The 57671-nt window shown below is 65.7% G+C and carries 46 protein-coding genes and 1 pseudogene (1 of these 47 running past the window's edge); 17 read left to right on the plus strand and 30 right to left on the minus strand.

From position 1 onward, the window contains the following. Positions 1–212 precede the first annotated feature (212 nt). The 3 genes from KF759_RS03250 to KF759_RS03260 all read right to left on the minus strand — a co-directional run bounded on the left by KF759_RS03250 (position 213) and on the right by KF759_RS03260 (position 4326). A complete protein-coding gene (locus KF759_RS03250) occupies positions 213–2360 on the minus strand; it encodes an FG-GAP-like repeat-containing protein (protein WP_291222969.1) in 2148 nt (715 codons plus the stop codon). A gap of 51 nt (positions 2361–2411) precedes the next feature. Further along, on the minus strand, positions 2412–3242 hold the full coding sequence (gene rsmA / locus KF759_RS03255) for a 16S rRNA (adenine(1518)-N(6)/adenine(1519)-N(6))-dimethyltransferase RsmA (RefSeq protein ID WP_291222970.1): 831 nt from the start codon (positions 3240–3242) through the stop codon (positions 2412–2414). Between the two features lie 79 nt (positions 3243–3321). Further along, positions 3322–4326: a putative sulfate exporter family transporter gene (locus KF759_RS03260; RefSeq protein WP_291222971.1), complete on the minus strand. Its 1005-nt coding sequence runs from the start codon at positions 4324–4326 to the stop codon at positions 3322–3324. A 94-nt stretch (positions 4327–4420) separates the two neighbouring features. Between KF759_RS03260 and KF759_RS03265 the strand changes: the two genes are divergently transcribed. After that, positions 4421–5296 (plus strand): LysR family transcriptional regulator, encoded by an 876-nt coding sequence (locus tag KF759_RS03265; protein WP_291222972.1) that lies wholly within the window; start codon positions 4421–4423, stop codon positions 5294–5296. Here the strand turns inward: KF759_RS03265 and pdxA are convergent. The 6 genes from pdxA to KF759_RS03295 form a co-directional block, all read right to left on the minus strand. Next, positions 5286–6326, minus strand: a complete 1041-nt coding sequence (gene pdxA / locus KF759_RS03270) for a 4-hydroxythreonine-4-phosphate dehydrogenase PdxA (RefSeq protein WP_291222973.1) — start codon at positions 6324–6326, stop codon at positions 5286–5288. The two genes, KF759_RS03265 and pdxA, sit on opposite strands and share 11 nt — an antisense overlap. Before the next feature lie 17 nt (positions 6327–6343). After that, the gene (locus KF759_RS03275) at positions 6344–7684 is read right to left on the minus strand and encodes a peptidylprolyl isomerase (RefSeq protein ID WP_345777416.1); all 1341 of its coding nucleotides are present in this window, start codon (positions 7682–7684) and stop codon (positions 6344–6346) included. A gap of 50 nt (positions 7685–7734) precedes the next feature. Continuing rightward, positions 7735–10080, minus strand: a complete 2346-nt coding sequence (gene lptD, locus KF759_RS03280; RefSeq protein ID WP_291222974.1) for an LPS assembly protein LptD — start codon at positions 10078–10080, stop codon at positions 7735–7737. A 67-nt stretch (positions 10081–10147) separates the two neighbouring features. Continuing rightward, positions 10148–11065, minus strand: a complete 918-nt coding sequence (locus KF759_RS03285; RefSeq protein WP_291223109.1) for a histone deacetylase family protein — start codon at positions 11063–11065, stop codon at positions 10148–10150. A 41-nt stretch (positions 11066–11106) separates the two neighbouring features. After that, on the minus strand, positions 11107–11664 hold the full coding sequence (locus tag KF759_RS03290; RefSeq protein ID WP_291222975.1) for a cob(I)yrinic acid a,c-diamide adenosyltransferase: 558 nt from the start codon (positions 11662–11664) through the stop codon (positions 11107–11109). Positions 11665–11739: 75 nt separating this feature from the next. Continuing rightward, a complete protein-coding gene (locus KF759_RS03295; protein ID WP_291222976.1) occupies positions 11740–12411 on the minus strand; it encodes a hypothetical protein in 672 nt (223 codons plus the stop codon). Between the two features lie 227 nt (positions 12412–12638). Here KF759_RS03295 and ubiH point away from each other — a divergent pair, with 227 nt between their 5' ends. Next, positions 12639–13847 carry a 2-octaprenyl-6-methoxyphenyl hydroxylase gene (gene ubiH / locus KF759_RS03300; protein WP_291222977.1) on the plus strand — a complete coding sequence of 403 codons (1209 nt, stop codon included), beginning with the start codon at positions 12639–12641 and terminating at the stop codon, positions 13845–13847. A gap of 25 nt (positions 13848–13872) precedes the next feature. After that, entirely contained in the window at positions 13873–15093 is a 1221-nt protein-coding gene (locus tag KF759_RS03305) for a UbiH/UbiF/VisC/COQ6 family ubiquinone biosynthesis hydroxylase (protein WP_291222978.1), read from the plus strand. 19 nt (positions 15094–15112) lie between these two features. On the opposite strand, the gene KF759_RS03310 is transcribed toward KF759_RS03305, so the two are convergent. The 3 genes from KF759_RS03310 to KF759_RS03320 form a co-directional block, all read right to left on the minus strand. Further along, positions 15113–16468, minus strand: coding sequence for a chloride channel protein (locus KF759_RS03310; protein ID WP_291222979.1), 1356 nt, complete (start codon positions 16466–16468; stop codon positions 15113–15115). A 67-nt stretch (positions 16469–16535) separates the two neighbouring features. After that, positions 16536–18929: a diguanylate cyclase gene (locus KF759_RS03315; protein WP_291222980.1), complete on the minus strand. Its 2394-nt coding sequence runs from the start codon at positions 18927–18929 to the stop codon at positions 16536–16538. 87 nt (positions 18930–19016) lie between these two features. Further along, entirely contained in the window at positions 19017–19604 is a 588-nt protein-coding gene (locus KF759_RS03320) for a hypothetical protein (protein WP_291222981.1), read from the minus strand. A 243-nt stretch (positions 19605–19847) separates the two neighbouring features. Here KF759_RS03320 and KF759_RS03325 point away from each other — a divergent pair, with 243 nt between their 5' ends. Then, complete coding sequence (locus tag KF759_RS03325; RefSeq protein WP_291222982.1) at positions 19848–20528, plus strand: choice-of-anchor C family protein; 681 nt, start codon at positions 19848–19850, stop codon at positions 20526–20528. A gap of 78 nt (positions 20529–20606) precedes the next feature. Here the strand turns inward: KF759_RS03325 and KF759_RS03330 are convergent, their stop codons facing one another. The 11 genes from KF759_RS03330 to KF759_RS03380 all read right to left on the minus strand — a co-directional run bounded on the left by KF759_RS03330 (position 20607) and on the right by KF759_RS03380 (position 35731). Next, complete coding sequence (locus tag KF759_RS03330; RefSeq protein WP_291222983.1) at positions 20607–24425, minus strand: translocation/assembly module TamB domain-containing protein; 3819 nt, start codon at positions 24423–24425, stop codon at positions 20607–20609. Continuing rightward, a complete protein-coding gene (locus KF759_RS03335; RefSeq protein ID WP_291222984.1) occupies positions 24422–26239 on the minus strand; it encodes an autotransporter assembly complex family protein in 1818 nt (605 codons plus the stop codon). Before KF759_RS03335 ends, KF759_RS03330 begins: the two co-directional genes overlap by 4 nt. 55 nt (positions 26240–26294) lie before the next feature. Next, the gene (locus KF759_RS03340) at positions 26295–26441 is read right to left on the minus strand and encodes a DUF3096 domain-containing protein (RefSeq protein ID WP_291222985.1); all 147 of its coding nucleotides are present in this window, start codon (positions 26439–26441) and stop codon (positions 26295–26297) included. A gap of 121 nt (positions 26442–26562) precedes the next feature. Next, positions 26563–27609: a hypothetical protein gene (locus KF759_RS03345; RefSeq protein ID WP_291222986.1), complete on the minus strand. Its 1047-nt coding sequence runs from the start codon at positions 27607–27609 to the stop codon at positions 26563–26565. Between the two features lie 232 nt (positions 27610–27841). Further along, positions 27842–30184, minus strand: a complete 2343-nt coding sequence (locus tag KF759_RS03350; protein WP_291222987.1) for a serine/threonine-protein kinase — start codon at positions 30182–30184, stop codon at positions 27842–27844. Beyond that, complete coding sequence (locus KF759_RS03355; protein WP_291222988.1) at positions 30181–30750, minus strand: ECF-type sigma factor; 570 nt, start codon at positions 30748–30750, stop codon at positions 30181–30183. Before KF759_RS03355 ends, KF759_RS03350 begins: the two co-directional genes overlap by 4 nt. A 100-nt stretch (positions 30751–30850) precedes the next feature. Next, complete coding sequence (gene corA / locus KF759_RS03360) at positions 30851–31870, minus strand: magnesium/cobalt transporter CorA (RefSeq protein ID WP_291222989.1); 1020 nt, start codon at positions 31868–31870, stop codon at positions 30851–30853. Positions 31871–32079: 209 nt separating this feature from the next. Then, positions 32080–33348: a DUF4105 domain-containing protein gene (locus tag KF759_RS03365; RefSeq protein ID WP_291222990.1), complete on the minus strand. Its 1269-nt coding sequence runs from the start codon at positions 33346–33348 to the stop codon at positions 32080–32082. Further along, on the minus strand, positions 33338–34180 hold the full coding sequence (locus KF759_RS03370; protein WP_291222991.1) for a transporter associated domain-containing protein: 843 nt from the start codon (positions 34178–34180) through the stop codon (positions 33338–33340). Before KF759_RS03370 ends, KF759_RS03365 begins: the two co-directional genes overlap by 11 nt. Positions 34181–34268: 88 nt before the next feature. After that, on the minus strand, positions 34269–34712 hold the full coding sequence (gene ybeY / locus KF759_RS03375) for an rRNA maturation RNase YbeY (protein ID WP_291223110.1): 444 nt from the start codon (positions 34710–34712) through the stop codon (positions 34269–34271). Positions 34713–34750: 38 nt separating this feature from the next. Continuing rightward, entirely contained in the window at positions 34751–35731 is a 981-nt protein-coding gene (locus KF759_RS03380; RefSeq protein ID WP_291222992.1) for a PhoH family protein, read from the minus strand. A gap of 202 nt (positions 35732–35933) precedes the next feature. Between KF759_RS03380 and KF759_RS03385 the strand changes: the two genes are divergently transcribed. The 5 genes from KF759_RS03385 (at position 35934) to KF759_RS03405 (ending at position 41747) form a co-directional block, all read left to right on the plus strand. After that, entirely contained in the window at positions 35934–36602 is a 669-nt protein-coding gene (locus KF759_RS03385; protein WP_291222993.1) for a TetR/AcrR family transcriptional regulator, read from the plus strand. 4 nt (positions 36603–36606) lie between these two features. Then, positions 36607–37590, plus strand: a complete 984-nt coding sequence (locus KF759_RS03390; RefSeq protein ID WP_291222994.1) for an HlyD family efflux transporter periplasmic adaptor subunit — start codon at positions 36607–36609, stop codon at positions 37588–37590. A gap of 14 nt (positions 37591–37604) precedes the next feature. Next, positions 37605–38537 (plus strand): ABC transporter ATP-binding protein, encoded by a 933-nt coding sequence (locus KF759_RS03395; RefSeq protein ID WP_291223111.1) that lies wholly within the window; start codon positions 37605–37607, stop codon positions 38535–38537. Continuing rightward, positions 38534–39643, plus strand: a complete 1110-nt coding sequence (locus tag KF759_RS03400; RefSeq protein WP_291222995.1) for an ABC transporter permease — start codon at positions 38534–38536, stop codon at positions 39641–39643. The genes KF759_RS03395 and KF759_RS03400 overlap by 4 nt, the downstream gene beginning before the upstream one ends. 274 nt (positions 39644–39917) lie before the next feature. Then, on the plus strand, positions 39918–41747 hold the full coding sequence (locus tag KF759_RS03405; RefSeq protein WP_291222996.1) for a M36 family metallopeptidase: 1830 nt from the start codon (positions 39918–39920) through the stop codon (positions 41745–41747). Positions 41748–41770: 23 nt separating this feature from the next. Here the strand turns inward: KF759_RS03405 and miaB are convergent, their stop codons facing one another. Continuing rightward, positions 41771–43150, minus strand: coding sequence for a tRNA (N6-isopentenyl adenosine(37)-C2)-methylthiotransferase MiaB (gene miaB, locus KF759_RS03410; protein WP_291222997.1), 1380 nt, complete (start codon positions 43148–43150; stop codon positions 41771–41773). Between the two features lie 267 nt (positions 43151–43417). Between miaB and KF759_RS03415 the strand changes: the two genes are divergently transcribed. Then, positions 43418–44572 carry a lytic transglycosylase domain-containing protein gene (locus tag KF759_RS03415; RefSeq protein WP_291222998.1) on the plus strand — a complete coding sequence of 385 codons (1155 nt, stop codon included), beginning with the start codon at positions 43418–43420 and terminating at the stop codon, positions 44570–44572. On the opposite strand, the gene KF759_RS03420 is transcribed toward KF759_RS03415, so the two are convergent. Together KF759_RS03420 and KF759_RS03425 are read right to left on the minus strand one after the other, a co-directional pair. Continuing rightward, positions 44539–46482: a tetratricopeptide repeat-containing diguanylate cyclase gene (locus KF759_RS03420; protein WP_291222999.1), complete on the minus strand. Its 1944-nt coding sequence runs from the start codon at positions 46480–46482 to the stop codon at positions 44539–44541. The two genes, KF759_RS03415 and KF759_RS03420, sit on opposite strands and share 34 nt — an antisense overlap. Positions 46483–46615: 133 nt before the next feature. Continuing rightward, positions 46616–47785 carry a trypsin-like peptidase domain-containing protein gene (locus tag KF759_RS03425; RefSeq protein ID WP_291223000.1) on the minus strand — a complete coding sequence of 390 codons (1170 nt, stop codon included), beginning with the start codon at positions 47783–47785 and terminating at the stop codon, positions 46616–46618. Between the two features lie 240 nt (positions 47786–48025). On the opposite strand from KF759_RS03425, the gene petA reads away from it, so the two are divergent. From petA to KF759_RS03450, 5 genes and pseudogenes are all read left to right on the plus strand, one after another. Continuing rightward, the gene (petA, locus tag KF759_RS03430; protein WP_291223001.1) at positions 48026–48631 is read left to right on the plus strand and encodes a ubiquinol-cytochrome c reductase iron-sulfur subunit; all 606 of its coding nucleotides are present in this window, start codon (positions 48026–48028) and stop codon (positions 48629–48631) included. 101 nt (positions 48632–48732) lie between these two features. Further along, positions 48733–49956 (plus strand): annotated as a pseudogene (locus tag KF759_RS03435) (cytochrome b N-terminal domain-containing protein); the annotation flags it as partial. Between the two features lie 34 nt (positions 49957–49990). Continuing rightward, the gene (locus KF759_RS03440; protein ID WP_291223113.1) at positions 49991–50719 is read left to right on the plus strand and encodes a cytochrome c1; all 729 of its coding nucleotides are present in this window, start codon (positions 49991–49993) and stop codon (positions 50717–50719) included. 288 nt (positions 50720–51007) lie between these two features. Further along, positions 51008–51631: a glutathione S-transferase N-terminal domain-containing protein gene (locus tag KF759_RS03445; RefSeq protein WP_291223002.1), complete on the plus strand. Its 624-nt coding sequence runs from the start codon at positions 51008–51010 to the stop codon at positions 51629–51631. A gap of 52 nt (positions 51632–51683) precedes the next feature. Next, a complete protein-coding gene (locus tag KF759_RS03450) occupies positions 51684–52070 on the plus strand; it encodes a ClpXP protease specificity-enhancing factor (RefSeq protein ID WP_291223003.1) in 387 nt (128 codons plus the stop codon). Here the strand turns inward: KF759_RS03450 and KF759_RS03455 are convergent. Then, entirely contained in the window at positions 52063–52434 is a 372-nt protein-coding gene (locus KF759_RS03455; RefSeq protein ID WP_291223004.1) for a DUF3301 domain-containing protein, read from the minus strand. The genes KF759_RS03450 and KF759_RS03455 overlap by 8 nt on opposite strands. Before the next feature lie 150 nt (positions 52435–52584). On the opposite strand from KF759_RS03455, the gene KF759_RS03460 reads away from it, so the two are divergent. Continuing rightward, positions 52585–53376 (plus strand): FHA domain-containing protein, encoded by a 792-nt coding sequence (locus KF759_RS03460; protein ID WP_291223005.1) that lies wholly within the window; start codon positions 52585–52587, stop codon positions 53374–53376. Positions 53377–53457: 81 nt separating this feature from the next. Here KF759_RS03460 and nadC read toward each other — a convergent pair whose 3' ends face one another. The 3 genes from nadC to KF759_RS03475 all read right to left on the minus strand — a co-directional run bounded on the left by nadC (position 53458) and on the right by KF759_RS03475 (position 57113). Further along, positions 53458–54324 (minus strand): carboxylating nicotinate-nucleotide diphosphorylase, encoded by an 867-nt coding sequence (nadC, locus tag KF759_RS03465; protein ID WP_291223006.1) that lies wholly within the window; start codon positions 54322–54324, stop codon positions 53458–53460. Positions 54325–54373: 49 nt separating this feature from the next. Then, positions 54374–56752, minus strand: a complete 2379-nt coding sequence (locus tag KF759_RS03470; protein WP_291223007.1) for a DUF1631 domain-containing protein — start codon at positions 56750–56752, stop codon at positions 54374–54376. 112 nt (positions 56753–56864) lie between these two features. After that, a complete protein-coding gene (locus tag KF759_RS03475) occupies positions 56865–57113 on the minus strand; it encodes a Trm112 family protein (protein WP_291223008.1) in 249 nt (82 codons plus the stop codon). A gap of 62 nt (positions 57114–57175) precedes the next feature. Between KF759_RS03475 and purE the strand changes: the two genes are divergently transcribed. After that, positions 57176–57671: the 5' portion of a 5-(carboxyamino)imidazole ribonucleotide mutase gene (gene purE, locus KF759_RS03480; RefSeq protein WP_291223009.1), read on the plus strand. The gene runs 14 nt beyond the window's last position; 496 of the gene's 510 nt are visible here — the first part of the coding sequence; it begins with the start codon at positions 57176–57178; its stop codon lies off the right edge, out of view.

The raw sequence follows: 57671 nt of genomic DNA on the forward strand, positions 1-57671 counted from the left end.
TGCCGTGATTGGCGATGGTGATGCGGTAGGCGAAGGCGTAGCGGTTCTCGTGCGGAGCCGACTGGTCGTCGAGAAAGCGCGTGTCGACCGAAATCGAAATGTCGTAGGGTTTCTTGCTGCTCATGGTCACGGATTTTCAGCGACTGGCGCGTCGCCGGCAAGCCATGGCCTGTGGTTCGCGCGCCGGCGGCAGGCCGACGCGCCCGGTGCGGTTACGGGGATTCGAACGTATCGAAGAAGATGCGGTCGAGCAGGCGCAGCTTGAACCGGTACAGCGCAAGATCGCTTGTCGCCGCCACGCTCCAGTCCGAATGGACGCTGCCTGCCAACGCGATCTGGTTGCCCAAGGCCACCTGGCCGCCCATGTAGTCGGTCGATGCGGCCATCTGGCCGTCGTTGCCATCCACGAGGACCAGCCGATCGGCCGATGAAACCAGCAGTTGGTGGATGTCGCCATCCAGGGCCGTGATCGCCCGAACCGGTGCAGGCAATGTCCAGGAACGCAGATACGCCCGTGTGCGTGCGTCGTAGAACGTGATGGCACCGCCTTCCAGGAACACGGCGATCTCCGGGCCGGCGATGCCATGCTCAATGAAGCTGGCACCGTCGTTGGTGGCTGCAAGCACCCAGTCGAGCAGCAGGGTCTGGCTGTTGTACGCGCGCAGGCTTCCGGGCAGCACCGCGATCATTTCGACACCGGCACCGCCACCTGGGGTGGGCCCGAGCAGGACGGTATTGATTTGGGTAAAGCCGGTGCCCATCGGCGGCGAATTCCACAGCAGGTGTCCATCGACGCCCGAAAATACCGATAGCAATGCACCCGAGGCACCGGTTGAATATGGGGCAGTGGCGGCAACGAAATCGAGCGTGCCATCTGCGTCGAAGTCGAGCAATTGGAAATCCACGAGATTGCGGGAGTCCATGGGGCGGATTGTGGAATAGTCTCCGATCTGCAGTTTGACCGACATGTCAGAGCCATCAAGCACGAGCAAGCGGCCACCTCCACTCGATGTTCCGCCGATCACGATGTCGGCGCCGGGCGCGCCGTCGTGGGCGATCGGCCGAATTCGGCTTGTGGTCATGTTGAACGCTTCATTTGCATTGTAGGATGGCGGGCTCTGCCAACGAACCGCGCCGCTCTGCAGGTCGAGCACTTGCTTGTCGTGCGTGAACCCGCTGTCCATTCGGGTGCCCGCCATCACTTCCAGCCGGCCATCGCCGTCGAGGTCGCCGATGCTGGTCGTGTACAGTGGACTGGAACCGGGTGCGTAGTTCCATTTGGATTCGCCGCTGCGCCCGTCGGCGACGTCGAGCAGGCGACCGTTGTAGGTCGAACCTGAGGCAAATGCGATTTCTGGTATGCCGTCGCCGTCGAGATCGCCTCCGGCAATCGCGCGGACGCTGTAGCCCTGGTTCGGGATCTCGAAGCGTTGCTGATGCGTGGTGGCATCGATGGCGTGCACGGCACCCCATTGGCCGTCGCCGATCAGGATCACATCGCGCGCATTCGGGTCTGCGTCCAGATGGGCGGTTGCAAGCGCGCCAATGTCGATATTCGTGCTGCCGCCCCACAATGGCGACCACGGGCTGGCGCGGAAGATCGTGTATTGGTACCAGCCCTGTGCCGCCACCCAATGTGTCGTGCCGTCGTCGCCGAGTGCGCCGGTTGCGAGCCTCGTGCCAAAACCGTCGATGTATTGCCAGTCCACCGCGCGCGTCGCGCCGTCGAGCACGACGCCGGGCACGGCGCCGGCGATGATGATCTCCAGCGCCGGGTCAGCGTCGAGCTGCGCGAGCGCCAGATCCGTGCCGCCGGATCCTGCCGCAACCCACAGGGCCTGGCCATCAGCCAGCGAATAGGCGCGCAGGTCCGAATCGGAGAGGATCAGCAAGTCGTCGCTGCCATTGCCGTCCACGTCGCCAATGGCCGCGGCCCTTGCGTTGGTGATGACATTGAACTGACGGGCTTGTGCCAGCGGCCAGCCGCTGAAATCGCGTACGGTTCCGTTGGCTCCCACCGTCAGCACATGCGTGGAGCCATTGCTCATCCAGCCCAGCGCACGCACGTTTCCACCATCGTCGGGCAGCGGCGTCGCCTGCTTGAAGCCGAACGAACCATCGGCCTTGCGGCCGAGCGTCATGAGGATCGACGATTGGGTCTCGCCCGCGAAGACCAGGTCGGCGATGCCATCGCCATCGGGGTCGACGACTGCGAAGCGTCCGCCGGCGACACCCGTCAAGGTCGTCACGTCATGGCCGAGCTCGAGCCAATGCGGGAATGTCGGCGGGCTGCCGCCGGATGCGATCGGGCATGCGCATGTGCTTGCCGTGGCCGCGAGGATCCATGCATGAAACTTCATTTCCTTCTCCTTCGGGGTTCAATTCCGTTCCGGCGAGTTTACGGCATCGGGTTACGGTCGGAACGTGATCGGCGTGGCAGGGGGGCGCTCCTGCGCGTGGCGACGGGCCAGCGCGACGAACGCGGCCGGCGCAAGTTGCTCGGCGCGCTGCTGCGGATCGACACCCGCCTTGCGGATCGCGTCGACATCGAGCAGGTTGCGCAGCGCGTTGGCGAGCGTCTTGCGGCGTTGGCCGAAGGCGGCGCGCACGACGTTCGCAAGCACCGGCGCATCGACGTCGGGGCGCTCCGAAGGCGGTCGCGGCACCAACCGCACCACCGCCGAATCGACCTTGGGTGGTGGCCGGAACGCCTGCGGCGGCACGTGCAGCAGTGGCTCGACGCGGCAGGTCAGTTGCAGCATCACCGACAGCCGCCCATAGACCTTGCTACCCGGAGCGGCGGCCATGCGCTCGACCACTTCCTGTTGCAGCATGAAGTGCATGTCGGTGATCGCGTCGATGTGATCCAGGCAATGGAACAGGATCGGCGAGGAAATGTTGTATGGCAGGTTGCCGACCACGCGCAGGCGCTTGCCTTGCGCCAGCGCCGTGAAGGCGACACCGAGCACGTCGGCATTGATGATGCTGAGTTCGCCGACACCTTGCGCCGCGTGTTGGAGTCGCGGAACCAGGTCGCGATCGAGCTCGATCACGGTCAGGCGGCCCAGTGCGCGCAGCAGCGGCAGGGTGAGCGCGCCATCGCCGGGTCCGATCTCGACGACGCTGTCATCGGCGCGCGGCGCAATCGCGCGCACGATCGCCTCGATGATGCGGGCGTCGTGGAGAAAGTGCTGGCCGAACTGTTTCTTGTGCAGGTGGCGCGGGGTGGCGGCGTGCGGCATCGGCACATGGTAGTGGAACGACCACGCTCTGCGTCGCCGCCATCGGCGCTGCGGACCGCTGTCGGGGCGCTGGCCGCAGTCAGCCGGTGCCGATCACGAAGTGCAGCATCCAGTAGCCGCCGATCGTGAGCCAGCCAAACAGCGCGGTGGCCAGCAGCAGCGGCCTGGGGCCGAGCGCGCGCAGGCGCGCAAGGCGCGTCTCCAGTCCCAGCGCGCCCATTGCCATGGCCAGCAGCAGGGTATCCAGATCGAGCAGGCGCGCACGCACCTGCGCCGGCAGCTCCACCAGCGAGTTGAACAGACAGACTGCCAGAAAACCCAGGGCAAACCACGGCACCGTGACCGCGCCGCCACCCCCTTCGGCGTGCCGCGCCTGCCAGGCGCCCAGCACGAACAGGAAGGGCACCAGCAGCAGCACGCGCGTGAGCTTGACGATGATGGCCGTGTCGGCCGCCGTCGGATCGATGGCGCTGCCGGCCGCGACCACCTGTGCCACTTCATGCACGGTCGCGCCGGTGTAGATGCCGTAGTGAATGGGCGACAGTGCCAGCCAGTGCGCGAGCTGCGGGTAGAGGAAGATGTCGAGCGTTCCGAACAGCACGACGCCGGCGACCGCGATGGCGACCTTGTCGGGCGCCGACTTGAGCAGTCGTTCGGCGGCCAGCACCGCGGCGGCGCCGCAGATCGCGCTGCCACACGCGGTCAGCAGGCTGGTGTCACGATCCAGCGCGAACCAGCGCTGCCCGATCCACAGGCCCAGCGCGAGCGTGCTGGTGACGATGAGCACGTCCAGCAGCAGGGCGCCGGGTCCCACGGCGGTGATCTGCTGGAAACTGATGCGCAGCCCGTACAGGATGATGCCGGCACGCAGGAGGCTGCGTTGGGCGTAGCCGACGCCCGGCGCCAGCGCCGGCGGCAGGCGTGCGCCGGCGAGGTTGCCGACCAGCATGCCGAGCACGATTGCGACCGTGAGCGCAGACAGTTGCAGGCGGGCGAGCGCGGGCAGGGCGGCCAGCAGCAACCCGCCCAGGCCCAGTGCAAGGGCGAGCGCCAGACCCGGGAGACGGGCACCAAACACAGTCATGGCGATTCACGCAGTCGAAGTCGGGCCGGCATTCTGGCCTGATGGGGCATATCAATATAATCAATTGTCATTATGCTGGTTATAAGGACTCGTGATGATCGCGATCAGCCCGCGCCAACTCGAGGTGTTTGCCGCAATCGCGGCCGCTGGCAGCGTGCGTGCCGCCGCCGGGCAACTGGGCCTGACGCAACCGGCGGCGAGCATGGCGCTGGCCGAACTCGAGCGCCTGCTGGGTGCGCCGCTGTTCGATCGCCGCCAGCGTCGCCTCCATCTCAATGAACAGGGGCGGGCATTGCTGCCGCGGGCCCGCGAGATCGTCGAGCGACTGCGTGAGCTGGGCGGGCCCGGTGATGATGAGGCCGCTGGCGCGCTCGCGCTGGGCGCGAGCAACACCATCGGCAACTACCTCGTCGGCGATCTGCTGGGCAGCTTCATCGGTGCCCATCCGGCCGTGCGGTTGCGGCTGCGCGTGGCCAATACCGCCGAGATCATCGCCGGCCTGCTCGACTTCAGCCTCGATGTCGGTTGCATCGAAGGTCCGGCCGGGAGCGAGGACATCGAGTCGATCGCCTGGCGCGAGGACGAGCTGCGCGTGTGCGTGCGAGCCGATCATGTGCTGGCCAGACGCAAGCGCCTGCGCGCCGACGACCTGCGCGGCCAGCGCTGGATCCTGCGTGAACCCGGCTCGGCCACGCGAACCCTGTTCGAGCAGAGCAGCCGAGCGGTGCTCGGCCCGGTCGAGGTCACGCTGGAACTGGGACAGAGTGAAGCGATCAAGCAGGCCGTGATCGCCGGCCTGGGCGTGGGCTGCCTGCCCGCGGTGGCGATAGGCGATGCGCTGGTCACTGGTCGGCTCGTCGCCCTCCACACGCCCTTCCTCGACCTGCGCCGCACGCTGACGCTGGTGGTCCATCGCAAGCGCTATCGCGGCGCACTGCTGCGCGCCTTCATCGAAGGGATCACGCGTTGATGGTCGGCTGTCTGCGTGCCGCCAGCTCGAGTGCCAGCCGCGTTGCCGCCAGCAGGCTGCCCGGATCGGCGCGCCCGCTGCCGGCGAGGTCCAGCGCGGTGCCGTGGTCGACCGAAGTGCGCACATAAGGCAGGCCGAGCGTGACATTGACGGCATGACCGAAGCCCGCGTACTTGAGCACGGGCAGGCCCTGATCGTGATACATCGCCAGCACCGCATCGAGATGTGCGAGTCGATGCGGCACGAAGGCGGTATCCGCCGGCAAGGGACCATCGAGATGCATGCCTTCGCCGCGCAGGACATCGATCACGGGTGCGATCACCTCGATTTCCTCACGTCCCATGTGGCCGCTCTCTCCGGCATGTGGATTGAGGCCGAGCACGCCGATGTGTGGTGCGGGGAGCGCGAAGCGCGTACGCAGATCGCGGTCGAGGATGCGCAGCGTGCGCGTGAGCGAGGCCCTCGTGATTGCGGTCGGCACCGCCGACAGCGGCAGATGGGTGGTGGCGAGCGCTACGCGCAGCGGCGCCGCGTCGGCGCGCTCGGCTGCCAGCATCATCACCACCTCGCAGCTGGCGCGTGCGGCGAAGAATTCGGTGTGGCCAGTGAAGGCGATGCCGGCATCGTTGATGATGCCCTTGTGCACGGGCGCGGTGACGAGCGCATCGAACTCGCCGTTGGCGGCGCCATCGGCGGCGCGCGCCAGTGCGGTGAGCACGTGACTCGCGTTGCACACGTCGAGTTGGCCGGGCACGACCGGTGCGGCAAGCGGGATTGGCACTACGCGCAGCGTGTGCGCTGCGCGCGCTGCAGACCGGACTTGCGGTTTCCATGCTTCGAGCACGAGCGGCACGCCGAGTGTGCGCGCAGCATGTTCGAGCAAGGTCGGATCGGTGATTGCGACGAGATCGGCGGAAATGTCGCTCGCGGCCAGTCGTACGATGAGTTCGGCGCCGACGCCCGCGGGCTCGCCCGCCGTGAGCGCGAGCCGCGGCAGGGTCGGGGCCGCGCGCTCGGCAAAGGTCGGCATGGTGCTCCGGCGGTGACTCAGGGCGCGGCGGGCGCTGGCGTTTCGCTGCCGGGCAGGCGGATTTCGACGTAGGCCTCGCTGCGCAACTGGCGCAGGAAGCTCATGTATTCCTCTTCGGCCTTGCGCTGGAAGATCATGTTCTTGGCTTCGTTGCGCTGCATTTCACCGGCCTTGTCGGCCTGGCGCGTGTCGATCAACTTGAGCAGGTGCCAGCCCGGAGGCACTTCGAAGGCTTCCGACAGCTCGCCCTTCTTGAGCTTGTCGATCACCGCCTGTGCCTGCGGACCATAGGCATTTGCCGGCGACCAGCCCATGTCGCCGCCCAGGCGCGCGGTTTCGGTTTCCTGCGAGCTTTCGGTGGCGGCCTTGGCGAAGTCCTCGCCGTCGACGATGCGCTTGCGGATCGCATCGATCTGCTGCTTGGCCTGCTCGCTGGATACCAGTTCGCTGGTCTTGATGAGGATGTGCTGCAAGTGATACTCGGTGACGAGCTGGGCGCCCGAGTCGCGCTTGCCGACCAGTTTGACGATGTGGAAGCCGTTGGGTCCGCGCAGCGGATCGGTGATCTGGCCGTCCTGCAGTTTGTCGGCGGCCTCGACCAGTGCGGGCGGCAGTTCGTTGACGCCGCGCCAGCCGAGGTCGCCGCCCTGCAGCGCGTCTTCGGCATTGGAGTAGCGGATCGCGGCAGCGGCGAAATCCATGCCGTCGCGCACTTCGCGCACCACGTTCTCGGCCTTGGCGCGGGTGGCATCGACCTGTTCGGGCGAAGCGCCTTCCGGAAGGTTGATGACGATGTGGGCGACATGCAACTGCTCGGTGCGCACGCGGCCATTCTTGATCAGGCTGTCGATCTCGGCGTCGCTGACCTGGGCGCGTGACTGGCCGATCTGCTGGCGCAATTGCTGCACCAGCAGCTGGTCGCGGATGGTGTTGCGGAACTGACCATAGTCGAGGCCCTGGCTCTGCACCGCGCCGCGCAGTTGGCTGATGTCCATGTGGTTCTGCTGCGCGATCTGCGTGAGTGAATGGTCGATCTGCGCATCGGACACCTTGATGCCCGAGTCATTGGCACGCGCGACCTGCAGCTTCTGCAGCACGAGGCGGTCGAGCATCTGCTTCTCGAGCACGTCCCGTGGTGGCAGCTGGCCCGGATTGTTGGCGAACTGCGCCTGCACCTGGGTGAGCTGACGGTCGAGCTCGCTGCGCAGGATGACGTCGTCGTTGACGACCGCGACGATGCCATCGAGCGGCTGCACGCTCTGCGCATGCGCGAGCGGGGCCAGAAACGCCGCGGTGCCAGCGGCCAGGAATGCCAACAGGAAATGCTTCATCTGGGAGATCCGGGAAAGTCGATGCAGGGTTCAAGGCCCCGGGCGGGGCCGGCGACGCGGCGCGATCTGGCCGCAAGTCATTGATAACCTAGGATAGCACGGCGCAGGAACGAGTCCGTCTTCTGTCCGACCGCGCCCAATCCCTTGAGTTCGATCTCGAAGTACAGGGCGTTGTCGCTCTCGCCCTGCGCGTTGCGCACCCAGTGTCGTGCGAGCAGGCGCCAGGTCACGCAGCAGGTATCGCGCTCGATGCCGATGAAGCTCTCGAGGGTGCGGCCGTCCTTGCCGTGCCGGTCGCCGGGCAGGGCGAGCGGATTGTTGAGCGCATAGTTGTGCCGACCCACGAGGCGCCAGCCCTCGGCGAGCGGAATCGCCGCGCTGAGGTCGACCTGCTCGAGAAAGTCGCGGCGGAAACGGTAGGAAAAGTTGACCAGACCGCCATTGCCGAAGCGGGTCTGCACACCCAGGGTCGACAGGTCGGTGTGGTGCGAATTCGGGTTCCACTGCTGGGCAAGCACGACACGCCAGCGGTCGGACAGATGCAGGTCGATCTCGCCGGCCCAGGCCGAGCCGCCGAAGTCGGTCTGCGGCCGGCCGGGCATCTGCACGCGTTGGTCATCGAAATAGCGGATGTTGCCGAGGCTTGCCGAAACGCGCTCGGTGCCGGTCGCATCCTCGAGCATGCGCGTGGTCAGTGCGAGCGTCAGGTTGTTGGCGTCCATCTGGCGGTCGGCGCCGACAAAGCGGTTGCTGCGGAACATCTGGCCAAAGGTGAACGGCACTTCCTGGGTGTCGAAGATCGGCAAATCGTCCTGATTGCGGTAGGGCACGCGCAGGTAGTAGGCGCGCGGTTCCAGCGTCTGCGTCCAGGCCGCGTCGCCCCAGTGAAGGTCACGCTCGAACACCAGGCCGCTGTCGATGCTGAGCACCGGCACGCCGCGGTCGGGATCGCGCCGCGTGAGCAGCGGGTTGCCGCTCTGCGCGAGGTCGTCGAGCCGGTAGCTGGTATAGCGGTAGCCGATCTGCGGCCGGATGAACCAGCCCGCGTGCTCGATCGGCAAGCCCAAGTGCGGAAACACGTCGAATCGTTGGCCGGTGAGGCCGCGGTCGCGGTCGAAGGCGACGAATTCGGCATCGAGGCCGCCTTCGAACAGGCTTGCCGACTTGTCGAGATTGAGCGTTGCGCGCGGCAGGCGGCGATAGGGCTCGTAAACGCCAGAAAGCGTCGGGTCGGTGACCTGGTATTGGTCGCCGCCGACACGCAGCTTCCACCATTCACCCTCGCCGGCGAGGTAGGCACTCGAAGGCAGCAGACTGATTGCGCTCGAATACAGGCCGCGACCGAAATCCTCGAAGTAGTGGTCGTCGGAGACGCGGTTGAGATTGATGCTCGCGCTCCAACCCGGGGCGATCGAGGTCTGGTTGTCCCACTTGTACCACCAGCGCCGGTCGGGAACCTTGGCGCCGTCCAGACGTTCGTCGTCGGCGCGGTTGTCGTGGCCGATGAACTGCGCATCAAACTGACCGCGACTGCTGTCGGTCAAGTAGCGAAACTGGCCGCCGAGCATCAGGCCGCGCTCACTCATTACGCGCGGCGTGAGCGTGGCGTCGAAATTGGGCGCGAGGTTGAGGTAGATCGGTTGCGCGTAGTCGAAGCCGCGGCGGGAGCCGAAGCCGATCTCGGGATAGAGCAGGCCCGACACGCGGCGATCATCGAGCGGAAAGCGCAAGTACGGGAACCAGAACACCGGCACGTTGTGGATGCGCAAGGTCACGTCACGGGCACGGCCCACGCCTTCGGCACGGTCGAGATCGAGCTCACGTGCGGCGAAGGCCCATTGCTGCTGCCCAGGATTGCAGGTCGAGTAGCTTGCGCCCTTGAGCGTGGCGTGATCGGCATCGTGCGCCACAGCGACCTGGGCGATGCCGTTGCCGCGCGCCTGGATCAACTGGTAGCGCACGCCCTCGAGCGTGCAGGTTTCCAGTTCGGTATTGCCGCGCGCATGGTCGGCTGACAGCAGCAAGCTGCGATCCTGATAGGTGAGCGGGCCCTGCGCCTCGAAATCGGTGGTTTCGCTGTCGTAAGTGATCTTCTGCGCGTGCAGGAACAAGTCGAGCTGGCGCAACTGTGCCTTGCCTTCGAGCGTGTAATGGGCCTTGTCGCTCGACTCGACCTTGAGCGCACTGATCACGCGCTCGGCGGCCTTGCGATCGCCCTCGATCGGCAGGTTCGGCACGTAAAAGTCGAGCAGGTCATTCTTGCCGCACATGCCCCAGTCGAGCGGCTTCTTGGCGCACTTGAGCACGCCCAATTCGCAGGATTTGGCCGCGTCATCGGCCGCATGCGCGGCGCCGGGCAGGGCGAGGAGGATCGCCAGCGCGAGGCAGTGCCGCGGCAGGCAGGAAGCGGATTGGCGGGGCACGGCTGGGTCGCATTGGAAACCAAGGGTGCTAGCTTGCCCAAACCGCGCGCGCGCGGCAAACACCCGCTCAGGTCGCGAGCGCGGCGAGGTGGGCGGCGACGCTGGCGCGCAGTGCGCCGAGGTGGTAGCCGCCTTCGAGCGAGGAGACGATGCGTCCTCTGGCATGGCGCTGCGCGAGCGTGACCAGTTCGCGGGTGATCCAGCCGTAGTCCTCCTCGACCAGATCGAGATTGGCGAGTGGATCGAGCCGGTGCGCGTCGAAGCCGGCCGAGATCATCACGAGCTGCGGCGCAAACGCGTCCAGCGCGGGCAGGATGACCTGCGTGCAGGCGGCGCGGAATTGCACCGACCCTGCATCCGGCGGCAGCGGCAGGTTGACGATGTTGCCGACGCCGGTGTCGCTGCGCGCACCCGTACCCGGATAGAGCGGCTCCTGATGCGTGGAGGCATACAGCACACGCGGTTCGTTCCAGAAGATGTCCTGGGTGCCATTGCCGTGATGAACATCGAAGTCGACGATGGCGACGCGTTCGATTGCGTGGGCGGACAGCGCATGGGCGGCACCGACCGCGATGTTGTTGAACAGGCAGAAGCCCATCGCGGTGTCGCTGTTGGCGTGGTGGCCGGGTGGCCGCACCGCGCAGAATGCGCGCGGCGCGCCGTCGCCGCATGCGCCATCGACCGCCGCACAGACGGCACCAGCGGCACGCAGTGCCGCCTCGGTCGAACCCGGCGACATCAAGGTGTCGGCATCGAGCATGCGCCAGTAGTGCCGCGGACCGTGTTCGAGGATGTTGTCGATCAGGCGACGCGTGTGTACGCGCGCGAGTTGCGTGCGACTCGCACGCGGCGCTGGCAGACGTTCGAGGGCAGGCAGCGCGCAATCGTCCACGCCTTCCAGCACCGCAGCCAGGCGCGCCGCCGCTTCCGGGTGGCCCGGACCGGGATCGTGGTCGAAACAGGCCTCATGCGTGTACAACGCCACGCGCGTGCCGGCAGTCGGAGCCGCACGGGCGCGCGTCTGGCTCACGTCCGTTTGCGGCGCTCGTGATGCCAGAGCACTTCGCCGTGGCCGCTGGCGCGTGCGAGCACGCGCGCGAGCACGAACAACAAATCCGAGAGGCGATTGAGATAACGCTGCGGTTGCGCACGCACGTTCTCGCTGCGTGCGAGGGTCACCAGCTCACGTTCGGCGCGCCGGCAGATCGTGCGCGCCAGGTGACAATGCGCGGCGGCGAGGCCGCCACCGGGCAGGATGAATTCCTTGAGCGGAGGCAAGCCGTCATTGAAACGGTCGAGCACCTGCTCAAGGCGCTCGATGTCGGCGTCCCTGACCGTCTCCATGCCCGGAATGCACAGCTCGCCGCCGAGATCGAACAGATCGTGCTGGATCTGGGTGAGCGTCTCGCGCACCTCATCGCTGATATCGCAGGCGAGCACGAGGCCGAGCGCGCTGTTGAGCTCGTCGACCGTGCCGTAGGCGCTCACGCGCACGCTGTCCTTGCCCACCCGCGATCCGTCACCGAGGCCCGTGCTGCCATCGTCGCCCGTGCGTGTGTAGATTTTCGACAGGCGATTACCCACGACAATACGGCTCCAGAACGGTCGGAAGATGCAGCATTGCGGCGAATTGTGCGTCGCGATGCGCTGGCGGCGAAATCAGCGGTGCTGCGCGCTGCCTGCCATTGTCGGCTGTGCACGTACGGCGAGTACGACTGCCGCATGCAGCGCCGCGGCAACCGCAAGGTAGGCGAGCGTCGAGCGGGTGAAGATCCAGTACCAGTCGCTGAAGTTCCTGAACCAGCCAGCGAAGCTGCGCACGGCGCCGTTGTTCATCCAGGTGTCACTCAGCCAGTAGTAGCTGGTGTCGGAAATCAGGAAGCACAGTCCGATTGCGATCACGGCGCTCACCGCAAGCAGGCCCAGTTCGCGCGCATGCAGCCCGCGATAGTGACTGCGCAGCCAGGCACCACCGAGCCACAGCACGGCATAGGACGGCAGCAGGAACCAGTAGGCCGGCGACACGCAGTAGTGGCTCCAGAACGCAATGCCCTGCGCGCTGATCACGACCCAGTCGATCAGCACGGCCAGCACCATCAACGCGAGGAATGATCCGGCCGCGCTGCCTGCGCGCAGCAGGCCGAAAAGGCGCTGGCCGCCGGCCGCGGCGAAATAGAAGCCGGCGATGAAGAACACCGCCCACGAAGCATCCGGCAGCGGCGCGAGATGGTCACGCATCAGCGACGAGCGCGTGGCAATCATCACCAGGGCGAGCACGGCGAAGATGCCGTAGCGCCAGGGCGAGCCGGAACGGGAGCGTGCGTCGTTCATGGTGGTGTGTCCGCGTGAGCCAGTGGAGCAAGGCCGTCAGTTTAGGACTTCGCTGAACAAGTCTCCAGCCGTCATTCCAGTGGCGACCAACTGCCGAAGGGCCGGTCAAGCTGGAATCCACGGCTTGAATCCGTGGCGAAAGAGCTGGATCCCGGTGTCCGCCGGGAAGGCGAACGCTCGGCGTTGCCGTGGTCAAGCGACCGAGTGTGGCGCGCTATCATGCGGCAATGGATGAACTGGACGTGCTCATCATCGGTGGTGGTCTGGTCGGCGCGAGCCTTGCCATTGCGCTCGATAACGCCGGCCTGCGCGTGGCGCTGGCCGAAGCCTCGGCCTCGCGGCTTGATCTGCAAGCCAGCGAGGACGAGCGCAACCTTGCGCTCGCACGTGCCAGTGTCAACGCACTCGAGTCACTGGGCGTGCTCGATGCCCGCAGTCCGATCACGCCGATCCGTCGAGTTCACGTCAGTCGCCGCGGTGAATTCGGCGCGCTGCGTCTGGATGCGCAGGCACTCGGACTGCCGTCATTGGGCGCGGTGATCCCGGCGCGCGAGCTCGGCAATGCGTTGCTGCGCCGACTGGAGCGCTGTGCGTCGCTGCTGCGCTTGGCGCCCGCGCAGGCCAGCGTGATCGAGCCCGCGCCCGCCGCGGTCGCGGTCGAACTCGGCACGCCTGAAGGCACGCGCCGCTTGCGCGCACGGCTGGTGGTTGGCGCCGATGGCACCGGCTCGTTCGTGCGCGAGGCGCTCGGCATCGCTGTGCGGCGCGATGATTACGCGCAGTCGGCAATCGTCACCACGGTGCACTGCGAACGTGCGCTCGAGGGTCAGGCCTATGAGCGCTTCACCGACACAGGGCCTCTCGCATTGTTGCCGCTGGGCGAGCGGCGTGCGGGACTGGTGCTCAGCGTGCCACGCAGCCAAGCAGCGGCGACCGCCGCACTTGACGATGCGGCCTTCATCGACTGCGTGCAGCAGCGCTTCGGCTGGCGCGCGGGACGACTGACAAGGCCGGGCCGGCGCCAGGCTTTTCCGCTGGCGCGCGTGATTGCCGAGCGCACCCACGGGCAGCGCTGCGTGCTCGTCGGCAATGCCGCGCAGACCGTGCATCCGCTCGGTGCGCAGGGGTTCAACCTGGGTCTGCGCGATGCGCTCACGCTGGCCGAATTGTTGCGCGAGACAGCGCAATCGGGTACCGATCCGGGCGCAGGGGATTTGCTCGAACGCCATGATGAACGGCGTCGTGGCGACCGCGCCGCAACCACTGCCTTCAGTGACGATCTCGTGCGCCTGATGGGCAATCCCTTTCTGCCGCTGCGCCTTGCGCGCATGGCAGGATTTCATTTGGCAGAACGCATCGAACCGCTCAAGCGCCAGATCGCGCTGCGCGGCATGGGCTTTCGTGGCGATGTCTCGCACTGGGGTTTGATGCAATGAATGCGCACACGGGTGGAGGGCGCGCATGAACGCGCGTTCGCGGCGTGCCCCGCGGCGGGGTGAGTTCGATGTCATCGTGGTCGGCGCGGGCGCCGCCGGCGGCGCACTCGCGCTGGGGCTTGCGCGCGATGGGTTCAACGTCGCCGTGGTCGAGGCGCGCGAGCCGAGCCGCTGGCGCCTCGAGGACGAAGTCGATTTGCGCGTGGTGGCGCTCGCGCCCGACGCGCGTGACTTGCTCGAAGATCTGGGTGTGTGGGCGCCGATCGCGCAGATGCGAGCATCCCCGTTCCAGCGCATGTGCGTGTGGGATGCGCAGGCCGCGGGCGAGCTGCGCTTCGACGCCACCGAACGCGGCGAGGCGGCGCTCGGCTGGATCATCGAGAACAAGCTGATTCAGCACGCCTTGTGGACGGCGCTTGCCACGCGCGCTGACGACAGCCCGGCGCCGATCCTGCATTGCCCGGCCGAGATCAACGCAGTCGAGGAAGACGCTGATGGCATCGGTGTGACGCTTGGCGATGGTACCCGCTTGCGTGCGCGCTTGCTGGTGAGTGCCGAAGGCGGCGAGTCTTCGCTGCGCCAGCGGCTTGGCATTGCCTTTGAAGGGCGCGACTACGGTGCGCGCGCGGTGGTTGCGCATGTTCGCAGTGAACGCCCGCACGAAGGCACTGCGTGGCAGCGCTTCCTGCCCACCGGCCCACTGGCATTCCTGCCGCTCGCCGATGAGCGCAGTTCGATCGTGTGGTCCCTGCCCGAGGCCGAAGCCGCACGCGTGCTCGCGCTCGACGACGCCGCGTTTTGCGCCGAACTCGGCGCCGCGTTTGATTTCCGCCTCGGACCGATTGCGTCGGTCTCGCGCCGCGCCGCATTCCCCTTGCGACTGCGCCTGGCCGGGCAATTCGTGCAGGGGCGTTGCGTGCTGGTCGGCGATGCCGCGCATCTGGTGCATCCGCTCGCCGGGCAGGGCATGAATCTTGGTCTGCGCGATGTCACCTGCCTGCGGCGCGTGCTCAACGAGGCGCGTGCGCGTGACAGTGATCCGGGTGCCTGGCATGTGCTGCGACGCTTCGAGCGCGAACGGCGCAGCCAGACCACGCTGGCGGCTCGCGGTTTCGACGCGATCGAGCGGGTGTTCGGCGCGTCGAGTCGACCGCTGGTGGCGCTGCGCGGCCTCGCGCTCGCGAGCGCCGGGCGCTTTCCGCCGCTGCGCCACCTGCTTGCCGATGTCGCTGCCGGGCGGCGCTGAACGGCAGCGGCTGGCGTGATCAGGGCGAATTGCGCACGCGCCGCCGGCGCATGCGCCACCAACGCAGCAAGCCATAGGACAGGCGCACCTTTTCCTGGCCGACCGGCAGGTCGGCGTGGGCGAAAATCCAGGAGGACTTGCTGAAGGCGATCTGCTGCTCGGGATACACGCTGCGGTGGCCGATGATGAGGTAGGCGGCGACACAGGCGCCGGCGACATGCAGGGTGGCGTCGGCGCCAAACAATTCCACGCCCATGAAGATTGCCGCCAGCGGCGTATTCGAAGCTGCCGCAACCACGGCGACCAGTCCCACCGCGGCGCCCAGTGCGGGGGGCAAGCCGAGCAGCGGCGCAAACGCGCCGCCGGCGACTGCACCGATCACGAATTGCGGCGTGACGATGCCGCCGTAAAAGCCCGAGCCGAGCGTGATCGCGACCAGCAAAGCCTTCCACAGGAAACCCAGCCAAGGTGTCGCTTCACCGCGCAGCGCGCTTTCCATGAGCGGCAGACTCAAGCCCAGGTAAGTTTGCGGAATCGCCAGTGCCAGCAAGGCGATCACGAGGCCGCCAAGCATCGGCAGCAAGGGCGGCCACAGGTCAAGGTGCTGGCGCAGCCTTGCGAACAGCTTGCGGGTCTGTCGCAGCAATTCCACGAAGATCCACGCGATCGCACCGCACAGGATTCCGATCAGCACGGTCTTGAGAAACAGCCATTCGGTCAGCTGACTGGAAAAATCCACCGCATAACGGGGATAGGGCACGCCCAGAGCGCGCGAGACCTCAACCGCGGTGACACCGGCGACGATTCCGGGGAACAGGAAGTCGTGGCGAACGCGCCCGATTGCGAGCATCTCGATGCCGTAGATCGCGCCGGCGATCGGCGTGCCGAACACGCTGGAAAAACCGGCGCTCACGCCGCAGGCCAGCAGGCGCTTGCGCATTTCCGGATTGAGGTGGAGCAGGCGACCGATGCCGGCGGCAAGGCTTGCGCCCAGATGCGAGCAAGGCCCTTCCTTGCCCGCCGAGCCGCCACAACCGAGCGTAATCAAGGCGGCCAGGGGTTTGATCCACAGCGTACGGAACGGCATCTTGCCGAGCTGTTCGTTGATCGCGACGATCGGTTCATCGCTGAAATTGGAATGTCGCAGTCGATAGCCATAATGCAGCAGCAGGCCATTGGCCAATCCCGCCAATGGCAGCAGCAGTGCGAGCAACCACCACGGCGCCGCGTACATTCGGCCCTCGCTGGCGAACAGCAGATGCAGGAACGCACTGCAGCCGGCGCCGACGATGGTGCCGGTGAAGGTGGCCAGCAGCAGCCACTGCAACACCGTGGCCAGCATCACCAGCGGTTCGGTCAGGCGAAATCGGCGCATGGGCCCGCGCTCGTGGCGGCAACCGCTGCAGTGTAGCAAGTGCGGGTTGACGCCTGATGCGGATCCCTCAGCTGCACACGCGGTTGCGGCCTTCGCGTTTGGCCCGATAGAGCGCGACGTCGGCACTGCGCAAGAGCTCGTGCATCTGGGCATCGTTGCCGACGCGGGCGCTGGCGACACCGGCACTGATGGTGATGCGATTGCTTCGCTCGCTACCCGGTACGGCGATCTCGCGCGCGGCGACGGCAACACGGATCGCCTCGGCGAGCCTGCACGCCTGGCCGATGTCGGCTTGGGCGATGACGCAACTGAATTCCTCGCCGCCCTGGCGGGCAACGACGGCGCCCGGTGGCGCGCATTGAAGCATCACCTCGGCCACGCTGCGCAGGGCCTCATCATCCGCGGGGTGGCCATGTCGATCGTTGTAATCCTTGAAGCGGTCGACGTCGATGCTGATCATCGAGAGCAGGGTGCCGCCTTCGGCGCGGGCGTGATGATGCAGGTTTTCGAGCAGCAGGCGTCGATTCGCCAGGCCGGTCAGGGAGTCGCTGTAGGACAGTTCGCGCAGGCGGCGGTTGGCTTCGTGCAGTTCTTCGGTGCGTTCGGCGATCTGTCGTTCGAGCACGCGCCGCGCGCCCTTGAGACTGTGCACGCGCCAGCGCCAGGCCATCATGATCAGGGCGGCGATCAGCGCCAGGCCCAGCGCCCATGCCCAGCTGCGCTGCCACCACCGTGGCTGAACTGCGATCGCCACTTCGAGCGGCGCGCTCGCATTGCCGGCATAGTCATGCGCCTCGATGCGCAAGCGGTAGCGACCGGGCGGCAGGCTGGAAAACACGCGGTAATTCTGCGGGCTCCAGGCTGCGGGCTCGCGTTCATAGCCGATCAGCTGACTGCGAAAGCGCGATTCGGCTTCGCGTTGCCAACTCAGCAGGGCGAAGCGCGCGATCAACTCATGGCGACCCGGCGGCACCTCGATCGCGGTGCCGTCAATCGACTTGCCGTCGATCTGTGCGCCCAGCCAGCGCAGTGGCTTGGGCGTGCCATCGTGGATGCGCACGGCCGGATCGAACATCGCGGCGCCGCCGAGGGTGCCGGTCCAGAAGCGATCCTGATCGTCGACAAGTTGTGAACCGCCGTTGCATTCATCGTTGAGCAGGCCGTCACGTCGGGTGAACACGCGTGATTGAAAGCTGCCGTCATACGGGGTGAGTTGCTGCACGCCGGCGTTGGTGCAAACGTAGATGCGTCCCTTCGAGTCGCGCACGGCGCCATAGGCAGACGGGTCGGGCGCGGCGGGCAGATCGTCCGGCAACACGTGCGGCCGGGTCGGATCGCTGACATCCACGCGCACGATCGCGGAATTGCGCGTGCCAAGCCAGAGCACCGAGCGACCGGCATCGTCGCGCAGCAGGTTCATGCCCTGCAGGTAGGTATCGGGAAGCTTGACCACGGTCGCATCCCAGCGTTCGCCATCGAAGCGCGCCAGACCGTTGCTGCCGGCCGCCCACAACCAGTTGCGACCTTTTTCGTCGACCTGCGAAATCAGGCGCCGCACGCGCCAGATGCCGTCGATGCCCTTGGCCGTGTACGCCGTCCAGACCCCCTCACGCAGGCGCTGGACGCCACCGGTGTTGAGCGCAAACCAGTACGTGGTCTTGCCGTCGACGAGGGTGCTCACCACGTCCTGAGCCGCCAGCCCCGGGTTTGCCGGCCAGGGCGTGTCGACTTCAACGAAGCGGGGGCCGGGTTCATCCACCCGCAGCAGGTGGCCGCCACTCATCGCCAGCCACAGGGTCGATTTGCCTGATCCGTCGAGCGTGCGGCGGATCATGCCTGCGTCGTTGCTGGGCAACAGGCCGTTGGCCTGCGAGAAGTTTCGCCACGTGCCATTTTCGAAAAGACCCAGGCCGTCCGCATTGGCGGCCACCCACAGGCGCTGGCCGCCGTGAGCATCGGCTTCGGGCAACAGACCGAACACGCCGGTGCCGTGTTCGCCGAGCAGGGACACGGTATGCCACTGGCTGCCGCCGAGCACGGCACGGGCCACGCCCGATTCGGTGGCAAGCCACAGCACGTCGACGCCATCGGGGCTGCGCCAGATGCTCAGTCCGCGCACCGCGTCGGACGGCAGGCCATGACTGCGATCGAAGGTGCGGGCGCGGTCCTTGTGGATGCGCACGACGCCGGCGCGGCTGCTGACCCACAGCACCGGATCCTCGTCGCTGCCGCTGACGGCCATCGAATACAGGTCGTCACTGGGCAATTCGCCGGTTTCGGCGCTCCAGTGCCGAACACCGTTGCGGTCGATGCGCCACAGGCCATGCCCGATCGTGGCGATCCACAGTTGTTCGCGCTCGCCGCGCCCCGTCGTGCGCAAGCCGTCGGCCCCGCTGCTTGCCAGCTCGAGCTTTTGCCATTGGCCGTCCTGACGAAACCACAGGCCGTCGAGCGTCGTCACCCACAGGCGGGGTCGGCCACCGATCCGTGTTGTCGCGGCGACCGACAGGATGAAGCGCGGGAGCTGTTCGGCGCCCGCCGCGGGCAGTCAGCGGCCTTGCGCATCGCGTTCGAGCAGCCCGGCGTCGCCGCTGGCGAGCCACAGCGAAGGATGACCATCGGCATCGAAGGTCTCGGCCAGACTCGAAACCTGATTGGTCGGCAGGCCCGTGCCACGGCCCTGCCTATGCCAGGACGTGCCGTCCCAGCGGCCGATGCCGCGGTCACGGAAGGCAACCCACAGAGTGCCCTGGTGATCGACCAGGAACGCGCCCAGCGTGCCCTTGATGGCCTGCGGCCCCGCGCTGCTCCACGAATGGCCATCGTAGCGCGCCAGCCCGTGCGCAGTGCTGAGCCAGACGAAGCCGTCCTTGTCGGTCTGCACGGCGCTTGCGACCGATTCGGAAACGCCATCGCGGCTGGTGAAGGTGACGAAGGTGGGGGCCGAGAGATCGCCCAGGTCGAGTTCCGCAGCGCGGCCCGCAGAGGGATCGACCAGCAGGCTCGAGGCAAGCAGCAACGCGGCGAGGCCAAGTCGGCGGGCAACTTTGCCGGCGGATTCCTGGCGGCAATTGCCGGTCGCCGTACCTGCTGTGCGCAGACGGGTCGTCGCGCTGGTCAGCCGATCCTTGCCCACGGGTGAGTCTCGATGCCCCTGTTGCTCGCCGCGATCATAGCGTGGGCGCGCGGCGGGTACGGTCCTTGCCTGCGCGTGTCATGCCACGGGAGTTTGCGGGCGACGCCGCATGGGTCGGTGGAAGTCGGCTGCCACGGTGTTGGGGATACGCGCCCGGAATTGCGTTATGGATCGGGATCCGCGCTGCCAGGCGGTATGCAAACGCAGGTCGACCTCATGTCCATCACCGCAAGGAGTCAAACGATGAAACCCCTGAAGACGATGTTGTTGCTGATTGCTGCCAGTGTCATTGCCGCCACCGCGGCGCAGGCCGCACCGTTTCAGAACGGCAGTTTCGAAGACGGCCCGGGTCCGGTGAAATCCGGCAATTCGGCTGCTTGGGTGACGACGCTGGGTGTTGGCGACACCCGACTCGCGGGCTGGACGATCGGCAGCGGCGACATCGACTACATGGATACCGATTTCTGGCAGGCCGCGGCGGGGCAGCATTCGCTCGACATGAGTGGCACCCAGGCCGGCACCATCGCCCAGACCTTCGACACCGTCGCCGGTGCGAGCTATACCGTCACTTTCAGTCTGGCCGGCAATCCCGACGGAGGCGCGCCGGCGACCAAGACGCTTCGCGTTGCGGCGACCGGCGGGCCGGCAACAGACTATTCAGTCACACCCTCGGGCAACAGCACCAGCAACATGGGCTGGGCCGATCAGACCTACAGCTTCACCGCCTCGGGTTCGAGCACGACCTTGAGCTTCACCAGTCTGGCCGCATCGAACAGCGGGCCTGCGCTCGACGATGTGCGCGTGGTGGCCGGCGTCACGGGTACGCCGGCGCTGTCGGCGCCGACGCTGTCGACCTGGGCGATGCTCGGCCTGGTCGCGCTGCTCGTCGGCATCGCGCTGCGCAAGCGTCGCGTGACGGGCTGATCCCGCTGCGCGGGGAATCAGGGTGAGGGCCCGCGTGCGCTGGCAAGCGCCGCGCACCTGGGCCCATGGAGCGCCACTTCAGCGTTCGTGCCGATAATTGAAACCGGCGCGACTGCCGGTGGTCGCGTTCTGAGCCTCGAAGTTCCAGCGCTTGCTGAACAGGTACTTGAGCGTGACGACTTCGCCCGGCGTGAACAGGCCCACGCCATAGCTCAGATACAGTTTGGGTGAGAGGTATTTGCCGACCGTGAAGGCCGCGCCGCCCAGCGCGGCGTTGTCGGAGACGCCCGCATCCACGCCCAGGCGTGCACCGATGCCCTTGGCAAGCAGGTCGCCGGTGGCGCTGCCGAGTGCACGCGCGGCGGCACCGAGCATGTCACCTTCGCCGCTCTTGAGGCTCGACAGCGGCTTGCCGGTGAGCAGATACGACAGCGCTTCGGACTGCTCCATCGACGGCTGCGAGAACACCGTGAGCACGGGCAGCAAGGCGGTGCCGCGCACCTGCAGGCCCGCGGTGATGCTGTCGTCGAGCTGGCCGCCCGAGGCGCCGAGGATCTTGCGCACCGCGCGGATATCCAAGCCTGGATTGTCGAGCGGACTGCCCGCGAACAACAGACGGCCGGTTTCGATCGTGAGGTTCTGACCGTAGGCGCGGTAGGTTCCTTGCGCATTGAGCGTGCCGGTGCCGGTGGGCTGGCGGCCCGGTCTTTGATCGATGCGCAGCCGGCCGCTGATCTGGCCATCCAGTCCCATGCCCGCGAGCCTGACCTCGTCACCGAGTTCGATGTCGACCGCGACGACCACCGGCAAGGGCTTGGCTGCCGCCACCGGCTCGGCATCGACGATGACCACATCGGGCGAGGATTGGCTGGCGCCGCCACCGCCGGGCAGCTTGCCCAGGTCGATCGCAGTCTGCGGGATCTTCACTCGGCCGCCGAGCGTGAGCAGCTTGGCATCGCGCTCGAGTGTGAGGTCGGGTGAAATGATCACCTTCGCGGCCGGGATGTCGGCGGCGAGGAAACGCTCACCCTTGATGGTCACCTGCAGTGGCGCCTGCGCGGAACTTCCGCCGCTGCCCTTGAGGGTGAGCATGCCGTCACCGGACTTGAGCGAGCCATCGAGCGTGAAGTGGTCGATGTCGCTGACCGCGATGTCGAGATTGCCATCGTGGAGTTTGAGGCCGGCCGCGGGAATTTCCACCGCAAGTCCCTGCAAGTGCGCCATGCCACTCACCTGCGGCGCCGCAAGACTGCCATCGATGCGGTAGTTGGCTTGAATGCGGCCTTGGGTGTCGGCGACTTCGGCAGTGAGCAGATCGACGAAGGCGAGGCTGTTGAGCGCAAGGTCGAGATGCCCCGACATTGCGGTGCTGGCGGCGATCGGGCCGTCGAACGCGAGTGTGCCATCGAGTCTGCCATCGTGGTCGAAGGCGGCGTGCACGCTCGCCTGCGTCGACTGCGGCGTGAGCGTGGCATCGAGCGTGAAATCGTTCCAGCGCAGCAGTGGTGTCTGCGCATGGTCGACATGTGCAAGCGCGCCCTGCATCGACTGCAGATGCGCCTTGCCATCGAGCGCGCCCGCACTGCTGCGGCGAATCTCGCCGGCGCCGATGATATCGCCTGCAATGCGCAGAGGCGTTTGGCTTGCCGCCAATTGCATGAGCAGGGCGAGCGGCAAGCGCTCGATGCGGTACTGCGCCTGCATGGCGCCATCGGTGGCGACATTGGCGCTTGCGCACAGGCTCGCATCGCCGCCACCAAGGCACAGCGGGCTGCTGCTGAACGCGTGCTTGTGCCAGGCAAGCGTCACCGGTTCGCGCAGCGCAAGCGCAGGCAGGTTTTCGGGGTGGATGTCGAGCGTGCGCAGCGTGCCGTTCCACTCGCCTGCGGCGTCTGCCTTGCCGTCGAGCGCGAACTTGAGACCGAGTGGTGTGCCTTCGGCATCGAGTTCGAGCTGATGAGCCGCGAGCGCACCATCGGCGCGCAGATCGAGCGTGTTGAAATGCAGTGCGCCCGCATCGATCTGGTCGAGCTTGAGCGCGAGGCGGCCGTGTGCAGTGTCGAGATTGGCAATCTCGGCATCGAGGTCGAAGCTGTCGATTTGCGTGCTGCCAAGCTTGAGCGCGCGACCACGCGCGGCTCCCGTGATCGCCAGCGCGGGCCACTTGCCCTGCACGCGGAACTGTCCGTCGAGGCCACCACCCAGATCGGGCAGCCAGTCGCCGAGGGCGGGGAGCGCGAACTGGATCGTCGCATCGCTGTGCTCGCCGCCGCGCCCGGCGATGTCGATGTGGCTCTTGCCCGCGCGCAGCGCGAGCGCGCCATCGACCGCGAAACCGGGATTTATCTGCAGATCGGCGTGACCACTCAGGACTTGCCGGCGCAGCGTGCCGCCGAGGTGTTCGAGTTTGAGCGTGGCCTGGGCACCCTGATCGACGAGGGTGCCTCGGCTGGACAGGTCGAAATCGAGCGCGCCCGGCCAAGCCGCGGCAAACGCGCCGGGATCGAGGCGGCTTGCCTTGGCCGTGATGTCCCAGCCCAAGGCGGGTTGCAGGGTGAGCGAGCCCTGCGCATCCAGCCCGCCTCTGGTTTGCTTGAGCGCAAGCTGCTTGAGCGTGATGACTTGCGGCGTGCCATCGAGATCAAAGGCGAGGTCGGCGAGCTGTCCCGGCGGGCCGATCGCGGCCGTACCGTCGACATGGAATTTTTCCGCGTTGCCGTTTGCGCTGAGACTGCCGTGCGTGGCGAGGGCCTGGCCGATCAGTTCGGCGGGCAGTTCGATGCCGCTCCAAGTGATCTGCGCCTGTGCCGAGGGCGGTTTGGCATCCAGTTGCAGGCTGCCCTTGGCATCGAGCTGGCCGGGTTGATCTCTTGACTTGAGCGCGAGTGATTCGATGCGCAGAGTCTGCTTGTCCAACGCGTAGCGCAGCGGTGCAAGCTGCACGGCATGCTCATCAAGCGTGAGCGTGGCTTCGATCGCGCCCGCATGCTTGTCGCCGCGGCCCTCCAGATCGAGCGCGAGCGCCTTGAGCGAGGTTGCGGCGTGCACGAGCTGCGGATCGAACTGCGGCACCTGCGCGCGCAGCGTCCACGCGAGCGCATCGGTCTGCGCGAGTTCGAACTCGAACTTCGCCGGTGTGGGCGCATCGAGATTCAATGCCAGCATGGCCTTGCGGCCATCGCCCTGCGCCTTGAGCGTGCCGCCGTAGTCGACTTCAGCCAGTTTCCAGCGAAAGCGCGCCTCGGCATTGCCCGCATGGCCGGGACTTGCAGCGATGTTGCCGTGCAGGTCGAGCGAGCCCTCGGGCGCGCGCAGCGTGAAGGATTTGAGTGCAATGCCATCGCTTGTCCACGCTGCGCCGGCATCGAGACGGTCGAGCGCTAATATCGGCTTGCCGTCCTGGCTGATGCGTGCATCGCGCACGCCCAGGTGATCGAGCGCGATGTCCAGCGGCGCCGCAAGCGAGATCGACCCGGAAGGCGGCGCATCCGGTTTGGCGACCGTGGTCAGCGCCAGTTCGAGCTGGTCGAGCTCGAGCGTGCTCACGTGCGCGCGTGCGGCGAGCAAGGCCAGCGGCCGCAGCTCGACCTGCAATCGCGCGAGCCTTGCATCGACCCCCGCGGCAGGATCGTTCCAGCGCAGATCTTCGAGCACGAGCGATCCGCCCAGGCTGCCGTGACTGCGCGCCACTGCGAGCTTGCCATCGAGCGCGCCGACTGCACGCGCAAGCACGAAGCGAGCGCCCGCTTCGCTGCCGAGCAGCCACCACAGCGCGAGTGCGAGGACGGCGATCAAGGCAAGAATGCCAATGCCGATCCACTTGAGCAGTCGACGCAGCGCGATGCCGCGCTGCGTGTTGCGCGACCGCAGATGCGATGAGCGTGCGTGCGCGCTCACAGGTCGGGCCCGATGACGATGTGGAGCTGCACGCCGTGATGGTCGCTGTCGGCGACCGGCACGCCCAGGTCAATGCGGATCAGACCCACCGGAGAACGCCAGCGTGCGCCAATGCCGACGCCGATCTTCTGGTCATAGTCGCCAAAGGTGCTGAATGCATCACCGCTGTCGACGAAGGCGGCAATGCCCCAATTCGGCTTGAAGTAGTACTCGTATTCGGCGCTCGCCACGGTGAGGAATTTGCCGCCGATGACGAGGTCCTGGCAGGTACGGTTCGGGTGGGCAGCGCACTGGGCGCGGGCGATCGGCACCAGCGCCGCAGGCAGTGCCGGACCAATCGTCTGGTAGGCGTAACCGCGGATCGAACGGTCGCCGCCGGCGAAAAAGCGCAGTTCGGGCGGCAGCTTGTCGAACCCGCTGGTCCAGGTTGCGCCCAGCGCGCCACGGGCGATGAAGCGCGAATGGTCGCCCAGGCCACGGATCCATTTCGCATCGGCACTGGTTTGCACGAAGCTCGTGTCTGAAAGCAAACCGTGTGCGCCGGCGCGTGCGTTCAACGTCAGCGACCAACCGTCGCGCACGAACATCGGCTCGTCGGCCCGCTTGCGCGTCAAGCTGATTTCCGGATAGAGCAAGGTGCTGTCGCCATCCAGGTTGGCGACCTTGAAATTCCCGGTGAGAAACTTCGCCGCAAGCGTGCGCGTCCAGCCGTGCCAGAGCCGCGAATCACTGGCGGCCAGTCCGAAGGTGCGCGAATAGGCGGCATCGGTATCCTCGTTGCGGAAATTGGCGCCGAACCCGATGCTGTGGTTGTCGGCACCGGCGAGCGGAATCTGGTATTGCACCGAGGCGGTCTTGAGTTGGGTTGCGGCAAGCACGTTGAATGAAAGCTTGTGCCCGCGCGAATTGATCCAGCGGCGGGAAATTCCGCCGCGCACGCCCGGGCCGGTATCGGTGCCGATGAACACGCCGCCGGTGTAAATCGTGCGCTTGGCCGGCGCCAGCAGCACCTTGATCGGTACCACCTCGTCTTGCACATGGTCGAGATCGGGCTGCACCTGGGCGATCGAGAAGTAGTCGGCGTCAATCAGGCGCTGCTGAAATGCGAGCAGGCGCTCCTGCGTGTAGAAATCGCCCTCGCGCCAAGGTATGTAGCGCTCGAGCAGGGCGTCGGGAAACTGGCTGCCTTCGAAAGTCGTCGCGCCGAAGCGATGACGCGCGCCGACCTTCCAGGCCAGATGGATCTGCGCGCTGTGGCTTGCGCGCGTGACTTCGACCTGATGGGTGACCAGCTGCGCGTCGAGGTAGCCGCTGGCTGCCAGCGCAGCCTGCACGATCGCCTTGCTTCTTTCGTAGGCCGCCTGGTCGAGCGTCTGGTCCTTGGCCGGCGTGAAGCCGGCCAGCGCCTTGCGCACTTCGCGCTGGCCCTCGGCATCGCCGTCCAATTCGATGTCGAGCGTGGTCACGCGGGTGGCCGGACCAGGCGTGACGCGCAACACCGCGACCGTCGCCCCGGCATCTTCGCGCAATTGCGCGTCGACGCTGGCATCGAAGTAACCCAGCGGTTCGAGTGCCTTGCGTGCCTGTGCTGGTGCGCGTTCGAAAAGGCGATGCAACTGCGCATCGGTGATGTCGCGGTCATGGTACTGGTTGATCTCGATGGCACTCTTCACTGCATCAAGCAGTGCGCCTTCGATGCCTTCGATCCGGGCGCTGACGCGCGCAGCATGTGCATGCGTGCCGGCAAGCACGAGCAGCCAGCACGCACGCAGGCACGCGGTACGCATTCGCGCAGCGAGCATCCTGACACGCATGGGCGTCAGCGGCGCACGCAGGGTTGCAGCGGACAACGCACGCACACGGGTCTGATCACAGACGCAAGCCGGGAAACAGGCCGAGCACGCCCACCACGATCAGATAGATCGCGACGATCAGACTGAGCAGCTTCGGGCGGATCAGAATCAGGATGCCGGCAAGCAGGGCGAGCAGGGGTTGCAGGGCAAGATGGATATTCACGGTCGGATCACGCGGGTTGCGGAAAGGGTGCACGGTAGCAGCAGCGAGCGGCCTTGCGCAGCCTTGCCCGAATCACCCCAACGATTGTTGACGTCGCGCTGCAACCGGGCGCATGCAATTTTCAGCGCGGTAGCAGCGAGGCAGCGATCATCTTGCGCGTCTTGGCCGAACTGCGCTTGCGTGCAGTTGCCTTCTGCTCTTCTGCGGAGCGGCTCGATTGGCGCCGGGTCTCGAGCAGGCCGAGCGTGTCATATGCGTTGACCACGTCGAATACGTCGGCCATTTTCGCCTTGGCATGGGCGGCGATTTCGTGCAGCGGTGCTTCGCGCATGAGGGTAAGCGCGATGCGGTGTTGCTTGCGGTAATCGTTGTCCAGCGGCAGCCAGTGGCGCAGCTTGTAGGTTGCAGTCGGATCGAGATGTTTGGCGAGATAGCCATTGGAGCGCAGGAAGGCATTCAGCCAGCGCAACCGTGCCAGCGGGCGTCCTTCATGCTCGGTCTGCAGGCGCGCCAGCTGCGAGCCGCCGACACGCTGGTATTCGTGACCTTGCAGGGGATCGAGGAAATACGGCTCGAGCTCGCACATGCGTGCACTGGTGTGGAACAGCTCGGTGACCGGATCGACCAGCAGCGGCGGCAAGCCGGGGCGGCGGATCAGCAGCGCGCCGCGCTTGAGCAGGGCGTCGAGCGGTGTGCAGCGGCGCTCGTACTGGATGTCGAGGAAGTTCGCACGCGTGTCATCGCCGTCTGTTTCACGCTTGGACGAGTAGGCTTTCCTGCCGCCGGAATGCTTTCCGATCTGACGTTCGTGCACGCTGAAGTCAATCAGCCGGCGCGGCGTGGGCGGCGTGGTGGCGCCGACATGATTGAGGAGTCCGGTAATGGCCTTGGGCGACAGTGGACGCAACAGCACCAGCTCGGCATCAAGGACATCGGCGCCTGGATCGGCAAGGATCACCAGATGACGCCCTTCATCAAGTGCGCGGATGCGCGCGCAACGACCGCCGAAATCAGCGAGGTCGGCAATGACCAGATCGACTTCGTCGCCATCATTGGCGAAGGTCCAGTCATGATCGAGCTGGGAATGCAGCACGCGCAGGAATGCCGTCAGCTCGGCAGCGTCATTCGGCGAGGCGCCTGCGAGGACGAGATGTCGCGTCGGTTTCATGGCCGGCGGTCACTGCATTTCGGGTAGCGGTATCCGCCGCCATTATGCGCGAGATGGCGACCAGGGGAATGTGAACTTGCGCGACGCCCCGCGAGCGCCGGACGGACGGTCCATCCTGCAGAATGGGCGGCGGCAGGCGCCCGCGGGTGGATCGCGGAACGCGACGATGCCAGCGTCTCGCCCTGCGCCGGGTTGTGCGCCGCAGCACTGCCGCTTGCGGCAGCGTGGTCTTTCAGGACGAAACGGCGCGGGTGCTGGCGGATCCGGTCGTGTTCGCCAGATCGCGGGCTTCGCGGCAAAGGTCGGCGTTGCCTTCGCTGCCACAGGCGGCCGCCTGTGCATCCCTGATGCGGGCTGCGGCGTCGGTGGCGTTGCGGTCACGGGCGATGCGCGCCGCAAGCACCACGGTGCGGGTGCGACGGTAGGCGGCGCTGCCATCGGCCGGCAGTGCGATCACGGCATCGGCGACGGCCTGCGCTTCGTCGAGGCGGCCGAGCGCGTGCAAGGTCTCGGCATGACGGAAACGCCAGTAGCGCGTCATGCTGTTGTCGATGCCGTACTGCGCAGCATGTGCGTCGATCAACTCGCGCAGCATGGGTTCGACCTGCGCATGCCGACCCAGGGCTTGCAGTGCACGCACGCGTGCGCCACGTGCAACCAGCACGAGGGCCGGTGGCGCATCGGCGCCCTGCAAGTGCGGATCGGCGAGTGCGCGCTGCGCGCCTTCGAGTGCAGCCTGGCCGTCACCCAGGGCGGCATTGAGATCAGACAGGCCGAGTTCGGCGAACAGATACTCCAGCGGATGCTCGCCGCGCAGCGTGCTCCAGAGGGCGACCGCAGCCTGCTTGGCCGCGCGTGCGTCCTGCTTGCGGCCCATCGCGTAGAGCATGCTGCCCCTGAACTCGTGCATTTTTGCCAGTTGCGCGGCAAGCTCGGGATCCTCGTTCCCGGCCTTGCGCAGGCGTGCAATCAGCGTATCGATCTGCGCGAGGGAGGCTGCTTGTTCGCCATCGCCGAAGGCATAGTATGCGAGGCGGCCGCCGGCCGAGGCGGCGATCGCCAGCGAAGGGTGCCGAGCGCGTTCATTGAACGTGAGCGCTTGCTTGAGCGTCGCGCGTGCGAGTTCGGCGTCGCCGAGCGAAACGTAGGTATTGCCGATCTGGTCGAGCAATTCGGCCGCCACTTCCGGCTCGCCTGAAAGTTCACGCGCAATGCGCTCGCGTGCGGCGGCCAGCAGTTCGCCTGCGGTCGTGTCCGCGCCCTTGGCACTGGCCGGATCGGCTTCGAGAAAGACCGAGCTGATGAACTTGCGTGTCGCCTCGGACTGCTTGAGTGCGACGCGCGCACGCTCCGCCTCGACGGTCTTCTCGATCGCCTGCCGGATCGCAATGCCGCTGGCGGCAAACAGTGCAAGCAGGCCCAGGATGCCAACCGCGACCGTGGCGCGGTTGCGATGCAGGAACTTGCCCGCGCGATAGCCGAAGCGATCGGGCCGCGCCTTGATCGGTGCGTCGTCGAGATGGCGCTGCACGTCGTCGCCGAGTTGCTGGGCATCGGCATAGCGACGCGTGGGGTCGTCGGCGAGCGCATGCGCGACGATGGCATCGAGGTCGCCGCGCAGCTGTGCGCGGTCGATCGCGCCGGAACCGGTCGCGCCGGCATCAAGCACGCTGCTCGGGCGCAGGGTGACATTGCCCAGCGCATGCAGCTTGCGGTAGCGCTGGCCGGTGAGCAGTTCGAACAGGATCAAGCCGAGCGCGTAGACGTCAGCCGACGTACCCGCAGGCTCGCCACGCAATTGTTCGGGCGCGGCGAAGTCGCGGGTGAGAAAGTGTTGCATCGTCGCAGTGCGTTCGTCCGCATCCTGATCGACCAGTCGGGCAATGCCGAAATCGAGCAGGCGCGGCTCACCGTCGGCCTGCACCAGCACGTTCGAAGGTTTGAGATCGCGGTGCACGATCAGCTGTCGGTGAGCGTGGGCGACCGCGCGGCAGAGTTTGACGAACAGCTGCAAGCGCTCGCGCAGGGTGGCCTGTTCGCGTTCGAGCCACTGGCCGAGGCCGATGCCGGCGACGTATTCCATCGCGAACCAGGGGCGACCACGTTGGTCGATGCCGCCGTCGATGAGCTGGGCGATGTTGGGATGCTGCAGGCGCGCGAGCAAGGCGCGCTCGCGGCGGAACTGACGCAGGATGTGCTCGCTGTCCATGCCAAGACGAATCAGCTTGATCGCCACCTGCTGCCGATACTGGCCATCATCGCGTTCGCCGAGCCAGACCGAGCCCATGCCGCCACGACCCAGCTCGCGCAGCAGTCGCCAGGCGCCGATGCGAAGCCCGCTGTGCGCTTGTTCGGCATCGTCGTGGCTGTCTTCGAGCAGCTTCGCGGCATGCTGCTCGAGTGGACGATCGAGCGGCAAGCCCGGACTTGCGTCGAGCGCGAGCAAGGCGCGCAGCGCCGCGAGCAAGTCCGCATCGTCGGCGCATGCGTGCACCACGAAGGCATCGCGTTCGGCGGGTTCGAGATCGAGCGCCGCATGCAGCAGGCGGATCTTGCGTGGGTCCAAGCCGGTCATGGCTGGGCCGCGGCGATATCGCCCAGCGACTGCAGAAGCAGGGCGCGCGCCGTGCGCCAGTCGCGCGCGACCGTGCGCTCGGACAACTCCATCATCTGCGCGATCGCGACAAATTCGAGGCCGGCGTAAAAATGCAGTTCGACCACTTGCGCCATGCGTGGCTCGGCCACGGCAAGCTGTTCGAGCGCCTGATCGAGGGCAAACAGGTCCAGATCCTGCGCCTGCATGGCCAGATCGGGATCGAGGGTCAGGCTTTCCATGCCATTGCCGCGTTTGTCGGCATTGCGGCGGCGACTGGCGTCGATGAGGATGCGACGCATCGCGCGGGCCGCGATTCGGAAGAAGTGCGCTTGGTCGTTGAGGGCCAAATGCGCGCCGGCGAGGCTGAGATAGGCCTCGTGGACCAGCGCCGTCGTCGACAGCGTGGCCGCATGATCTTGATTGAGCGCGCGCGCGCGACGACGCAGATCGGCGTAGACCAGGCCAAACAGTGTGTCGTAGGCCTCCTGATCGCCCCGTGCGCAGCCTTCCAGCAACGCCGAGGCGTGGTGATTCGGGTCGTGCATGTCGCGGCAGCGGGGCGCCTGGAGCGTGCGACCGGCTCGATTTCCTTTGTCCAATGGGATTGGCAAGCCTAGGCCAGAGCCTTCGCCCGAGGCAAATGGCCTACAGCCATTTCGAGCGCTTGAGCACGAAAAACAGGATCGTGCAGATGCACAGCGTGACCACGATCAAGGTCGGGTAGGCCCATTTGCCGCCCAGCTCGGGCATGTCGTGGAAGTTCATGCCGTACCAGCTCGCAATCAGGGTCGGCGCGGCGAGCAGGGCTGCCCAGCCGGCGAGACGCTTGACCACTTCGTTCTGCGCCACGCCGACGAGTGCAAGATTCACGCTGATCGCCGCGGTGAGCATCTCGCGCATGGTGTCGGTGGCATCGTTGATGCGCGCGGCGTGGTCGTAGACATCGCGGAAGTAAGGCCGCACCTCATCGCGGATCAGGTTCGGATATTGGCGCACGAGTTGGTTGAGGATGTCCTGGATCGGTGCCACCGCCAGGCGCAGGGTGACCAGTTCCTTCTTGAGATCGTAGAGGCGTCGGATCGTCTCGCGCTTGAAGGTATCCTCGAAGACTTCGCTTTCCAGCTCCTGCAATTCCTCGCGGAACTCGCCGACGATGGGAAGGAAGTTGTCGACGATGAAGTCGAGCACCGCATGCAGGGCATAGCTCGGCCCGAGTGCGACCAGGTCCGGATCCTGTTCGCAGGCACGGCGCACGCCGGCGTAGGAGAGCGAGGCGCCGTGGCGCACCGTGACCAGGTAGCGCTTGCCCACGAACATGTGGGTCTCGCCGAATTCGATCGTGCCGTTCACCGTCTGCGCGGTGTGCATGACGATGAACAGGGAGTCGCCATACACCTCGATCTTGGGGCGCTGGTGGGCGTTGTGGGCGTCTTCGATCGCCAGTTCGTGCAGGCCGAATTCGAGCTGCAGTTGTTCCAGCAATTCCTCCGAGGGTTCGTGCAGTCCGACCCAGACCCAATGGCCGGGATCGAGGATCACGTCGCTGATTTCCTCGACCGTGATGTGGCGCATCCGCTGCCCGTCTGCCGAGTAGACGACGCTGTTGACCAACATCGGATCGGGGTTCGCCGCGGGCATCTGGGGTGGGCTGTGGCTGTCGTTCATGCGCCGATCATGCCGCGGCGGAAGGGACCGCGGCAATGGTCGATGCCGAGGAATGGGCAGCTTTCCGTGGCCACAGTCGCAGACCCGAGCGGTCAACTTCGAGTTCGGCGTTTGGATGCATTGAATGAGTGAACGCCCGTTGTTGCCGAAACGCGCAAGCGGGAGACCGATCACGCCCGCGCGGGTGTCTGTGCCGGAAGGGCGAGTGGCTATGCGGTGGAGACGACCTGCCGTTGCCCAATCCGCAGGGCCAGCACCAGATGCAGGGGCAGCACCAGCAGGATCCATTGCAGATTGGACTGCGCGACGTCGGGCAGGATCTTGCTTGCGAGCATGCAGGCGCCAGCGGCCACGATCAGCCAGGCCAGGCCGTACTGCCATCGCGACGCTGGCCGACGGCGCAGGAAGACCGCACTCAGCAACAGGCATGCGGGATTGAACAGCAGCAGGTTCTCGTTGCGCCATGCCGCGCGATGATCGGTGCCCAGCCACAGGAACAACAGCAGGCAGCCGGTGATGGCGCACAGCAGCTCAAACAGCGCGGCAATCGCTGCAAACACGCGGCGCGCACGCGGACCACGGGAATCGAGCCAGGCCATCGCCAAAGCCGCCGCGAGACCGGTGAACAGGAACGGCAAACGCAGGTCGGGCGGCAGCGCCGGCGGTGGTGCAATGCGGCTTGCCGCCAGCTCTCGCGTGCTGCTCACCAGCGGGCGGCCATCAGCGCGATGCACCCGCGCAACCACGTGTTGCAGGGTCATCGGCACGAAACTTTCGTCCCAGAAATCGATGCGCTGGTCGGTGTAAGGCCCAAGGCCGAGGTCGATCAGCAGCATCAGGGTCGGATCAGGTGCCATCAGGCGCAGCGCGTCGAGGCGATAGGTGTAGCCGCGCGAGCGGCCGACGCTCTGCGCGTGGATGAGGCCCCCCAGTGCCTGGTCGAGCGCATCGCGCACGCGCGTGGAGCAATTGGCCTTGAAGTAGTCGTAGCGGTACCAGGCGTTTTCGGGGCGCGCATTCCAGATCAGATAGTCATTCAAGGCGCGCGCTTCGTCGGGTGTCAGGTCGAGCGCCTGCTCGGTGACCGAGCGGCCTTCGGCGCGGTACATCGCCAGATCATCGTCGAGCAGACTGGCGGCGATCCGATACAGCATGTGGCCGCGCACGAAGTTGAGCAGGAAGTTCTCCTGTTCGAAGTCGAACATGCCGTAGTTGTAGGCGACGGCATGATCGCTGTTGCCATCGCGCACGACGATCGCATTGTGACCGAAGCGCTCGAAATAGATTTCTCCCGGACCCACCGTGAGCAGGCTGATGGCGGGCGCCGCGGCGTCGGTTTCCGGCGGGAGGGCTTGCGCGCGGGCGGTAGCGCCGGGCAGCGCAAGACTCAACAGCAGTGCGATCAGGCAGTACCAGAGCGACGCGCGCGCGGCAGCGCGTCGCGCAGGCCTGGCCGCGAGACCCCGCTCAGGCTTCATGCACGCGCACGGCGAACTGCTGTACGCGACGCGCATCGGCCTTGGCAACATGGAACAGGAATCCGCCCAGGGCGAGGTCTTCGCCGACTTCGGGCAGGTGACCGATCTGCGCCGTGACCACGCCGCCGACGGTGTCGAACTCCTCGTCGCTGAACTGGCTGCCAAAGCGTTCATTGAATTCGCCGATCGGCGTCAGCGCGCTGACGAGGAAGTCGCCATTTGGGCCGACCTGGATCAGGGTGCCTTCGTCGTCATCGTCATCGTGTTCATCGTCGATGTCGCCGACGATCTGCTCAAGCACGTCCTCGATCGTGACCAGGCCGGCGACGCCGCCGTATTCATCGACCACGATCGCCATGTGGTTGCGCGAGAGCCGGAATTCCTTGAGCAGGATGTTGAGCCGCTTGGACTCGGGGATCATCGTCACCGGGCGCAGCAGCTCGCGCAAGGTGGCATGGGCGCCTTCACTGAAGCAGCGCAGCAGGTCCTTGGCGAGGAGAATGCCGAGGATTTCGTCCTTGTCCTCGCCGTGCACGGGAAAGCGCGAGTGCCCTGATTCGATGACCTTGCCGAGCACCTGCTGCAGCGGCGCGTCGGCCGCGAGGGCGACCATTTGCGCCCGCGGCACCATGACGTCGGCCACGCTGAGGTCCGCGACTTCGATCGCGCCCTCGACCATCGACAAGGTGTCATTGGAAAGCAGGCCATTGGCCTGCGCGTGGCGCAGTTCCTCGATGAGTTCCTCGCGGCTTTGCGGTTCGCCGGAAAGGGCCTGGACAATGCGTTCGAACCACGATCGTGGCGCGGGGCTACTGGGAGGATCCTCGCTCATCGGTCCAGCGGACATGCCCGTTGCGGGCGGAAGGGCAGTGTAGCAAAAACTCTCCGCCACGCCGGACACCGGCCAAATCGCCGAAAAATCAATGGTCGGCGTAGGGATCGGCAATGCCCAACTGCGCAAGAATGCGTGTTTCGAGCCTTTCCATGCGCTGCGCCTGCGCGTCGTGCTGGTGATCGTGGCCGAGCAGATGCAGCACGCCATGGATGGTCAAATGCGCGTAATGGTCGCGTGGCGCCTTGCCCTGTTCGCGCGCTTCGCGCGCCACCACCGGCGCACAGATCACCAGATCGCCCAGTAGCGTGGAGCGCTCGCCGGGCAGGCATTGGTAGGGGAAACTCAGCACATTGGTTGCATAGTCGCGGCCGCGGAAGTCGCGGTTGTAGCGACGGCCGGCGCGCGCATCGACGATGAGGATGTTGACCGCCGCCGCACGTCGCCGCAGTGCCGGGATCGCGCCGATCCAACGGCGAAACGAGGGTGCCAGCGGCACGCCGCGGCGCCCGGCTTCGTTGCGTAGCCACAACGCAAGCGTTTCGCGAGTGGCTGGCGCGGGCGCTTGCGTCACGATGTCGTTCCTTGCTTCGCCGCGTCGCGGCCTTCGTAGGCGCGCACGATGCGTTGCACCAGCGGATGGCGCACCACGTCGCGGGCTTCGAAGAAGGTGAAACTCACGCCATCGACGCCACGCAGCACCTCGAGCGCATCGCGCAGGCCCGAAGTCACGTGTTTGGGCAGGTCGGTCTGGGTGAGGTCGCCGGTCACCACCGCCACCGAACCGAAGCCGATGCGGGTGAGGAACATCTTCATCTGCTCGATCGTGGTGTTCTGCGCCTCGTCGAGGATCACGAAGGCATCGTTGAGCGTGCGCCCGCGCATGTAGGCCAGCGGCGCGATCTCGATCACGTTGCGTTCGATCAGCTTGCCGACCTTCTCGATGCCGAGCATTTCATACAGCGCGTCGTAGAGCGGGCGCAGATAGGGATCGACCTTCTGGGTGAGATCGCCGGGCAGGAAGCCGAGCTTTTCGCCCGCCTCGACCGCGGGCCGCACCAGGATCAGGCGCTGCACGCGTGACTCGTTGAGCGCATCGACCGCCATCGCCACGGCCAGCCAGGTCTTGCCGGTGCCGGCCGGACCGACGCCGAAATTGATGTCGTGGGTGGCGATCGCGTGCAGATAGCGCTGCTGGTTGGCGCCGCGGCCGCGGACCGTGCCGCGCTTGGTCTTGATCGTGACTTCCTGCGCCTCCGCGGCGCGCTCCTCAAGCACATCGGCACCGCTTTCGGCCAAGGCGAGATTGACCTGAGTCGCGCCCAGCGTTTCGCTGGCAGTGCTCGCGTACAGCTCGCGCAGCACGCGTTCACCCACACGCACGGCTTCGTCCTTTCCGCTCAGGCGAAACACGTTGCCGCGATGGGCGATCTCCACGCCCAGTCGCAATTCGATCTGGCGCAGATGCTCGTCGAGCGGCCCGGCGAGGTTGGCGAGGCGCGCGCCATCGGCGGGTTCGAGGCTGAAGTCGTGGTGGCTGGTGTCACTCATGGGGCAGCGAGCCTAGCAGCTTGTCGATGATTGCACCGCGGGTGCGCGGCATGCGCTCTCGCGCCAAGGTGGAATGGTCCGCCGAGGTGCACGCCGGCCGGATGCATTCTTGGAGTCTTCCGTCCCGCGTTGCAGGCATGGCGTGTCTGCCCGTTGGCGACTTGCAATTAATTGGGCGGATAATTAAATTTGGCGCATGAGCATGGCAAGGACCCCGGCGAGAACGCGGCGCAAGAACCCTTCCCGGCCACGAACGCCGGGGCGTCCGACAGCGGCCAGTCCGGAACTTCGGCCGCGCCTGCTCGATGCGGCGCTGGCCTGCTACGCGCGCGAAGGTATCGCCGCGAGCTCGCTGCGCGCGATCGCGCGCGAAGCCGGCGTCACGCCGGCCCTGCTGCACTACTACTTCGGCGATGCGCAGCGATTGCAACAGGTGGTGGTCGAAGAACGCGTATTGCCGGCGTTCGATTCGGTGCGCTCGCTGCTGGCATCCGCCGAGGCGCCTGCCGATTTGATCAACCGTTACGTCTGCGGTATCGGCAATGTCGTCGCTGCGCATCCGTGGCTGCCCGCATTGTGGGTACGCGAGGTGTTGTGCGAGGGCGGTGCCTTGCGTGAGCTTGTGCTGACAAGGCTTGCGGCGCGGGTTCCCGACCTGCTTGCGACGCGGTTCAAATCGGCGCAGCGCGATGGCCGGCTCAATCCCGATCTGGATTCGCGTCTGCTGGTCGTCTCGCTGCTGGGACTGACCTTGTTCCCCTACGCCAGCGCTTCGATCTGGCGCAGGGTGTTTCGCGCCGATGACATCGATGGCGCCCTGTTGCAGGAACATACCCTGGCCTTGCTTGGTCGCGGACTCGAACTCGGGTGATCCCATGCATCGATCAATCATCACGTTCCGTGCTTCCACATGGCTGCTGCTTGTGGCGCCCCTGATCGCCAGCCTTTCCGCCTGTTCAAAGCCGCCCGCGCAGGCGCTGGGCACGCTGGAATTCGATCGCATCGCGCTGCCCGCGCCCGCAGCCGAGCGCATCGTTGCGATCCAGGCGCGCGAAGGCGAGCAGGTGAGCGCCGGTCAGCCTTTGCTCAAGCTTGACCCGGCGCGTACGCAGGCTCAGCTCGCAGCCGCGCAGGCGCAGGCGCAGCGTGCGCGTGATGCGCTGGCCGAACTCGAGAGCGGGCCGCGGCCGCAGGACATTGCGCAAGCGCGGGCGAATCTCGCTGCGGCACAGGCAGCCGCGCGCGAGGCGCGCGCGTATTTCGATCGATTGCAGCCGCTCAAAGGCAAGCACTACGTCGCGGCGGCCGATCTCGATCGTGCACGCGCTTCCGCTGACGGCGCTGCCGGCAAGGTGCGCGCGGCCCAGGCAGCGCTCGACGAACTGCTGGCCGGCACCCGCAGTGAACAGCTCGCGCAGGCCAGGGCGGCCCTGGCTGTCGCGCAGGCGGATGTCGCCGCGCAACAGGTGCTGCTCGACAAGCTCGACCTGACTGCGCCGCGCGCCGGGCGCGTCGACAGCCTGCCGTACCGACTCGGCGATCAGGCGCCGCTCGGCGCACCGCTGGCGATCCTGCTGGCCGGCGATGCGCCGTACGCACGCATCTATGTGCCCGAAAGCCTGCGTGCGGGCGTGAAGGTGGGCGATGCGCTGCGGGTTTTCGTCGGCAATCGTCCGCAGGCACTGACGGGTAAGCTGCGCATGATCCGCAGTGAACCGGTGTTCACGCCTTACTACGCGCTGATCGGTGATGACGTGGCGCGCTTGAGCTATCTGGCCGAAGTCGAGCTTGGCGCCGATGCGGCCCCGTTGCCGGCCGGGCTGCCGGTGCGCGTCGAGTTTGGCAGCCGGCCGCAATGAACGATGACATCGCGATCCGCGCGCAGGGCCTGACCCGCCGCTTCGGAAAGCTCGTCGCGGTGGATCATGTCGATCTCGCGGTGCCCAGGCGAGCGGTCCATGGCTTTCTCGGTCCGAATGGCTCGGGCAAGTCGACGACGATCCGCATGCTGTGCGGGCTGCTGACGCCCACTGAAGGAACGATCGAGGTGTTGGGCTTGTCGATTCCTGCACAGGCCGAGGCCCTGCGCACTCGAATCGGCTACATGACGCAGAAGTTCTCGCTGTTCGAGGACTTGAGCGTGCGCGAGAACCTCCAATTCATGGCCGACGTGCAGGCCCTGCCGCGCGCGCTGGCGCGTCGCCGCGTGGACGAGTTGATCGGGGAATACGCATTTGCCGATCGACAGCGCCAGCTGGCTGGCACGCTCAGTGGCGGGCAGAAGCAACGCCTTGCACTCGCCTGCGCCGTGATCCATCGACCCGAATTGCTGTTTCTCGATGAGCCGACCAGTGCCGTGGATCCCGAATCACGGCGCGATTTCTGGGAAAAGCTCTTCGAGCTTGCCGATCAAGGCACGACCTTGCTGGTGTCGACGCACTACATGGACGAGGCCGAGCGTTGCCATCGCATCGCGATCCTCGACCACGGCGCGCTGGTGGCCGATGGCACGCCGGTGGAGCTGTGCGCGCGTCTGGATGGGCGAACCCTGCTGGTCGACTCGTCCAATCCACGTCGCGCGCAACAGACGATCATGGCGCTCGACGGCGTCATCAGCGTCGCCCAGATCGGCAACAGCCTGCGCGTACTGGTCGCCGATGCCCATGCGGATGCGCGTGGCCGCCTGCTGGATGCGCTGGCCAGGAGTGGCCAGCAGGCAGCGGTGGAGCCGATTCGCGCGAGCCTGGAAGACGTGTTCGTCGCGGCGACGCGGCGCAGCGCAACGAGCGAGGAGGCGGCCGCATGAATCTGCGTCGCCTCTGGGCCATCGTGCTCAAGGAACTGCGGCAGATGCGGCGGGATCGCGTGACGCTGGCGATGATCGTTGCGGTGCCGGTGCTGCAGCTCGTGCTTTTCGGCTACGCGATCAACCTCAACCTGCGCGGGCTGGCGGCCGGCATCGCCGATCAAGCCAACACGTCCGGCTCGCGCGCGGCAGTGATGGACATGATTGCGACGGGGGTGATCGCGCCGGTCGCCGAGGCGCGTACTCCGGAAGAACTCGTGGCGATGCTGCGGCGTGGCGACATCAATGTCGGCATCGCGATCCCGCCGGATTTCGAGCGACGCAAGGCCGATGGCAGCGAAGCGGTGCAGGTGATGGTCGACGGCAGCGACACCGCGGTGCAGGGCGCCGCAGCGCAACTGGCGCAGATGCCGCTGACGACGATTGCGGGTGTTGGTGCGGCACCGTTGGCGAGCACGCCGTCGGCGCGGCCGATCTCGGTGGTCGCTTTCTACAATCCCGGGCGACGCTCGGCGGTCAATATCGTGCCGGGCCTGATCGGCGTGATCCTGACCATGACGATGGTGTTGTTCACCGGCGTGGCGATCGTGCGCGAGCGCGAGCGCGGCAACATGGAACTGCTGATCGCCACCCCGCTGTCGCGCAGCGAACTCATGATCGGCAAGGTCTTGCCCTACATCGTGATCGGATTCCTGCAGACCACGGTGATACTCGGCCTTGGCGTCTGGCTGTTCGCGGTGCCGATCCACGGCAGCCTACTCGATGTCTATCTCGCCTCGGGCCTGCTGATCCTCGCCAACCTCACGCTCGGCCTGCTGATTTCGACCGCGGCGCGTTCGCAATTCCAGGCGATGCAGCTGACCTTCTTCTTCTTTCTTCCGTCGATCCTGCTGTCGGGCTTCATGTTCCCGTTCGCCGGGATGCCGCGCATTGCACAGTGGATCTCAGAGCTGCTGCCGTTGACGCATTTCCTGCGCCTCGTGCGCGGCATCATGCTGCGCGGCGCGAGCCTGTCCGAACTGTGGATCGAGGCCTGCGCGCTGATCGCCTTCACGATCGTGATGATGAGCGCGGCGATCCTGCGCTTCCGCAAGCGGCTCGATTGAACGCAGGGCATTCGCTGGCGGTCGAAGGACAGCCCGCGAAAGCGATTCCGCATGGATCGGCGCGAGCCGACAGACACGTCGTTGAAGCGCGCCCTGCGAGGAGTTCCGCAAGGCGGCTCCCGGGTCGTCCGGGTCAGCCGGACCGACGCATTGACGCGGGCGCGGCCGGTTCCTTCGATCCCTCGACGCCAGCTTGAATGCCGCACGCGATGCGCGGATGATCACCAGCGGGGTGGGGCGGTTTCCGCAATGGAAACGAAAAGGGGAAGAGGTCATGCAATTCGACAACCACGCGCGCGTTCGCCGGATCGCCGCGGTGCTGTGCATGCTGCTCGCGGGGCAGGCGGGTGCGGCGAGCTATCGAGTATTTCCGCTTCCGGTCGCCAGTCCGGACCATGGTCCGCGGGTGTTGTTGACCGATCCGTCCGACGCCGATGCGTCGCCGTTCGGCTGGCACGACACCAACGGTGCGGCCGGGGCCGACTACACGATCCTGCGTGGCAACAACGTGCAGGTCTACGTCGATGCGAACAATGACGGCTTGCCTGACGGCGCGGGGCCGGATGGTGGCTTGGGGCTCGTGTTCGATTACGCCGCCGCACCGGGCAGCGTGCCACCGTCCGCGTACGCCGATGCGCTGGCGACAAACGCGTTCTATCTTGGCAACCGGTTCCACGACATCCTCTGGCACCACGGATTCGCCGAGGCCGACGGCAATTTCCAGGAGAACAACTACGGTCGCGGCGGGCTTGGCGGCGACGCCGTGGTCATCGAAGTCCGCAAAGGCGGCCAAACCAACAACGCCGGCTGGGTGAACACCGCAGAGGGTGCGCCGCCGAAATTGCGTTTCTACGAATGGAGCCTGACCAGCCCGAATCGCGAGGTCAGCTTCGAGGCGGACGTCGCCGCGTTCACCTACATGCAGATCACCCAGTCGCGCCTGACTGGTGGATCGTGTCTTTCAAACGCCGATCGGGCCGAAATAGGCGTATCCGATTTCTTCGGAGTGTTGGTGACCAACGATTTCGCGGCGACGACCTCGGCGACGCCGCGCGGACTCGCGACCTGGCTGATGGGCCAGCCGATCGGGGGTGTCGGCATCCGCACGCATCCGTATTCGAGCGACATGAACATCAATCCCTTGACCTATGCCGACAGCGCAACGGCCACGTCGCCGCACGGAATCGGTGTGATCTACGCCAGCGCCTTGTGGGACCTCGCCTGGCTGATGGTCCAGCGCGACGGTGCCAGCGGCGATCTCGTGAATGGCGATGGCGGTGACAACCGCGTGCTGCGACTCGTGATCGAAGGCTTGAAGGCGCAACCCTGCAACTCGGGTCTGCTCGATTCGCGCGACGCCTTGTTGCAGGCCGATCAGACCCTCTACGGCGGTACCTATGCCTGCGACATCTGGCAGGCGTTTTCGCGTCGCGGCATGGGAGTGTCGGCGAATCAAGGTTCAGTCACCAGTCTGGTCGACAACGTCGCCGCCTTCGATGTGCCCGCGCCCTGCAGTGAGTTCATCTTTGCCGATGGCTTCGAAGGGCCACCACCGGAGCCGGTCTGGCAGCAGTTCTGCCCCGTCGCCGGCACGATCGATTTGCCTGCCGGCCAACCGATGACGACTTCAGGCCCAGCGTCGGTGTATCCGATCGAGGTGCCGGTGTCGGGCCTTGCCACCGACGTGGTCGGCGTGCGCGTGCAGATGTTCGGATTGACGCACACCTTTCCCAGCGACCTCGACTTCCTGTTGATCTCACCCGACGGTCAAAGTCTGGTATTTCAGTCTGATGCTGGCGGGGGAGTGGATCTATCCAATGCGACCTATACGATCGATGATGCCGCGGCCGGCCTCATGCCGAGTAATGCTCAGCTGATCTCCGCGAGCTATCGACCGACCGACTACGTCGATGGCGACGTGTTTTCTGCCCCGGCCCCGGTCGGCCCGTATCAGCGCGCCGCGCCCGTCGGCGCAGCGACCTTTGCGAGCACTTTTGGCGGTGCCGATGGCAATGGTGCCTGGAAGATCTACATCGTCGATGACGCAAGCGGTGATTTCGGCCAGCTTGACGGTGTGTGTCTGGAGATGGGCGTGTTGCCTTGAGGGGTTGAAATCGCCGCAGCAGCTCAGGCGCTGCGCAAGAGCGCGACGTCGAGGCGCGCACGCAGGGAATTGGTGAGCGCTTCGGTGATCACGACATCGACGAACTGACCGATCAGGCTGGCCGGTCCGGCGAAGTTCACCGAGCGCATGTTCTCGGTCTTGCCGGTCAGTTCGTTCGGATTCTTGCGGCTCGGGCCTTCGACCAGGATGCGCTGCGTGGTGCCGACCATCGCCGCGCTGATTCTTGCCGCGTTGGCGTTGAGCGCGGCCTGCAGGCGTTCCAGGCGCGCGTGCTTGACTGCGTCGGGGGTGTCGTCTTCGAGGCTGGCGGCCGGGGTGCCCGGGCGACGCGAATAGATGAAGGAGAAACTCTGGTCGAAGCCGATGTCCTCGACCAGTTTCATGGTCTTGTCGAAATCGGCATCGCTCTCGCCGGGGAAACCGACGATGAAGTCGGTGGCGATGCAGATGTCGGGTCGCACCGCGCGCAGTTTGCGGATCTTCTGCTTGTATTCGAGCGCGGTGTAGCCGCGTTTCATCGCCGCAAGGATGCGGTCGGAGCCGGCCTGCACCGGCAGATGCAGGAAGTTGGCGAGCTTGGGCACGTTGGCATAGGCCTCGATCAGTGAGTCGGAAAACTCCAGCGGATGCGAGGTGGTGAAACGGATGCGGCCGATGCCGTCGATTTGCGCGATCGCGTGGATGAGCAGGCCGAGGTCGGCGAACTTGCCATCGATCAAGCGCGCGCCGAACGCCTCGGCGGCGCCCGCGTCCATCGGGCCGCGATAGGCGTTCACGTTCTGACCAAGCAGGTTGACCTCGCGCACGCCCTGTTCGGCGAGCGCGGCGATCTCGGCGAGCACGTCGTCGAATGGGCGGCTGATTTCCTCACCGCGGGTGTAGGGCACCACGCAGTAGGAGCAGTATTTGGAGCAACCTTCCATGATCGAGACGAAGGCACTGGGGCCTTCGGCGCGCGGCTCGGGCAGGCGGTCGAACTTCTCGATCTCGGGGAAGGAGATATCGACCTGCGCCTTGCCGCTGTCGCGCCGGGCTTCGATCAGTTCGGGCAGGCGATGCAGCGTTTGCGGCCCGAACACCAGATCGACGTAGGGCGCACGCTTGACGATCGCTTCGCCTTCCTGGCTGGCGACGCAGCCACCGACCCCGATCAGTACCGGCTTGTCGCCCTGCTTGAGCTCCTTCCAGCGGCCGAGCTGGCTGAAGACCTTTTCCTGCGCCTTTTCGCGGATCGAGCAGGTATTGACGAGGATGACGTCGGCCTCGGTCTCGTCCTGGGTCAGCTCAAGGCCCTGTGCGGCGTGCAGTACATCGGCCATTTTGGACGAGTCGTATTCGTTCATCTGGCAACCATAGGTCTTGATGTAGAGCTTGCCGGCCATGATTGCGCCACGTGAAGGGGAAGTCGGCAAGTTTAGCATTGTGGCGCAAGGACTTAGCGTGCGAGCCACGTGGCATGGGGAATCCCGTCGCACGCGCGTTGTCCAAAGTCCCCGCGCCGGTGCACAGCTACCGCGAAGCCTGCAGCCGCCCCATCGCGGCAACACACCAGGCGGTTTTTGTGACGGCGGGTCAGTTTCTTCTTGGCAACCTGAGAAATGTGGCCCAAACTCTTGCCCGGATTGGATTTAGGTGGATTCATGTCGTCGATGCGCCTGCCCCGATTCGCACTTGCATTGCCGCTGCTGGCGGTCGCCGCGTGCGCGCATGCCGGCACGCTGTACAAGTGCGACACCACCGATGGCAGCATCGCCTATACCAGCACCACCAAGGGTTATTCCAACTGCAAGGTCGTCGACGTCTTCCCCGATCCACCCAAGGCACAGGCGCGCCAGGCGCCATTGACGCGGCCGGATACGGCAAGGACAGCACCTGCTGTCGCGGTGGCGCCGGATGGCGGCGTGGGAAAGAGCCGTTCGGAATGGGACTACGCCGAAAACCGCGCCGATTTTTCCGCGGTCGTGGCTGCCGTGGCCGTTGATCCAGCCAGTGCCGCGCGCATGGACTTCCGTGCCGTTTACGCGGGGGTTGCCAGCAGCGCGCCCAAGATGGAATCGGTTGATTTCTCGACGGTCCTTGCCGATGTCGCCAGTACCACGACCACGGTCGGCAATCCCTTGTTCATCGCGGCGCCCTATCGCATGCGGGCCACCAACCGAGCGCCGGCGCCAGTGCTTGCCACGGTCACGTCGCCAGTCTCCTCTCCGGTTCCGCGTGTATTGCGCGGTGCGGTCTACAAGTTCACGCGCAAGGATGGCACGGTTGAATACACCAACATCAAACCGCGCAGTGGTGCCTTCGCGGTGTTGTTCACGTACATCGCGACCTGCGTCGCGTGCGATCTGAATTCTCGGATCGATTTTGCGCGTACTGCCCTGCATCTGGATTCGTACAAGGACGAGATTGCCGCAGCTGCCGCGGACTTCGGCGTCGACGGCGCCCTGCTGCACGCGGTGATCCATGCGGAATCGGCGTTCAACCCGATGGCGTTGTCGCAAAAGGGTGCGCAAGGCCTCATGCAATTGATGCCCGGTACCGCCAGCGACATGGGCGTGGCCGATGCCTTCGATGCGCGGCAGAACATTCGCGGCGGCGCGCGTTACCTCGGTGAGTTGCTGCGCACGTTCAATGGCGACACCACGCTCGCCACCGCGGCCTACAACGCCGGTCCGGGCGCGGTGCAAAAATATGGCGGCGTGCCACCCTATGACGAAACGCGCGTCTATGTTCAGCGCGTGGCAACCTTGCAGCAGCGCTACCGCGCCGCAGCTCAAGGTGGCGCGGCGTCACCGCCGCGCTCGTAGGCGCTGGCTTCTTCCACGCGGTTGCGGCCCAGTGCCTTGGCACGATAGAGCGCCGTGTCGGCCCGTGCGACCAACGCCGCCATGTCGCGATCCTGTGCTTCAAGTTCGGCCACGCCGATGCTCAAGGTGACACCTTCGCCAGGGCCCAGATCATCGAATTGCCTGTTCGCAGTGCTCTCGCGCAGGCGCTCGGCCACTTCGTGTGCGGCGACGAGTTGGGCGCCGGGCAGCACGGCCAGAAATTCCTCGCCTCCACTGCGACCGAGCAGGTCTCCCTCGCGCAGGGCCTGCGCGCAGGTGTTTGCGATCGCGCGCAGTACGCGATCGCCGACCGGATGACCAAAGCGGTCATTGATGCGCTTGAAATGGTCGATGTCGATGGCAAGTACGCTCAGCGTCTCGCCATCGCTGCGTGCCTCGCGCAGCGCTGACTGTCCGGCTTGTTTCAAGCCGCGCAAGTTGAGCACTTCGGTCAGGGGATCAATTGATGCTGCTCGCTTCAAACTGCGCAGACGTGCCAATTGGCGCAAGGCGAGCACGGCAAGTGCAATCAACAAGGTCGCCAGCAGGACCAATGCCACGCGTTGCCAATGACGGGCGCGCTCGAGTACCTCGAGCTGGCGCTCCTGAGTGGCCTTGTCGTCCTTGAGGCGCTGGTTTTCCAGTCGTGCGCGGTCACTTTCGAACTGCTCACGCAGTACCTGCGCGCGCTGGTCATTGCGTTCCGTGACGTTGCGATCGTGCGCGGCCAGATACTTTCTGTACGCGCCGAGTGCGGCGACCGGCAGGTCTGCCGATTCAAACGCCCGCGCTTGCTCCAGATACAGCCGTTCCTGGTAACGCGTGTTGGCGTTGCGTTCGAATACAGTTTGCGCGACTGAATACTGATCGATGGCCTTGCGCAATTGTCCCAGGCCGGCGAAGGCACGACCCCGTTCAAAGGCGATCATGCCGGATCCTGTCGCGTGTTCGAGCTGGGCGTACTCGTCGGCGGCCTTCTGCAGCGCTTCGAGTGCCTCGCGGTTGCGCTTGAGATCGACGAGGACCGAGCCGAGCGCGAGCCTGCTTGCAGCCACATCGGAGCGAATGTCGGTATTGGCGGCGAGGCCGAGGGCGCGCTCAAGGGTGTTCAAGGCTTCTTCGTGGCTGCCATCTTCCTGCTCGGAGTAGCCCAGGTTGAGTACCGAAACGAACAATGAAGCCCGGTCACCGACTTCCTGCTGATGCGCGATGGCTTGCTCGAGGTATTCACGCGCCTTGCCCTGATCGCCGAGGCGGCGATAGGTGATGCCGATGTCCTGCAGGGTGCGATTGGCGGCTTCGTCCATGCCGAGCTGGGTGAGCAGGCGCCGTGCCTCGATGGAATCTGCCAGCGCCTTGCCGTAGCTGCCGAGTACCGATTCGCTGTTGCCGCGGGCCTGCAGGCCCAAGGCAAGTGCAGCATCGTCACCCGAGGTGCGCGCGAGCATGATGCCGCGCTCGAGGCTGGCCATCGCAATGGTCGAACCTTCGAGTATGTCTTCGTAGGACGCGCGACAGTAAAGGAAACGTGCGGCCGCGCGATGGTCACGCGCCGTCAGCGCGGCACTGAATTGGCGCTGGGCGAATTCAAGGCCCTGCGCATAGGCATTGCCGTAATCGAGCGTGCAGTTGAGCGTCTCGATCAGGCGCTGGCGGTCTCCATCGTCTGCCGGCAGCAGTGCCTGCAATTGCCTGACGGCCGCGCGCGCGCGCGGCACGCTCAAAGTCAGGAGATCGCCGCCCTCAAGGCGCTTGAACATGGCATCGAACTGCGCAGCCTCGTCGAGCGCAGCGGGCGCGGCACGGGGGAGGGGGTCAGATGCTTCCGAATGGGCCGAAAGCAGCAAGGCCAGCAGCGGAATCAGCCATCCCGGTGGGGTCTGGGACATGTTGATGGCGAACCCGGTGACACGAGCGGTGATGCGGACAGTCTAGTCAGGGTGCACGCCGGTGGGGGGCGTTTCGGGGAACGGATTGTCAACAATTGCAACGGCTTCGAGCAGGGAACGGAGCGTTCCGGGCTCAGGTGCCTGTGGTGCTTGGCGCGGGCCGCTGCGCCACGGTCAGGTCGACGGCAAAGCTTCGCCCATCGCGCATTCCGGTCAGGTGGGCCTTGCTGCCGGGGCTGATCGCGGCCTCACGATTGAGCAGGTCCATCTGGTCGCTGATCGCATTGCCATCGAGCGTGATCAGGATGTCGCCAGCCTGCAGCCCGGCGCGGGCGGCGGGGCTGTCGGGCACGATCCGCACCAACAGCGCGCCGGGTTGGCGCGGCTCACCGCTGGTTTGCGGTACGTCGGTGTAGTCTGCGCCCAACCAACCGCGGATCACGTGGCCGTGCTGGATGATCTGGTCGAGTACCACCTTGACCGTGGCAACCGGGATCGCAAAGCCGATGCCTTCGGGCATTTGCGCCGCGCGTCCACTTTCGGAACGGATCGGCGTGGCGTAGACCGCGGTGTTGATGCCGACCAGGTTGCCCTCCGAATCGACCAGCGCGCCACCGGAGTTGCCGGCATTGATCGCCGCATCGGTCTGGATGAAGTCTTCGAAGGCGGACATCTTGAGCTGCCGTCCGGTCGCGCTGATGATGCCCATGGTGACCGTCTTGCCGACGCCCGCCGGGTTGCCGATTGCGAGCACGACGTCGCCGACCTCGGCGGGACTGCCATCGCGTACCGCGATGGTCGGCAGGTTGCGGGCGTCGATGCGCAACACGGCCAGATCGGTCTCGACGTCGGTGCCGACGATCTCGGCGCGTTGCACGCGGCCATTGTCAAGCGCGACCTGAATGTCGTCGGCGCCTGAAATGACGTGGTTGTTGGTGAGCACATAGCCATCGGCGCCGAAAATCACGCCCGAGCCCAGGCTCTGGTCGCGACGCGGAATCACCGGACCGGCCACGTAACCGAGCAGGCGTTGACTGAGCGGATCGTAGACCGGCAAGGGCCGCCGCCAGTTGCTTGCGGTGATGCGGTTGGCGTAGATGTTGACGACCGCGGGCGAGGCACGCGCCACTGCGTTTGCGTACGAGGCGGGGCCGCGCGCGCCGACCGCCGCGTTGGCGCGCGTGCCGCGCAGGCGGTCGACCATGCGCGGCGCGAACACGCTGAGCACGAATGCGGCGGCGAGGCCGACTACCACGCAGCGGGCAACGAAAGCGGCGAGGTTGAGAAGGGGGCGGTTCTGCATGCCAGCGCGATTGTGCTTGGCCCGATCGGGCGAGGTCGCTTCGATTGTGCGAGTAGGAAGCGTTCGATAAACTAACATGATTTTGGGGATCCGCTTGCGCCTGCGCAGGCGCGCGACATCACCGCCATGATCTTCGATCAAGGCGGAAATCAAGGCGTTGCGGCCCTCGGGTCGCGGGATCGTGGAGCACGCGCTGGCGTGCGATCGAGTTTCTGAATCCTGAGTGGCAGCGGAGTTGTGATGGCAAACGATGCTGTGGTGGACAAGGGCCGACGTCGGTTCTTGACAGCGACGACCGCGGTCGTCGGCGGGGCGGGTGCGGCCGTTGCCGCGATCCCGTTCATCAAGTCCTGGGAGCCGAGCGCAAAGGCGAAATCCGCCGGTGCCCCCGTGCTCGCCGACATCAGCAAGATCGAAGCGGGGCAAAAGGTCACCTTTGCCTGGCGCGGTTTGCCGGTGTTTGTCGTCAACCGCACGAAGGCGCAGCTTGACGCGCTGCCGGGCGAGGACACCCACCTGCGCGATCCGAAGTCGGACAACACGGCGCAGCAGCCCGAATACGCCAAGAACGAATGGCGCTCGATCAAGCCCGAATGGCTGGTCATGGTTGCAATCTGCACCCATCTGGGTTGCGTGCCGGACTTCTATCCGGAAATCAAACCCGAGCCGTTCGATCCGAACTGGAAGGGCGGTTTCTATTGCCCTTGCCACAAATCCCGCTACGACATCGCCGGCCGCGTGTTCGACGGCGTGCCGGCACCGGCCAACATGCCGATTCCGCCCTACCACTTCGTCGATGACACGCACATCCTGATTGGCGTGGATCCCGGCAAGGAGGTGGCGTGATGGGCGCTCCGATGACACGCATCCAGTCCAACAGCCGCGTGATCAACTGGATCGAGGATCGGCTGCCGATCTTCTCGTTCCTCAATGCGCACACGGGCGGCTACTACGCACCAAAGAATTTCAATCTTTGGTACTACTTCGGTTCACTTGCCTTGCTCGTGCTGGTCAACCAGATCCTGACCGGCATCTTCCTCACGATGAACTACAAGCCCAGCGCGGAAGAGGTTGCGCCGGGCATTTCGGCCGCGTTTGCCTCGGTCGAGTACATCATGCGCGACGTGGAGTGGGGCTGGCTGATTCGTTACATGCACTCCACCGGGGCCTCGCTGTTTTTCGTCGTGGTCTACCTGCACATGTTCCGCGGCCTGATGTACGGCTCGTACAAGAAGCCGCGCGAGCTGGTCTGGATCCTCGGCATGCTGATCTTCCTCGCGTTGATGGCCGAGGCCTTCATGGGCTATGTGTTGCCGTGGGGCAACATGTCGTTCTGGGGCGCGAAGGTCATCATTTCGCTGTTCGGCACGATTCCGTGGATCGGCGAATCCCTGGTGCAATGGATCATGGGTGACTATCTGCCCGCCGATGCCACCCTCAACCGCTTCTTTGCGCTGCACGTCATTGCGCTGCCGCTGGTGTTGCTGCTGCTGGTGGTGCTGCATTTGGCGGCGCTGCACGAGGTCGGCTCGAACAACCCCGACGGCGTCGAGATCAAGGCGAAGAAGGGCGCCGACGGCAAGCCGCTGGACGGCATTCCGTTCCATCCCTACTACACGGTCAAGGACATCTTCGGCACCGGATTCTTCCTGCTGATCGCCGCCTTCATCATTTTCTATGCGCCGACCTTCGGTGGCTGGTTCCTCGAGCACGACAATTTCATTCCGGCCAACAACCTCGCCACACCTTCGCACATCAAGCCGGTATGGTATTTCACGCCGTTCTACGCGATCTTGCGCATGGTGCCTTCGTTGTTTGGCACTGCGATCTGGGGCGTGTTGGCGATGTTCGGCTCGATCGCCTTGTTGTTCTTCCTGCCATGGATCGATGCCGGCAAGGTCAAGTCGGTGCGCTATCGCGGCCTCGGATACAAGATTGCGCTCGGCTTGTTTGCGGTGTCGTTCATCATGCTCGCAGCGGTTGGCGCGGGCGTGGTCGGCGAACTCATTCCCGAGTGGCTGGGCACCAGCGTCGATGCCACCGCGATCGAGAACCTGTTCGGCCGATTCTGGACGATCATCTACTTCGGCTTCTTCGTGTTTCTGTGGTTCTACAGCCGCGGGATGGAGAAGACCAAGCCGGTGCCCGAGCGGGTGACATCCCATGACTAAACCAATGATCGTGTCCGTGGGGAAAGTGATGCTCATGAAGTTCGCGATGGCGCTGGCGATGGGTTTGGCCATGCTGGGCCAGGTGCAGGCATCGGAAGGCGGCGGCCTGCAATCGGCCAACATCTCGCTCGACGACATGGCTTCGCTGCAGCGTGGCGCCAAGCTTTACTTCAATTACTGCTCGGGCTGCCATTCGCTGCGCTTCCTGCGCTATTCGCGCATCGCCGACGATCTCCAGCTCGATCGCAAGGATGTCGAGGCGAGCCTGATCTTCACCGGCGCAAAGTTCGGTGATCCGGCGCTCAGCCACATGCCGGTCGAGGATGCGACCAAGTGGTTTGGCAAGGCACCGCCCGATCTCTCGCTTGAAGCCCGGTCGAAGGGCGCGGATTGGATCTACAGCTATCTCAAGTCGTTCTATATCGATCCGACCCGGCCACTGGGCTGGAACAACACCGTGTTCGAGAATGCCTCGATGCCCAACGCGCTGTGGGAGCTGCAAGGCTTGCAGACCGCGGTGCGCAAAGCCGGCGCCAAGGAAGGAGAAGGTGCGATCGAGCGGCTCGAGGTGAGTACCCCGGGGCGTCAGAACGCCGAGGCGTTCGATCGCACCGTGCGCGACATCACGGCCTTCCTCGAATACGCGGGTGAACCCGCCGCGCTCAAGCGCGAATCGATGGGCGTGTGGGTCTTGCTTTACCTTGCCGTGTTCACCCTGTTGGCCTATTTCCTCAAGCACGAGTTCTGGAAAGACGTGCACTGAGACCGGGTGAAACCGCGGTCCGTCCCGGTCGCTGCCGGGACGGTGCCCACGATCGACCGCAGACAGTGTTCCGATCAGCGTGGCGAGCGTCGGTCCCGGGCGTGTTGTTGCGCATTCACAACAGGGTTCAAGGCGCGGAGAATGCCAATCCGGCGCGTCCGCCCCCTGCTTGCTCGGCAAGTTCTCCATTTGAATCAGTTGCTTGAGCGCGCCGCGATGTGCGTTCTAGGCGAGCGCGCCCGTCGCGTAGTACATTCCGGCGCCACGGCCTGGAGAGGGGACGACGGCATGGCTTTGACGCAACGCTCGCGGACGATTCTGACATTGTATTCGGCTCAGGATTGCGTCCACGGACACCGTGTGCGCATGACTCTCGCCGCCAAGGGCGTGACCTACGACCACGTTCTCGTCGACCTGGCAGCGCCGCCGGCCGATCTGCTTGAGCTCAATCCCTATCATTCCGTCCCGACCCTCGTCGATCGTGACCTGGTTCTGTACGACACCTCGGTGATCTGCGAGTACCTCGACGAGCGTTACCCGCACCCGCCGTTGATGCCGGTGGATCCGCTGTCACGGGCGCGCCTGCGGCTGGCGATCGTGCGGGTCGAGAACGACTGGCTGACCTTGGTCGAGGCCATCGAAGCCGGGGGCAAGGTCGCTGATGCCGCACGCAAGACCTTGCGTGAGGAAATGATCCGCAACGCGCCGGCTTTCAAGGCTTCACGCTTCTTCCTCAGTCCGGAAATCAGTCTGGCCGATTGCGCGGTTGCACCGCTGGTCTGGCGACTGGACCATCTGGGCGTGCAATTGCCCAAGGAGGCTCAGCCCGTGATCGACTACGGCGAACGGATCTTCCACAGCCAGGGCTTTGCGCGCAGCCTGAGTCCGCAGGAACGGACGATGCGGCCATGAGCGGGCCAGGTTCGCGTCCTGCCGGGACCGCCTGCCGGTGAGCAACGCCGAAATGACATCCAATCGTCCGTACCTGTTGCGGGCGCTGCGCGACTGGATCAGCGACAACGGACTCACGCCCCATTTGCTGGTCGATGCCGGCGTCGACGGTGTGCGCGTTCCCGCCAGTGCGATCAAGGAGGGCAAGGTTGTCCTCAACATCGCCGCCCGCGCAGTCGGTCAATTCGAAATCGACGATCACAGCGTGCACTTCCTTGCCCGCTTCGGCGGCGTCAGCCAAAGTGTTCAAGTGCCGATGCAGGCGGTGTTGGCGATCTACGCCCAAGAGAACAACCAAGGCATGCTGTTTCAGCCCGAAGGCGCGTCACCGACCGATCCGCCACCTGCGCCAGCGCCAGAGGAACCGCCCAAGCGATCGCACTTGCGCATCGTCAAGTGAAACTACCGGGCTGATTGACCACGGTCAGGTGCGGTAGCGGCCGAGCCGGCGCTTCCGAAGGCGGCACGGCGAGCGGCAGGCTCCAACTGATCAATCGATGGCCTTCGAGCTCAAGGTGTCCGGGACGGCGGTCGCTGCCGTCGACGCTGACTTCGAACGCATAGCGTCGCAACACGGAAGGCAGGCCCTGGTGCCACACCAGGCGCACGCGACGCACCGCAACGCTCTGGTCGAGTAACTGGAGTCCGGCCTCGGCGCACAGACGATGTCCGTGCGCAATCGCGAACTCGCGCGCGCGCAGGACATCCATCCAGGCCCAAACCAGGCTGGCGATCACAAGCAAGGCGATCAAGGTGGTACTCATGGTTGCAGTGTGGGGGCATGCGTCCTGGTCGGCAAGTCGCGCGTGCGCAAGGCGCGCAGCTGGGTACAATCCGGGTCGTGGTGCCGGGCGTGACATCGGGTCACGCCGGCGTTTGTGACCGCCCTGGGTGGTCGTTCACTGGAGGGTCCGATGAAACTGGTTTTTCCTGGGGGAGAACACGCGCCGCTGGAACTGGGTGAGACCGTGGTGACGATCGGTCGCGATGCAGCCTGCAACGTGGTCATCGATCGCGACGGGATCGCGCCCAGGCATTGCGAGATTTCGGCGCGCGGCGAAGAAGCCAGCGTGCGTTCACTCGATCCGACACAGGCAACCGTGCTCAATGGTCGTCAGGTCACCGCAGCCACGCCGATCAAGGACGGCGACCTCATCGTCATCGGACGCGTTGGCTGTTCGGTGGTTGGTGGTCGCAAGGCCGCGGTCACGGCGCCTTCGGCCGAGCGCGATGCGAGTACGCGCGTGCGCGCGGCATTGCCGAAGTTCGTGCTGCGCGGTGTATCAGGCCCGACCTTGGGCAAGACTTTTGCAGTCACCAGTGGCGCGGTGATCGGCCGCCAGGCCGATGCCGACATCTCGATCCCCGCCGACGAGGTTTCACGCCAGCACGCGCGGCTCAAGGTAACCGCCGATGGCGTCATGGTCGAAGACCTGGGATCGGCCAATGGCACCTTCATCGGCAACCAGCGCGTCACGCAGAACGCCTTGCTCAAGCCGGGCGACGAGTTGCGGCTGGACACGATCCGATTCCTGCTCATCGCGCCGGGCATGGACGCGCGCCAGCAGTCGGCAGCCGCCCGTCCGGAAACCGTGCCGGCAGCGACGTCGGCCAAGGGCGGCAACAACGGCCTGTGGATCGTGATCGGTGTCGTGATCGTCGCCGCAATCGCGGCCGCAGTGCTGCATCACCTCAAGGTCTTCTGAATGCAACGTGTGCCGAGCGCGCCAACCTGGCTGCGCTGCCAGGGCGCGCGCTCGGGGGGGCGTCTGGAAAACGCCTTGCGCTCAGGCTGGGCGGTCGGCGATGTCGATACGCATCGACAAGTCGATTGCCCGCACATGCTTGGTGAGCGCGCCAATCGAAATGAAGTCGACTCCGGTTTCGGCGATCGCGCGCACACGGTCGAGTGAAACCGAACCCGATACTTCGAGCGGAACACGTCCCGCGGTTTCGGCGACGGCACGGCCCAGCTCATGGAGTTCGAACTCGTCAAGCATGATGCGGTCGGCGCCGGCGGCGAGCGCCTCGCGGAGCTCCTGAAAGTTTTCCACCTCGGTTTCGATCAGCAGGTCGGGATGCAGCGCGCGCGCGCGGCTGACTGCAGCGCTGATCGAACCGGCCGCGGCGATGTGGTTCTCCTTGATCAGCACGGCATCGAACAAGCCGATGCGATGGTTGAATCCGCCGCCGACGCGAACCGCGTACTTCTGTGCCAGGCGCAAACCGGGGATGGTTTTGCGCGTATCGAGGATCTTCGCGCGTGTTCCGCGCACGGCATCGACGAAGGCTGCCGTCGTCGTTGCCGTCGCTGACAGCGTCTGCAGGAAGTTGAGCGCCGTGCGCTCGGCGCTGACCAGGGCGCGGGCGTCACCCTCGACCTGGCACAAGACGCTACCCGCGGCAACGTGCTCGCCATCCTGCGCGTGCCAATGGATGCGTGCCAGCGGATCGAAGGTCAGGAAGCAGGCCTGCGCCCAGTCGCGGCCACAGAGCACGGCCGCATCACGACTGCGCAGTCGCGCCGACGCGCGCGCGCCTGCGGCCAGCAGATCCGCGGTGACGTCACCCTTGCCCACGTCCTCTTCGAGCGCGCGGCGTACATCGCGCGCAACGAGATCGGCGTCAGGAGGCGTCAGGGTGGATGCATTCACGGCAGCGGCCAGCGCATTGGGGCCTGCAGGATAGCAAGCCCCGCTGGCGCTACGGGGTGGTCGGTGGAGCCACGCCGACCGCGCCGTCATCGGGCGCGTTTTCGGCAGTCACATGGCGAAGCTTGGCGACGATTGCATCAAGCGCGCGGTCGAACAGCGGAACCTCTTCGAGGATCGTGGTGGTGCCGGCACGCAATTCCTCAGCGAGCGCGGTCACGGTCTTGTCGCAGACCTTCAGGCCGCGCCGGTTGACGAACAGGTATTTCGCGCTGATTGGGCTGATCCAGGACAGCTTGGCGCGTTCGGGTGTGCCGTTGTCATCGAGATACTCGATCCAGGTGCCGGCCTTGATCGACTTGGCCATGCGCACGAACTCGTCGTCGAGATCGCCATCCACGGCGACGGTCTCGCCACCCGGCAGGTGACCATCAAGAACTGCTTCCTCGACCGGGCTTTGCGTCACCGCCGCGCCACTGCTTGCCAACCCGCTTGCCGGCGCGCTGCCTCCATCCGCCTTGGCCTCGGCGCTGGCGGGTGGCGTCACGAACTCGCGTACCACCTCGTCGACTTTCTTGGTTTCCAGTTGCTGACCGGCGAGGATGCGCTCGTAGAACTGCGCCAGATCCGCCAGCAGTTTCTGCATGTCGGTTTCATGGTAGGCAACGGTGACCAAGCCGTGGCGCAGTGCCTTTTCGAGTGGTGGCAACAGCGCGCGCAGACGTGCAGCATCGTTGGGATTGGTCTTGGGCAGCGCGCTCCAGATGAATTCGTCGGTGAAACGCAGGGCATTGCGCCATTCATCGGACTCTTCGCCCTGGCGCAGCAGCGTCAGCACCAGGTAGTTTGCCCACGGCCGCGACAGCACGCCGTGGACGATTGGCGGCAGGTCACGGTTGCTGATGCGCGAGAGGATCTCACGGGCCGCGCGACGTCGTGCAGCCTGCAATTTCTCGCGCCCGCGGCTCGCTTCGGCGGCCCGCTGCTCGGCAAGATCGGCACGTTTGCGGCTTTGACCGATGAAGTCGCCCAGCGCGGTCAGTTCGCGCTCGAATACGCCGACGTCGTCATCGAAATCGCGCAGCACCGACTCGACCGTGCCCTTGATCTGGTCGTACAGCCGATGGTCGCGGTCGGATTCCTCACTCCAGCCCTTGCCGGCATCCGCCAGCAAATCGAGCAGGCGCCGTGCCGGATGGGCCTTCTGTGCAAACAGATGGCGATCGAGGATCGCGACCTTGAGGTAGGGAATCTGCAAGCGGCCTATCAAGGCCTGCAACTGAGCCGGCAGATTGCGGTCGCGCAGGATGTACTCGAACAGCATGCCGACCAGGTCGATGGTGTCCTCGTCGGCCGAGGCCACGCGCTTGTCCTTGGCATCGCCGGAAATCCTGCCCACCTGATCGAACAGTTCGGCCTTGATCTGCTGCACGATCTGGCTTGCATCGAGCGGAGCCGCGTCCTGGCGCACGGGCGCAAACGAATTTCCCTGCAGCAAGGTCAAGGCACTGAGCAGATCCGTCGCGCTGAAGCCGCCACCAGCCGGTTCGCTGTAGCGCTGCTGGCCACGACGCCCGGCAAGCAGGCTGCGCAAGGTGTGATAGACCTCGGCCTGCAGGGCATCATGAACCGCGTCATTGGGTGCCGCGCCTTCGGCAGCGTCGCCTTCGATGCCGGCTTCGTGGGCGAGCGCTGCCGCCGCTGAACCGCCCGGGCCCGCATTGCGCGCAACCGTGTGGCGCACCTGCGGAAGGACGCCGGCGCGAATCAGCTCGATGTTGACTTCGTCGTAGACCGCTTCGAGACCGGCGATGACGAAACGCTCGAACAGCTTGAAGACGATCAGCTTGACCTGGACATTGACCTCGAACTCACGCACCGCGATGCGGAAAGCATTGGCAAGGACGCCGGGGCCGATCGGATTGTTGGCGTCATCGACCTTGCCGCCGCCGATGATCACCGACAGGCGCTGGTTGACCTGATACAAAGTGCGTTGCAGGCGATTTTCCGCCTTGGCCACCATGCTGCTGACGGCGAGCGATTCTTCGAGCTGGACATCGTCAACCAAGCTGAGTCCACCTGCCGGTACCGAGACGGCAGCGGGCTCGCTCTGCGCAGCCTGCGGCTTGCCTTCAGCGAAGGCGGTGAAGGCGCTGCTGGCCTGTTCGTGGAAAAGGCGCTCGACCAGATGGCGTTTGCGGCGGATTTCGCGCATGCCATCGAAGAACTCGGTCTGCACCGCATTGCTGCCGGCGCGTTCGGCAAGGTCGAACAGCGCATCGTCGACGTTTTCGAACAGGGTGCCTACCAGTGCGTTGATGCGCTTGAGCGAAACGCTCCGCACCAGCTTGAGCAGGTCGCCGAGACGCTCGGGCGCAGCCTGTCTTTGTGGCAGGTCGATCACGTTGGGATTGTCTTTGGCGGCGGTCATGAGTTGGGGCGGTTGTTCAGGGATCCACGCCTTTCATGCAACTTTGTACAGCATAAAACAGTACGGAGAGCGCAATGTGACGGCGGTCACATTACCGCCACGGGCACCCGGTTCAGCTCTCCGGGAACCCGGCGATGTCGGCGATTGCGATCGCCTCGTCGGCCAGCAGAACCGGGATGTCGTCCTCGATGCGGTAGGCCGTGCGTCGATCGCGCGTGATCAGTCCCGCCGTCAGCGCGATGTGGTCCTGATCGTCGTGGGCGAGCGATGCGTTGATGGCCGTCAGTTCATCGCTGCGCAGCATGCGCAGGGGCATCTTGCTGACGGGGCAGCACAGGATGTCGAGCAGCTGTGGGTTCATGGCGCACCGTCCACGCGGTAGGGGCAATTCCCTTACAATAAACTTTTCGGGGCGTGGCGACCATGAATGAAGGTGGTACACGGCGGCGCGTTGGTGTGGTCATGGGCTCGCGCTCGGACTGGGACACGATGCGCCACGCGGTCGAAATGCTCGAACGCCTGGATATCACACACGAGGTCCGCGTGGTGTCGGCCCACCGGACGCCCGACCTGCTGTTTGCCTATGCCGCCAGTGCTGCCGGGAGCGGCCTGAGCGCGATCATCGCCGGCGCGGGTGGCGCTGCCCATCTGCCTGGAATGCTCGCGGCCAAGACCCGTGTGCCGGTGCTGGGCGTGCCGGTGCAGTCGCAGGCGCTGAGCGGCCTCGATTCGCTCTATTCGATCGTGCAGATGCCCGCGGGCGTGCCGGTGGCGACCTTTGCGATCGGGCGCGCCGGTGCGGTGAACGCTGCGCTGTTTGCCGCGGCGATGCTTGCCGCGGACGATGTGGGCATCGCTGCGCGGCTGGATGCGTATCGCCAGCAGCAGACCGATGCGGTGTTGGCACATTCCGATCCGC

Source organism: Dokdonella sp., assembly GCF_019634815.1.
Classification (GTDB): Bacteria; Pseudomonadota; Gammaproteobacteria; order Xanthomonadales; family Rhodanobacteraceae; genus Dokdonella_A.

Coding starts and splice junctions, on each gene's coding strand:
- KF759_RS03415 (WP_291222998.1), top strand. CDS start 43,418: ATGCGCCTGCCCCGATTCGCACTTGCATTGCCGCTGCTGGCGGTCGCC.
- KF759_RS03350 (WP_291222987.1), bottom strand. CDS start 30,184: ATGACCGGCTTGGACCCACGCAAGATCCGCCTGCTGCATGCGGCGCTC.
- KF759_RS03335 (WP_291222984.1), bottom strand. CDS start 26,239: ATGCGTGTCAGGATGCTCGCTGCGCGAATGCGTACCGCGTGCCTGCGT.
- KF759_RS03460 (WP_291223005.1), top strand. CDS start 52,585: ATGAAACTGGTTTTTCCTGGGGGAGAACACGCGCCGCTGGAACTGGGT.
- ubiH (WP_291222977.1), top strand. CDS start 12,639: ATGGATGAACTGGACGTGCTCATCATCGGTGGTGGTCTGGTCGGCGCG.
- KF759_RS03260 (WP_291222971.1), bottom strand. CDS start 4,326: ATGACTGTGTTTGGTGCCCGTCTCCCGGGTCTGGCGCTCGCCCTTGCA.
- rsmA (WP_291222970.1), bottom strand. CDS start 3,242: ATGCCGCACGCCGCCACCCCGCGCCACCTGCACAAGAAACAGTTCGGC.
- KF759_RS03365 (WP_291222990.1), bottom strand. CDS start 33,348: ATGAAGCCTGAGCGGGGTCTCGCGGCCAGGCCTGCGCGACGCGCTGCC.
- KF759_RS03440 (WP_291223113.1), top strand. CDS start 49,991: ATGAAGTTCGCGATGGCGCTGGCGATGGGTTTGGCCATGCTGGGCCAG.
- KF759_RS03470 (WP_291223007.1), bottom strand. CDS start 56,752: ATGACCGCCGCCAAAGACAATCCCAACGTGATCGACCTGCCACAAAGA.
- KF759_RS03390 (WP_291222994.1), top strand. CDS start 36,607: ATGCATCGATCAATCATCACGTTCCGTGCTTCCACATGGCTGCTGCTT.
- KF759_RS03420 (WP_291222999.1), bottom strand. CDS start 46,482: ATGTCCCAGACCCCACCGGGATGGCTGATTCCGCTGCTGGCCTTGCTG.
- miaB (WP_291222997.1), bottom strand. CDS start 43,150: ATGGCCGGCAAGCTCTACATCAAGACCTATGGTTGCCAGATGAACGAA.
- KF759_RS03450 (WP_291223003.1), top strand. CDS start 51,684: ATGACATCCAATCGTCCGTACCTGTTGCGGGCGCTGCGCGACTGGATC.
- KF759_RS03265 (WP_291222972.1), top strand. CDS start 4,421: ATGATCGCGATCAGCCCGCGCCAACTCGAGGTGTTTGCCGCAATCGCG.
- KF759_RS03355 (WP_291222988.1), bottom strand. CDS start 30,750: ATGCACGACCCGAATCACCACGCCTCGGCGTTGCTGGAAGGCTGCGCA.
- petA (WP_291223001.1), top strand. CDS start 48,026: ATGGCAAACGATGCTGTGGTGGACAAGGGCCGACGTCGGTTCTTGACA.
- KF759_RS03310 (WP_291222979.1), bottom strand. CDS start 16,468: ATGCGCCGATTTCGCCTGACCGAACCGCTGGTGATGCTGGCCACGGTG.
- KF759_RS03325 (WP_291222982.1), top strand. CDS start 19,848: ATGAAACCCCTGAAGACGATGTTGTTGCTGATTGCTGCCAGTGTCATT.
- KF759_RS03370 (WP_291222991.1), bottom strand. CDS start 34,180: ATGAGCGAGGATCCTCCCAGTAGCCCCGCGCCACGATCGTGGTTCGAA.
- pdxA (WP_291222973.1), bottom strand. CDS start 6,326: ATGCCGACCTTTGCCGAGCGCGCGGCCCCGACCCTGCCGCGGCTCGCG.
- KF759_RS03380 (WP_291222992.1), bottom strand. CDS start 35,731: ATGAGTGACACCAGCCACCACGACTTCAGCCTCGAACCCGCCGATGGC.
- corA (WP_291222989.1), bottom strand. CDS start 31,870: ATGAACGACAGCCACAGCCCACCCCAGATGCCCGCGGCGAACCCCGAT.
- KF759_RS03250 (WP_291222969.1), bottom strand. CDS start 2,360: ATGAAGTTTCATGCATGGATCCTCGCGGCCACGGCAAGCACATGCGCA.
- KF759_RS03445 (WP_291223002.1), top strand. CDS start 51,008: ATGGCTTTGACGCAACGCTCGCGGACGATTCTGACATTGTATTCGGCT.
- KF759_RS03345 (WP_291222986.1), bottom strand. CDS start 27,609: ATGAAACCGACGCGACATCTCGTCCTCGCAGGCGCCTCGCCGAATGAC.
- KF759_RS03295 (WP_291222976.1), bottom strand. CDS start 12,411: ATGAACGACGCACGCTCCCGTTCCGGCTCGCCCTGGCGCTACGGCATC.
- KF759_RS03425 (WP_291223000.1), bottom strand. CDS start 47,785: ATGCAGAACCGCCCCCTTCTCAACCTCGCCGCTTTCGTTGCCCGCTGC.
- KF759_RS03405 (WP_291222996.1), top strand. CDS start 39,918: ATGCAATTCGACAACCACGCGCGCGTTCGCCGGATCGCCGCGGTGCTG.
- KF759_RS03400 (WP_291222995.1), top strand. CDS start 38,534: ATGAATCTGCGTCGCCTCTGGGCCATCGTGCTCAAGGAACTGCGGCAG.
- KF759_RS03385 (WP_291222993.1), top strand. CDS start 35,934: ATGGCAAGGACCCCGGCGAGAACGCGGCGCAAGAACCCTTCCCGGCCA.
- KF759_RS03455 (WP_291223004.1), bottom strand. CDS start 52,434: ATGAGTACCACCTTGATCGCCTTGCTTGTGATCGCCAGCCTGGTTTGG.
- KF759_RS03305 (WP_291222978.1), top strand. CDS start 13,873: ATGAACGCGCGTTCGCGGCGTGCCCCGCGGCGGGGTGAGTTCGATGTC.
- KF759_RS03475 (WP_291223008.1), bottom strand. CDS start 57,113: ATGAACCCACAGCTGCTCGACATCCTGTGCTGCCCCGTCAGCAAGATG.